General features: G+C 66.6%; 44 protein-coding genes and 1 riboswitch (1 of these 45 running past the window's edge). Of the genes, 23 read left to right on the plus strand and 21 right to left on the minus strand.

Annotated features, from left to right (window positions below; genetic code table 11):
- From AC1D2L_RS18135 to AC1D2L_RS18145, 3 genes are all read right to left on the minus strand, one after another.
- Positions 1-653 carry the 5' portion of a M20/M25/M40 family metallo-hydrolase gene (locus AC1D2L_RS18135; protein WP_476847285.1) on the minus strand. 484 nt of this gene lie to the left of the window's left edge, so the window shows 653 of its 1137 coding nt (coding positions 1-653); its start codon is at positions 651-653; its stop codon lies off the left edge, out of view.
- Positions 654-863: 210 nt separating this feature from the next.
- Entirely contained in the window at positions 864-2024 is a 1161-nt protein-coding gene (locus tag AC1D2L_RS18140; RefSeq protein ID WP_476847286.1) for a M20 aminoacylase family protein, read from the minus strand.
- Positions 2025-2053: 29 nt separating this feature from the next.
- Positions 2054-3553 (minus strand): M81 family metallopeptidase, encoded by a 1500-nt coding sequence (locus AC1D2L_RS18145; protein ID WP_476847287.1) that lies wholly within the window; start codon positions 3551-3553, stop codon positions 2054-2056.
- A gap of 263 nt (positions 3554-3816) precedes the next feature.
- Here AC1D2L_RS18145 and AC1D2L_RS18150 point away from each other — a divergent pair, with 263 nt between their 5' ends.
- Positions 3817-4218 carry a c-type cytochrome gene (locus AC1D2L_RS18150; protein ID WP_476847288.1) on the plus strand — a complete coding sequence of 134 codons (402 nt, stop codon included), beginning with the start codon at positions 3817-3819 and terminating at the stop codon, positions 4216-4218.
- A gap of 60 nt (positions 4219-4278) precedes the next feature.
- Here AC1D2L_RS18150 and AC1D2L_RS18155 read toward each other — a convergent pair whose 3' ends face one another.
- From AC1D2L_RS18155 to AC1D2L_RS18185, 7 genes are all read right to left on the minus strand, one after another.
- Complete coding sequence (locus AC1D2L_RS18155; RefSeq protein WP_476847289.1) at positions 4279-5247, minus strand: succinylglutamate desuccinylase/aspartoacylase family protein; 969 nt, start codon at positions 5245-5247, stop codon at positions 4279-4281.
- 34 nt (positions 5248-5281) lie between these two features.
- Positions 5282-6103 (minus strand): ABC transporter permease, encoded by an 822-nt coding sequence (locus AC1D2L_RS18160; RefSeq protein ID WP_476847290.1) that lies wholly within the window; start codon positions 6101-6103, stop codon positions 5282-5284.
- Between the two features lie 14 nt (positions 6104-6117).
- On the minus strand, positions 6118-7053 hold the full coding sequence (locus tag AC1D2L_RS18165; RefSeq protein ID WP_476847291.1) for an ABC transporter permease: 936 nt from the start codon (positions 7051-7053) through the stop codon (positions 6118-6120).
- A 67-nt stretch (positions 7054-7120) separates the two neighbouring features.
- On the minus strand, positions 7121-8713 hold the full coding sequence (locus AC1D2L_RS18170) for an ABC transporter substrate-binding protein (RefSeq protein ID WP_476847292.1): 1593 nt from the start codon (positions 8711-8713) through the stop codon (positions 7121-7123).
- Between the two features lie 122 nt (positions 8714-8835).
- Positions 8836-10467 carry an amidohydrolase gene (locus AC1D2L_RS18175; RefSeq protein WP_476847293.1) on the minus strand — a complete coding sequence of 544 codons (1632 nt, stop codon included), beginning with the start codon at positions 10465-10467 and terminating at the stop codon, positions 8836-8838.
- A gap of 89 nt (positions 10468-10556) precedes the next feature.
- Complete coding sequence (locus AC1D2L_RS18180) at positions 10557-12044, minus strand: M81 family metallopeptidase (RefSeq protein WP_476847294.1); 1488 nt, start codon at positions 12042-12044, stop codon at positions 10557-10559.
- Between the two features lie 143 nt (positions 12045-12187).
- A complete protein-coding gene (locus tag AC1D2L_RS18185; protein ID WP_476847295.1) occupies positions 12188-13312 on the minus strand; it encodes a saccharopine dehydrogenase family protein in 1125 nt (374 codons plus the stop codon).
- 123 nt (positions 13313-13435) lie between these two features.
- Here AC1D2L_RS18185 and AC1D2L_RS18190 point away from each other — a divergent pair, with 123 nt between their 5' ends.
- The gene (locus tag AC1D2L_RS18190; RefSeq protein WP_476847296.1) at positions 13436-13867 is read left to right on the plus strand and encodes an Lrp/AsnC family transcriptional regulator; all 432 of its coding nucleotides are present in this window, start codon (positions 13436-13438) and stop codon (positions 13865-13867) included.
- Positions 13868-13890: 23 nt separating this feature from the next.
- On the opposite strand, the gene AC1D2L_RS18195 is transcribed toward AC1D2L_RS18190, so the two are convergent.
- From AC1D2L_RS18195 to AC1D2L_RS18230, 8 genes are all read right to left on the minus strand, one after another.
- A complete protein-coding gene (locus tag AC1D2L_RS18195; RefSeq protein WP_476847297.1) occupies positions 13891-14166 on the minus strand; it encodes a formate dehydrogenase subunit delta in 276 nt (91 codons plus the stop codon).
- A complete protein-coding gene (gene fdhD / locus AC1D2L_RS18200) occupies positions 14163-15005 on the minus strand; it encodes a formate dehydrogenase accessory sulfurtransferase FdhD (protein WP_476847298.1) in 843 nt (280 codons plus the stop codon). Before fdhD ends, AC1D2L_RS18195 begins: the two co-directional genes overlap by 4 nt.
- A complete protein-coding gene (gene fdhF / locus AC1D2L_RS18205) occupies positions 14992-17874 on the minus strand; it encodes a formate dehydrogenase subunit alpha (RefSeq protein ID WP_476847299.1) in 2883 nt (960 codons plus the stop codon). Before fdhF ends, fdhD begins: the two co-directional genes overlap by 14 nt.
- Positions 17875-17884: 10 nt before the next feature.
- The gene (locus AC1D2L_RS18210; RefSeq protein ID WP_476847300.1) at positions 17885-19468 is read right to left on the minus strand and encodes a formate dehydrogenase beta subunit; all 1584 of its coding nucleotides are present in this window, start codon (positions 19466-19468) and stop codon (positions 17885-17887) included.
- Positions 19465-19944, minus strand: coding sequence for an NAD(P)H-dependent oxidoreductase subunit E (locus AC1D2L_RS18215; RefSeq protein WP_476847301.1), 480 nt, complete (start codon positions 19942-19944; stop codon positions 19465-19467). The genes AC1D2L_RS18210 and AC1D2L_RS18215 overlap by 4 nt, the downstream gene beginning before the upstream one ends.
- A 234-nt stretch (positions 19945-20178) precedes the next feature.
- Positions 20179-21093: a LysR family transcriptional regulator gene (locus AC1D2L_RS18220; protein ID WP_476847302.1), complete on the minus strand. Its 915-nt coding sequence runs from the start codon at positions 21091-21093 to the stop codon at positions 20179-20181.
- A 126-nt stretch (positions 21094-21219) separates the two neighbouring features.
- Complete coding sequence (gene tsaA, locus AC1D2L_RS18225) at positions 21220-21714, minus strand: tRNA (N6-threonylcarbamoyladenosine(37)-N6)-methyltransferase TrmO (RefSeq protein WP_476847303.1); 495 nt, start codon at positions 21712-21714, stop codon at positions 21220-21222.
- A gap of 4 nt (positions 21715-21718) precedes the next feature.
- A complete protein-coding gene (locus AC1D2L_RS18230) occupies positions 21719-21925 on the minus strand; it encodes a TOBE domain-containing protein (protein WP_476847304.1) in 207 nt (68 codons plus the stop codon).
- A gap of 117 nt (positions 21926-22042) precedes the next feature.
- Between AC1D2L_RS18230 and modA the strand changes: the two genes are divergently transcribed.
- The 4 genes from modA to AC1D2L_RS18250 all read left to right on the plus strand — a co-directional run bounded on the left by modA (position 22043) and on the right by AC1D2L_RS18250 (position 25132).
- Complete coding sequence (modA, locus tag AC1D2L_RS18235) at positions 22043-22846, plus strand: molybdate ABC transporter substrate-binding protein (protein WP_476847305.1); 804 nt, start codon at positions 22043-22045, stop codon at positions 22844-22846.
- 34 nt (positions 22847-22880) lie between these two features.
- A complete protein-coding gene (gene modB, locus AC1D2L_RS18240; protein ID WP_476847306.1) occupies positions 22881-23579 on the plus strand; it encodes a molybdate ABC transporter permease subunit in 699 nt (232 codons plus the stop codon).
- The gene (gene modC / locus AC1D2L_RS18245; RefSeq protein ID WP_476847307.1) at positions 23576-24664 is read left to right on the plus strand and encodes a molybdenum ABC transporter ATP-binding protein; all 1089 of its coding nucleotides are present in this window, start codon (positions 23576-23578) and stop codon (positions 24662-24664) included. Before modB ends, modC begins: the two co-directional genes overlap by 4 nt.
- A gap of 87 nt (positions 24665-24751) precedes the next feature.
- On the plus strand, positions 24752-25132 hold the full coding sequence (locus AC1D2L_RS18250; RefSeq protein ID WP_476847308.1) for a winged helix-turn-helix domain-containing protein: 381 nt from the start codon (positions 24752-24754) through the stop codon (positions 25130-25132).
- A 175-nt stretch (positions 25133-25307) separates the two neighbouring features.
- Here the strand turns inward: AC1D2L_RS18250 and AC1D2L_RS18255 are convergent, their stop codons facing one another.
- Positions 25308-26738: an aldehyde dehydrogenase family protein gene (locus tag AC1D2L_RS18255; RefSeq protein WP_476847309.1), complete on the minus strand. Its 1431-nt coding sequence runs from the start codon at positions 26736-26738 to the stop codon at positions 25308-25310.
- A gap of 254 nt (positions 26739-26992) precedes the next feature.
- Positions 26993-27123: riboswitch (TPP riboswitch) on the plus strand.
- 95 nt (positions 27124-27218) lie between these two features.
- Here AC1D2L_RS18255 and AC1D2L_RS18260 point away from each other — a divergent pair.
- The 6 genes from AC1D2L_RS18260 (at position 27219) to AC1D2L_RS18285 (ending at position 33139) form a co-directional block, all read left to right on the plus strand.
- Positions 27219-28295, plus strand: coding sequence for a LuxE/PaaK family acyltransferase (locus tag AC1D2L_RS18260; protein WP_476847310.1), 1077 nt, complete (start codon positions 27219-27221; stop codon positions 28293-28295).
- The gene (locus AC1D2L_RS18265) at positions 28288-29751 is read left to right on the plus strand and encodes an acyl-CoA reductase (protein WP_476847311.1); all 1464 of its coding nucleotides are present in this window, start codon (positions 28288-28290) and stop codon (positions 29749-29751) included. Before AC1D2L_RS18260 ends, AC1D2L_RS18265 begins: the two co-directional genes overlap by 8 nt.
- Positions 29741-30505 carry an ABC transporter ATP-binding protein gene (locus AC1D2L_RS18270; protein ID WP_476847312.1) on the plus strand — a complete coding sequence of 255 codons (765 nt, stop codon included), beginning with the start codon at positions 29741-29743 and terminating at the stop codon, positions 30503-30505. The genes AC1D2L_RS18265 and AC1D2L_RS18270 overlap by 11 nt, the downstream gene beginning before the upstream one ends.
- Positions 30502-31251: an ABC transporter permease gene (locus tag AC1D2L_RS18275; protein WP_476847313.1), complete on the plus strand. Its 750-nt coding sequence runs from the start codon at positions 30502-30504 to the stop codon at positions 31249-31251. The genes AC1D2L_RS18270 and AC1D2L_RS18275 overlap by 4 nt, the downstream gene beginning before the upstream one ends.
- A 137-nt stretch (positions 31252-31388) precedes the next feature.
- Entirely contained in the window at positions 31389-32360 is a 972-nt protein-coding gene (locus tag AC1D2L_RS18280) for an ABC transporter substrate-binding protein (RefSeq protein ID WP_476847314.1), read from the plus strand.
- Positions 32361-32371: 11 nt separating this feature from the next.
- Positions 32372-33139: an SDR family oxidoreductase gene (locus tag AC1D2L_RS18285; protein ID WP_476847315.1), complete on the plus strand. Its 768-nt coding sequence runs from the start codon at positions 32372-32374 to the stop codon at positions 33137-33139.
- A 20-nt stretch (positions 33140-33159) separates the two neighbouring features.
- Here AC1D2L_RS18285 and AC1D2L_RS18290 read toward each other — a convergent pair whose 3' ends face one another.
- Both AC1D2L_RS18290 and AC1D2L_RS18295 read right to left on the minus strand, forming a co-directional pair.
- Positions 33160-33714: a hypothetical protein gene (locus tag AC1D2L_RS18290; protein ID WP_476847316.1), complete on the minus strand. Its 555-nt coding sequence runs from the start codon at positions 33712-33714 to the stop codon at positions 33160-33162.
- 91 nt (positions 33715-33805) lie between these two features.
- Positions 33806-34714 carry a LysR substrate-binding domain-containing protein gene (locus tag AC1D2L_RS18295; RefSeq protein ID WP_476847317.1) on the minus strand — a complete coding sequence of 303 codons (909 nt, stop codon included), beginning with the start codon at positions 34712-34714 and terminating at the stop codon, positions 33806-33808.
- 122 nt (positions 34715-34836) lie between these two features.
- On the opposite strand from AC1D2L_RS18295, the gene AC1D2L_RS18300 reads away from it, so the two are divergent.
- The 11 genes from AC1D2L_RS18300 to AC1D2L_RS18350 all read left to right on the plus strand — a co-directional run.
- A complete protein-coding gene (locus tag AC1D2L_RS18300) occupies positions 34837-35871 on the plus strand; it encodes an ABC transporter substrate-binding protein (protein WP_476847318.1) in 1035 nt (344 codons plus the stop codon).
- Between the two features lie 27 nt (positions 35872-35898).
- The gene (locus AC1D2L_RS18305) at positions 35899-36942 is read left to right on the plus strand and encodes an ABC transporter ATP-binding protein (RefSeq protein ID WP_476847319.1); all 1044 of its coding nucleotides are present in this window, start codon (positions 35899-35901) and stop codon (positions 36940-36942) included.
- Positions 36939-37802 carry an ABC transporter permease gene (locus tag AC1D2L_RS18310; protein ID WP_476847320.1) on the plus strand — a complete coding sequence of 288 codons (864 nt, stop codon included), beginning with the start codon at positions 36939-36941 and terminating at the stop codon, positions 37800-37802. Before AC1D2L_RS18305 ends, AC1D2L_RS18310 begins: the two co-directional genes overlap by 4 nt.
- 169 nt (positions 37803-37971) lie before the next feature.
- A complete protein-coding gene (locus tag AC1D2L_RS18315; protein WP_476847321.1) occupies positions 37972-38772 on the plus strand; it encodes an ABC transporter permease in 801 nt (266 codons plus the stop codon).
- 5 nt (positions 38773-38777) lie between these two features.
- Positions 38778-39914 carry an NAD(P)/FAD-dependent oxidoreductase gene (locus AC1D2L_RS18320; RefSeq protein WP_476847322.1) on the plus strand — a complete coding sequence of 379 codons (1137 nt, stop codon included), beginning with the start codon at positions 38778-38780 and terminating at the stop codon, positions 39912-39914.
- A complete protein-coding gene (locus AC1D2L_RS18325; RefSeq protein WP_476847323.1) occupies positions 39895-40212 on the plus strand; it encodes a (2Fe-2S)-binding protein in 318 nt (105 codons plus the stop codon). The genes AC1D2L_RS18320 and AC1D2L_RS18325 overlap by 20 nt, the downstream gene beginning before the upstream one ends.
- Positions 40209-41669, plus strand: a complete 1461-nt coding sequence (locus AC1D2L_RS18330) for an FAD-dependent oxidoreductase (protein WP_476847324.1) — start codon at positions 40209-40211, stop codon at positions 41667-41669. Before AC1D2L_RS18325 ends, AC1D2L_RS18330 begins: the two co-directional genes overlap by 4 nt.
- Entirely contained in the window at positions 41666-42793 is a 1128-nt protein-coding gene (locus AC1D2L_RS18335) for an NAD(P)/FAD-dependent oxidoreductase (RefSeq protein WP_476847325.1), read from the plus strand. Before AC1D2L_RS18330 ends, AC1D2L_RS18335 begins: the two co-directional genes overlap by 4 nt.
- Positions 42794-42920: 127 nt before the next feature.
- On the plus strand, positions 42921-43268 hold the full coding sequence (locus AC1D2L_RS18340; protein ID WP_476847326.1) for a RidA family protein: 348 nt from the start codon (positions 42921-42923) through the stop codon (positions 43266-43268).
- A gap of 104 nt (positions 43269-43372) precedes the next feature.
- Entirely contained in the window at positions 43373-44503 is a 1131-nt protein-coding gene (locus AC1D2L_RS18345; protein ID WP_476847327.1) for a serine hydrolase domain-containing protein, read from the plus strand.
- A 77-nt stretch (positions 44504-44580) separates the two neighbouring features.
- A partial coding sequence (locus AC1D2L_RS18350) for a helix-turn-helix domain-containing protein (RefSeq protein WP_476847337.1) occupies positions 44581-44723 on the plus strand: 143 nt, incomplete at its 3' end.

The raw sequence follows: 44723 nt of genomic DNA on the forward strand, positions 1-44723 counted from the left end.
AGTTGGCGCGCCATCAGGTTGATCGCCGAGCGGCCATCCTTGAGCGTCGAGCCGGCATGGCTCGGGCGGCCCTGCGCCAGCAGGTCGAAGCGCGCGATCGCGTATCGCCCGGTGACCACGCCGTTACCGGGGCGGCCGGGCTCCGGAACCAGGATGTAGCGATGCCGGCGGGCCTGCTCCATGATCAGTTCGCGCGTGCCGGGGCTGCCGATCTCCTCATCGGAGGTGTAGAGCACGCTGACCGGCAGCGGCGTCTCGATGCCCGCCTTGGCGAGCGCGACGATGGCCTGCAGCCCGGCATAGGCCCCGCTCTTCATGTCCAGGATGCCCGGCCCGTAGCAGCGCCCGCCCTCGCGCCGGAACGGCAGCGCCTCGAGCGTGCCCACCGGATGCACGGTGTCGAGATGCGACATCACCAGGATACCGGGTTCGCCCTGGCGTGGATGCGGGAAATCGCCGCGCAGGCAATCGCCCAGGCCCGGAGGGCCGGGAAAGCGCGTCACGGTCGCACCCGCTTCTTTCAGATCGGCCTCGACGAGGTCCATCATCCGATTGACGGCTGCGGGATCGAAGGTCGGGCTTTCGCACTCGACCCAGCGCCTGAGGCCATCGAGCAGCGTGTCTGTGTCGAACGGCAGGTCGATCGCATTCATAGCCGAGGCACTTTCTGTTCGAGATTTGCTCAGGCGACCGTCACGCCGGTCCCGACTGGACGCCCACACCCTCGTCGTCATCCCGGACGCAGCGAAGTGGAGATCCGGGATCCATTCCAGAACGCCGATCGGTTGGGGTCCGGAGTGGATCCCGGGTCTCCCGGCGGTCGCCCGGGATGACAGCGCATTCGGACGGATGGCGCATCCGGTTCACGCTGCCAGCCGGCTCTCCACGAGCCGCGCCAGCAGGCTCGCGCCCACCGGAAGGATGCCGTCGTCGAGCACGAAGCCGGGATTGTGCACCGGCACATTGCCGGCATGGCCGACCCAGAGATAGGCGCCGGGCACGGCGCGCAGCATGTCGGCAAAGTCCTCGCTGCCCATCACCGGCTTGACGTCGGTGAGCACATTGGCGTCGCCGACGATCTCGCGCGCCACGGCGGCGGCCGCTTCCGCCTGCGGGCCGTGGTTCACCAGCACGTCGAAGATCGAGCGGATATCGACATCGATCTCGACGCCGAAGGTCAGCGCCATGCCGGCCGAGATCTCGCGCATGCGCTGGCGGATCAGCGCGCCGATCTCGGGCGAGAAGGTGCGGATGGTGCCCGCCAGCGCCGCCTCGTTGGGGATGACGTTATAGGCTGAGCCCGCATGGATCTGCGTGATCGAGAGCACCGAGGCCTCGCGCGGATCGGCATTGCGGCTGACGATGGTCTGCAGTGCGGCTGCCAGCGAGATCGCGACCACGACCGGGTCGCGGCCCATATGCGGCATCGCGCCATGCGCGCCACGGCCGGTGATCTTGATGTCGAAGAAATCGGCGCCCGCCATCGCCGGGCCCGGGAAAACCGAGATCTGGCCAGGATCGAGATTGGGCGCGTTGTGCAGGCCGTAGATCTCGTCGCAAGGGAAGCGCTCGAACAGCTTGTCGGCGATCATCGCGCGCGCGCCGCCAAGGCCTTCTTCCGCCGGCTGGAATACGAACACCGCCGTGCCGGTGAAATCGCGGTTCTCGGCGAGGTAGCGTGCGGCGCCCAGCAGCATGGTGGTGTGGCCGTCATGGCCGCAGGCATGGTTGCGGCCCGGAATGGTGGAGCGCCAGGGCAGATTAGTCGTCTCCTCCATCGGCAGCGCGTCCATGTCAGCACGCAGGCCGATGCGCTTGCCCGGGCCGCCCTTGCCCTCGAGGATGCCGACCACGCCGGTGCCGCCGATGCCGCGATGCACCTCGATGCCCCACTCGGCCAGCTTCTCGGCGACGATGCCCGAGGTCCTGACCTCCTCGAAGCCGATCTCGGGGTGGGCATGGATGTCGCGGCGGATCGCGACGAGCTCAGGGGTGAAGGCTTCGATCTCTGGCAATGTGGGCACGAGAAACTCTCCTGAACGAAAGGCGGCTGTCAGCCGAAGACGGGGCCGAGCGGCGCGGTGCGGATGCCGGCGCGCAGATAGCGCCAGGGCAGCGCGGACGGGTCGACCGGCATCGGGCCAGGCGCGGCGCAGACCAGGATCGTCTCGGCGATCGGCTCGAAATCGGCGCGGAAATGCACCGAGCTCTTGTTGACCAGGATCGCCTGCTCGGTCGGCTCGATCCCGACCTGCCGATACATCGCCTGGTCGGCCATCTGCGCCTTGCGCGAGCCGACGACGATGCGGACCCCACCGATGCGCAGGGCGGCCGAGGGCCCGAGATTCATTCGCGAGCCCCCGTAGAATGGGCCGGGCGCAATAAAGCGGCCGTCAGAGAGCTGCTCGACCACAAAATCGGCCTCCAGCGGCACGTCGCCGGGAATGCCCGATTTGGCGCCGAGCGACACCCTGATCGTCGCGCCGACGCCCGCCGCATGGGCGGCGGCCGCAGCCGCCGCGTCGACGATGACACCGACCGCAGCGCGCTGCGCATCGTTGCGCACCAGCGCATGGACCATGCCCATCGTGTCGGAATCGCCGCCGGCGCCGGGGTTGTCCTGCGTGTCGGCGATCACGATCGGCTTGCTGGCGCGGGCCGAGAGCGCCATCGCCTCGCGCACGCCCTCGTCGGGCTGGTAGACCCGGCCGTTGAACGCGGCTTCGCTGGCCATCACCCGCGCGGTGACGGCGTCCGCCGCGCGATCGGCATCGCCTTGCGTGGCGCCATAGGCCACGACGGTCGCGCCGCAATCGGCGAAATCGGCAGCCGGGAAGCCTGGGAGGAAGGAGAGCGTCGGCACGTTCTCGCCTTCCAGCGCGGCAAGCTCGCTATAGATCGTCTTGCAGGGCTCCATCGCGGTCGCCTGCCAGGCGATCGGAATGAGATAGGGGATCTGGCGAAACGCCTTGGCATCGCGCGTCTTCGTGCCGAGCAGGCGCTCGAGATAGACGCCGGAGCGGCGGCCGGTCTCGGCCATGTCGATATGCGGATAGGTCCTGTAGGCGACGAGCGCATCTGCGCTGTCGACCATCAACTGCGTGACATTACCGTGCAGGTCGAGGCTGGAGACCAGCGGGATATCGGGGCCGATCAGTTCGCGGACCCGGCGCAAGGTCTCGCCCTCGCCATCCTCGAAGGCCTCACTGACCATCGCACCATGGAGATCGAGATAGACGCCGTCGAAGGGCATCGCGGCCTTCAGGCTCGCCAGCATCTCCGCCATGATCTCCTCGAAGGCCGCCGCTGTGACATGGGCAGAGGGGCTCGCCGCGCACCACAGGGTCGGCACCAGCGTCCAGCCTGCAGTGCGAGCATGCGCGACGAAGCCGGCAGCACCGACATTGACGTTGTCCACGGCGGCGAAGATCGCCTCGCCCCTGGCGAGGCTTGGCCAGCCGCCGCCTTGCAGGAAGGCCTCCATGCCGGCCTTGCTCGGTGCAAAGGTGTTGGTTTCGTGCAGGAAGCCGCCGAAGGCGATGCGCGGTGACATGGCGTGCTGATTTCCGACCGTGGCAGGGACCGGCAGGTAACCATGCCCCGCCGAGCCGGCCAAGGATCAAATCCGGAGGCAGCGCCTGCAGCGCAGGCATGACGGCTGACACGCCATAGGCGCTACTCCGGCTCGAGCAGGCAGGGTTCGCGCGGCAAGATGACGCCGGTCACATCTGCGCGCGACAGCTTCGCCAAATCGGCCGTCTGCGGTTAGACTAATTCGCAAGGACCCAGGGGTCAGCTAGCAGCCAAGGAAGCACCATGAAAGCGCTCACTCTCGCGAAGGCCGTCACCCTGGCCGGACTGATTGCGGCCAGCCATGCCCTCCCCGCCGCCGCTCAGGACGTGGGCGCAGGCGAGCGCTCCTGGAACAAGTGCCGCGCCTGCCACCAGATCGGCGAAGGGGCCAAAAACCTGGTCGGCCCGCAACTTAACGGGCTGATTGGCCGCCATTCCGGCGCCGTCGAGGGCTACAGCTATTCCGCCGCCAACAAGAACTCCGGCATCACCTGGGACGAGGCCGTGTTCGCCGAGTACATCAGGGATCCCAAGGCCAAGATCCCCGGCACCAAGATGGTTTTCGCCGGCATCAAGAACGAGAAGGAGGTCGCGGATCTCACCGCGTTCCTCAAGCAGTTCGACAAGGACGGCAAGAAGCTCTGAGCGTCCAGATATCATCGTCCCGGGCCAGCGCGCAGGCCCGGGACGAGGGTACGTATGCGCTTAGACGCGGCGCGCGCTGGTCTCGCCGAGATACATCAGCGGCTCGCCAGGCTTGGCCTTGCGATGCGGGAAGATCGCCATCGAGTCGTTCTGGGCGAGGACGAGTTCGCCGCCAGCGCGACGCGCAACCGCCTGGCCCGCCTTGACCGTGTCGCCGGTGGTCCAGTCGCCCTCGACCTGGTCCCCGTCCCGCTCGCACATCACGAGCTGCTTCATGTGGATCACGCGCGGCGTCACGAGTGTCACAGGCGCATCGTCGATCAGCCCGAGATGCGACAGCGCGTTGCGGATCGCGATATAGCCGACCTCGATAGAGGCGGGATCGTCATGCTGGCCGCATTCCAGCGTCACCGCATAGCCGCCGACCGAGCGCATGTATTCGGTCGTCCCGATCCCTTCCGTCACCGGCAGGCGGGGCAGGTCGAGCTGTTCGCAAGCCTTGATCTGGGCCGCGTAGATGTCGAGCCAGCCATGGATCAGCAGGTCGGTGCCGAGGCTTGCGGCGAAGGCTGCCTCAGCCGAGCCGTGGCGGAACGGCTCGAGATCGCCATCATTATTGTCTGGACCGAAGAAGACGAAGGGCTCGCGACCCTCGCTAAACGAATGGACGTCGAGCAGGACCTCGTGCTCGCGCAGGACAGCGCAGAGCGGGTTGCCGATCCGGTCCTCGTTGTCGGAGGGGAGAGCGCGCGCGCAGAGGTTGCGATTGAGGTTGCGGTCGCCGATGCGGGTGTTCTGCCGGCGCGCCTTGGGATTGGCGATCGGCAGGAAGGTCACCGTGCCGCGCCTGATGTTGATCGCGCCCGAGCGGCACTCGGCGATGATCCGCCCGATCGCCGCCGGGCCGCAGCCCTCATTGCCGTGCACGGAGCCGAGCACGAGCAGTTCTGGCCCGGTCTTCAGGCCATGGAAGCATACGCTCTCCAGGGGGCCGTCTTCATGCGGGGTCGGGGTCGGCATCGTCGTCATAGAACCGGTTCCAGTTTGAATTCAGCCGCACGCCTCACGGACGGCGGGTCTGCGATTGCGGATCGAGGATGTCGCGGAGGCCATCGCCGAGCAGGTTGAGGCCGAGCACCGTGACGAAGATGGCGAGGCCCGGGAAGACCGAAATCCACGGCGCCGTCGTGATCTGGTCGCGTGCGTCGGAGAGCATGCTGCCCCAGCTCGGGAAGGGCGGACGGATACCCAGGCCCAGGAAGGAGAGCGAGGCCTCAGCCAGCACCGCGCCGCCCATGCCCAGCGTGCCGATGACGATGATCGGGCCGGCGATATTGGGCAGGATCTGCAGCAGCATGATGCGCGTGTTGCCGCTGCCGAAGGAGCGCGCCGCCTCGACATAGCCCTGCTGCTTGATCGAAAGCGTCGCCGCCCGCGAGAGCCGGCAGGTATATGACCAGTTGGTCAGGCCAAGCGCGATCAGCAGGCTGGTCAGGCCGGGCTGCAGGATCGCCATGATGGCGAGCGCGAAGACCAGCGACGGGATCGAGAGCATCAGGTTCGTCAGCCCGTTGACGAAATCGTCCCACCAGCCGCCGAAATAGGCAGCCGACATGCCCAGCGCGACGCCGATGATCGTGTTGATCATCTGCGAGACGATGCCGACGGTCAGCGATATCCGCGCGCCGTAGAGCACGCGGCTGTAGATGTCGCGCCCCTGGGCATCGGTGCCGAACCAGAAATCGGCGCCCGGCGAGACCTCGGCGTTCATCAGGTTGGCGTCCATGACGGGGTCGGTATGCGCCAGCCAGGGCGCAAGCGTCCCGCCCACGACGACGGCAGCGAACAAGGCGCCGCCAATCCAGAGATTAGCCCGGAATTTCATCTGCTTCCCCGGTCCTAGCTATATTTGATGCGTGGATCGATCAGGGCGCAGAGCACGTCCACGATGATGTTCACGACGAGGAAGAAAAGCACGAGCAGGAGGATGCAGGCCTGCACCACCGGGATGTCGCGCAGCGAAACGCTGTCGACCAGCAGCGAACCGACGCCTGGCCAGGCAAATAGCTTCTCGATGACGACGGCACCGCCCATGATCGAGCCGAACTGCAAGCCGAGCGTGGTCAGCACGATGACCATCGCATTGCGCGCGACATGCCAGCGCATCACCCGGACCTCGCTGTTGCCCTTGGCGCGGGCGGTGCGGACGAAGTCGGCATTCATGACCTCGAGCACTGCAGCCCGTGTTGTGCGCGCCAGCAGCGCCAGCGGTGCCACACCGAGGGCGACCGCGGGCAGCACGAGATAGCGCGGATGCCCGTCGCCATAGCCGAAGCTCGGAAACCAGCCGAGCATCAGCGCGAACGCGTACATCAGCATCAGCCCGAGCCAGAACTGCGGCAGCGACAGCCCCGACACCGCGACGACCATCGATTGCATGTCGAGCCAGCCGCCGGGCTTGAGTGCCGCCAGGAAGCCGAGCGGGACCCCGAAGACAATGGCAAACAGCATCGCCGCGATCGACAATTGCAGGCTGGGCCAGATCCGCTCCGCCAGCGAATTCATCACCGGCTGGCGTGTCCGGAAGGAGGTTCCGAGATCGAGTGTCGCCAGTTTTGCGACATAACTGACGAACCGAACATGAACAGGCTCGTCGAGCCCGAATTGCTTGTTCATCCGCGCCACCTGCTCGGCATCGACGACAGCGCGGCCATCGGCCATCTGGGTCGAGGCAAAGTCGCCGGGAATGACGCTGAACATCACGAAGACGAGCCCTGCCACGGCAAGCAGGATCGGCACTGCCTGGAGCAGCCGCCGGACAATATAGGGAAGCATGGTGCACTCCTCGCCGCGCACGCCCGGCGGACTGGCCGCCGGGCGTCAGGCTAAAGCCTGATCGGGATTACTTGGCCGCCGGCGACGTGTCGTCGATCCAGAGATCCTCGTAATACTGCAAGGCGAGCTCGGTGGAGTTCGGCTGCAGGCCGTGCAGCCAGGGCTGATAGGCCATCACCGCCTTGTTGTAGTTGAAGAACCAGACCGGTGCTTCGACATACAGGATGTTGTTGGCCTTCTTGAGCAGTTCGTTGCGCTTGGCCAGATCCTCCGTCGCGCCGGCCTCGTCGATCAGCTTGTCGACTTCCGGGTTGCTGAAGGTCGTGTAGTTGCAGGCGCTGCGAGGTGTCTGCGAATAGAAGCACTTCATCTGGGTCAGCGGATCGGGTCCGGAGGTGTTGGACCAGATATAGGCCTGGAAATCGCCCTTCGCGACAATGCCGCCAAGCGCGGAGCCTTCGACCGGCTTCACCTTCACCTTGATGCCGACCTTGGCGAGCATCGGGATGGTCGCCTCGACGATCGGGATACCCCAGCTCTCGTTCGGGCTCGCGGTCCATTCGAACTCGAAGCCATCGGGATAGCCGGCTTCGGTCAGGAGCTTCTTGGCCTTCTCGGGATCGAAGGCGTAGGGCTTCAGATCCTTGTCATAGGCCGGCGAGGACAGCGGCAGCCAGCTCGAGGCGCGATAGGCCTTGTCGCGGACGAGGCGCTTGATGATCAGGTCGGCGTCGATGGCGTGGTTGATCGCCTGGCGCACGCGCTTGTCGGAGAACGGCTTGAAGCTCGGGTTCATGCCCATGTTGCGGGTGAACACCTCGGCAACCTCGAGGATGCCCTTCTTCAGGTTCGCATCGGCCTGATAGGCGACGTACTGGGTCGGGCCCAGGATCGAGACGTCGATCTCCTTGTTGCGGAAGGCGACGTCGCGCGCGGCGGCTTCGCCCATCGGGGAGATGATCAGCTTGTCGGCATAGGGCTTGCCGGGAACGTAGAACTTCTCCCACTTCTCGAACACCATGCGCGAGCCCGGGACGTGCTCGACGAACTTGAACGGACCCAGGCCGATCGGCTTGTTGAAGAAGTTCGGGTCCTGCGCCTCCTTGGCGGGAAGGATCGAGCTCGTGGCATTGCGGAACAGGAAGCCCGGATCGGTCTTCTCGATCAGGGTCATCTCGATAGTGAAGTCGTCGATCTTCTTGAGACCGGAGATCTCCTTGGCCGAGCCGTTCTGGACTTCGACCGCGCCCTTGATACGGCGGACGGCGCCTGCGCCGGGATAGTTCTTCGAACCGTCCATCAGGCGCGTATAGGTCCAGATGATGTCGTCGGCCGTCATCTTGCGACCGTTGTGGAACAGCGCGTCGTCACGCAGCTTGAAGGTGTGCGTCAGGCCATCGGCCGAGGTGGTCACGCTCTTGGCGAGTTCCAGCACCGGCTTGTTGTTGACCGAATCCCACTTGTAGAGCGAGCGATGCAGCGCATAGCCGTAGATCTCGTCCTGGATCTGGTTCGAGACATGGCTGTCATTGCTGACGAACGAGGTCGCGTAGGGCGCGGTAAAGCGGATCGTGCCGCCCTTGCGCGGCTCCTGTGCCAGTGCCGGCAGCGTGAACGCCGCCAGCGTCAGCGCCGTGGTAAGCATAAACTTCTTCAACATGAATAGTCCCCTCTACTGTTAGCCACATCGCCCTGGGCGAGCATCGCCCGGGCTGCCGCTTCGTCATGGCCGAGGCGGTTGGACCGTTGCCGGTCGTCCGCCTCTGCGCCCTCTGGACGCTTTCAGTGCGAAGCGCCGTTACGTTCAAAAACCACCTCGCCGCCCCTGATCGTCAGGTCGCAGCGCGTATCCTTCAGAATGTCGTCCGGCGCCGCGGTCAACAGGTTGCGTGAGAACACCGCGACATCGGCCAGATAGCCCGGCACGAGCCGGCCCTTCACGGCTTCCTGCTTCTGCGAGAAGGCGCCGAACTCGGTATAGGATTGCAGGGCCTGCTCGGGCGAGACGCATTCGCGCGCGTCCATCACAGTGCCGCGCCAGGTCTTGCGCGTCAGCATCGCGTGGAAATTCGGGAACGGATCGGGGTCGCAGACCGGCGCGTCGCTGCCGGCTGCCGGCTTGAGCCCGAGCTTGAACCAGGTGCCCAGCGGATAGCTCGGCAGGGCACGCTCTGGGCCGAGAACCTTCACATAGGCATCGCCGAAATCATGGATGAAGGCCTGCTGCGGGCAGGGATAGATCCCGGCCTTGATCATCCGCTCGTGCTGCTGCGGCGTCGAGAAGCCGCAATGCTCGATGCGATGGCGCCGGTCGGGATCGGGATGGGCCGCCAGCGCCTTCTCATAGGCCGTGATCAGCTGCTCGATCGCGGCATCGCCGATGGCGTGGCAGGCGAGCTGGTAGCCCTTGGCATGGGCGTCCATCACCTCGCGCTCGAGATCGGCATCCTCCTTCATGCGCACGCCCGTGTTCTCGTCGTCGCCGAGATAGGGCTTGCTCATCCAGGCGGTGCGCCCGCCGGCCGAACCGTCGAGGAAGAGCTTCACCGCGCCGATCATCAGCATGTCGTCGCCGGTGCCGGAGATCAGGCCGGCCTCGTGGCACTGAGGCACGACCGAACGGCCATCGTCACCCAGCAGCGTCAGCCAGGTCCGTACAGGCAGGCGCCCGTCGCGCTTGGCGCGCTGATAGGCGGCGATCTCGGCAAAACCGGCCTTCTGGCCCACCGCCGCGTCCATGCAGCTGGTGATACCCAGCGACAGCAGGTATTTGCCGCCGCGCTCGATACCCGCGATCAGCTCTTCCTCGCTGGGCTCCGGGATGGCGGCGCGCACCTTGTCGCAACCGTTCTCGGCCAGCATGCCCGTCAGGCGGCCGTTCTGCTGCTCGATCAGGCCGCCGGGAGGTGGTGCCGTGGTCTCGTCGATGCCGGCCGCGGCGAGCGCCGCCGAGTTGCAGATCCAGATATGGCCGCAGGCGCGCACCAGCACGACGGGGTTGTTCGGCGAGGCCCTGTCCAGTTCCTCGCGATAGGGGTGCCGGCCGACATCGAGCTTTGTCTGGTCATAGCCGCGCGACATGATCCACTCGCCGGGCTTTGCCGTGGCCGCGCGGGCCGCGAGGGCGCCGAGCAGGGCGTCGAGCGTGGGCGCGGCGGCCGGCTTGGAATCGACCCAGTTCATGGTCATGCCGAGCGAGATCAGATGGAGATGGGAATCGTTCAGGCCCGGCGTCGCGAGCCGGCCCTGGAGGTCGATGACCCGTGTCCCGGGGCCGACCAGCGCCGCGATTTCGGCGTCGGGGCCGGCCGCGAGCACGCGGCCCTGCCAGAGCGCCAGCGCCTCGACGGTGCCATCCTCGTAGCCGCACCAGATCGGGCCGTTCCTCAGAACGATATCGGCATGCACGCTCATCGGCGTAACCCGCTGGCGCGGTCGCTGGCCTTGGTCATCGTGTTCCTCCTGTAGCCTTGTCGCCGCCGGCGCTTGATGGCCGGTCGTGGTCAGATGTCGTCGAGAGGGTAGATCGGCCGGCGCACCTTACGGTACGGACGCTCCTTGAAGTTACGGGTGCACAGCGCCCCAGTGTCCACTTCCACGACCTCGCGCGCAATGGGTTCGAAGGCAGCGCGGAAATGCTGCATGGATTTGACGATCAGCGTCGATTTCCGCGTCGGATCGACGCCGAGCGAGGTGAACTGGGCGAGATCCGTCGCCTGGCCGTTATGGGTGATCACGATGATCTCGACATCGTCGACCCGCAGAAGAGCCGAAAGCCCGTAATTGCGCCAGACGCCGCCCGCCATCGGGCCGTAGCACATGAAGTGGCCGTCGGTCAGCGCCACGACATGAGCGTCGAGGTCGAGCGGCGCGCCGCCCATCGACGGGTCCATCTTGCCACCGAGCTTCAGCCGGACACGGTTGCCGACGCCCGCTGCCCGGGCGGCGAGCGCAGCCTCGGGATCGCGAATCGCGTGGAAGCCGACATTCTTCAGCCCGGCATCGAGCACGGCGCGCAGGAGATTGGTGGCATCGCCATAGGCGCCACCGCCCGGATTGTCGGAATAGTCCGAGATCACCAGCGGCTTGCCGCCGGACAGGCCACCGGCGGTCGCCTCGCCAGCCTTCGCCTTGGCGATGGCCTCGGCAAGCGGGGTCATGCTGATCGAGGAGAAATGCCGCTGCTCCCAGGCGTAGTCCATCATCTCTTCGGAGACGGCCTGCGCCTTGGCGCGGTCATTGGCGGTGACGACGACGGAGGGGCCGATATCGTGCACGTCCGCCGAGGAGAAGCCGGCCTGGATGCTGACGACCAGCGCGTCGCCGGCGGCCTCGATCGCGTCGGCGCGGCGCAGCAGTTCCTTGAAGGGCGGCGAGCTCGTACGGCCGCCATCGAGCGCGTAGAGGATCGGGCGGCGCGCAACCGCGCAGACCGGGCTGATCTCGCCCGCCATCGCCTTTTCGAGCAACTCGGCCCCCTGCCAGGTCCGCTCATACATGTCGATATGCGGATAGGTCCGGTAGGAGATCAGCGCATTGGCGTTGTCGGCCATGAGCTGCGTCAGTGTCGCGTGCAGGTCGAGCACGGCGACGACCGGGATCGCGGGCCCGATGCGCTTGCGCAACCGGGCAAGCAGTTCGCCCTCGCCGTCATCGGAGCTTTCGGTCGCCATGGCGCCGTGGAGATGCAGCAGCACCCCGTCGACCCCGTCAGCGGCGTCGACGATCAGCCCTGCAAACAGCTCAAAGGCCGCGTCGGTGACGCGGCCTGAAGGGTTGGCGTGGGCAGTGAGTGGATGAACGGCGGTCCAGCCGAACTTGTCGGCGGCCTCGAATGCGGCGCCCAGCGAGGTCCGCGTACCGCGAAACGCCTGCACCACTTCATTGCCGAGATAGACCCGTGCATTGCGGAAAACCGTCTCATCCGTGAGCTGGACACTGAACGTGTTCGTCTCATGCATGAATTCCGCGATCAGTACGCGTTTAGCCATCAATCCCCCTAGATCGGTCCATTTGAGCCCGGATCGTTGCGGCTCTTGTGGCCGATTGTCCGGGTTCTTGTAAATTCCGCTGTCGCATATGCTCCCCGCATCAGGGCGCTTGCCCATGCGGGGAGGTTATGCTCGCGACGGTCTCAGGCTGCGCGCGGAAGCTCTCCGCCGGAGAGAGCCTGCAGGTCCTGCGCCCGGGCGTAGACCTTGCCGAAACGGTTCGCCAGGAACGCGTTCAGGCCGATATCCTCCTGCCGGACGAAGCCGCTCTGCGGCAGGGTGCCGTTCGCCAGCATGTCGAGCACGGTGCAGATGCCGGCCGCGGTGGTGATCTGGATCGCGCTGCGCATCACGCCGTCGATGAGGCCGCTATAGACCTTGTGAGCATAGGTCTCCTGGACCAGCCGGCCGTTCTTGTAGCCGCTCGCGGCAACGAAGACGATGACGACGTCCTGCAGCGTGCTCGGCAGCGCGTTCTCGAAGATGTCCTTGAGCACGTCACGGCGATCGGCCAGGCGCAGGTCCTGCAGCAGCGTCTTCATGATGGCGCAATGGCCGGGATAGCGGATGGTCCGGTAGTTAAGCGTGCGGACCTTGCCGGCCAGCGTGTCGCAAAGTGTGCCAAGACCGCCCGAGGTGTTGAAGGCCTCATAGGCGACACCGTCGAGCGAGAACTCCTCGCGCTCCTCGAGGGCAGGCACCAGCGCGCGCTCGCCGCTGACGATCGCCTCGCAGGGCTCGCAATACTCGTTGATGATCCCGTCGGTGCTCCAGGTCAAGTTGTAGCCGAGCGCGTTGGACGGATACTGCGGCAGCGCGCCGACGCGCAGCTTGAGCGAGTCGAGCGTGTCGAAATCCTTGGCGAGGTCGTTGGCGACGATCGAGATGAAGCCGGGAGCCAGTCCGCATTGCGGGATCAGCGCGCCCTTTGCCGTCTGGGCGAGTTCCTTGACCCGCTTGGTGCTGGCGACGTCCTCGGTCAGGTCGAGATAATGCACGCCCAGCGGCGCAGCGGCCTCGGCGATGCGGGTCGTCAGCGCGAAGGGCGCAGCGCTCAGCACGGCGAAGCGACCGGTCAGCAGCGCCTTCAAGGCGGCTTCATCGGCGATGTCGATAACCTGGGTCGAGACGGTCGCGCTCGTGCGGATGCCGGCGAGCTGCGCCTCGGAGCGGTCGGCCACCACGACGCGGTAATCGCCAGACGTTCCCAGCAGATCCGCGATCGTCGCGCCGATCTTGCCCGCACCCACCACAACAATATCGCGCATCATTCTCAGTCCCTGAAATCTCTGTTCGGAGGCCAAGGTCGCCTGCCGCCTCGTCGGATAGAACCGTCAGCCACGACGATTCGACTGGAATATTTAGGCATATCGACGTAGAGACTGGTCATTATGACGACAGACCCCGCCGACCGCCTCCTGCTCGCCTTGCTGACCGAGAACGCCCGCGCACCGGTGGCCGAGCTCAGCCGCAAGCTCGGGCTCTCCCGCACCACGGTCCAGAGCCGTCTCGAGCGCCTGGAGCGGCGCGGCGTCATCGCCGGCTACACGACAAGACTGTCCGACGAGCATGAAAAGGGGCTGGTGCGTGCCCATGTCCTGATCACGGCGGGCCCGAAGGCCGCACCGAAAGCCGAGGCCGAGTTGCGGAAGATCCCGGAGGTCCAGGCGCTGCATTCCGTGAGCGGGCATTTCGACATGATCGCAATCGTCGCGGCGCCCTCGATCGGGGAACTCGACCGCCTGATCGACCGGATCGGAGCACTCGACGGCGTCGAGCGCACGATGTCCTCGATCATCCTCTCGACCCGCATCCAGCGCTGAGCCGAAAGAGCGCCGGTGTCGGCTCAGCCCTGGCTGCGATCGGCCCGAATTCCCGCCAATGCCTTCGCGACCAGCGGGCGCAGTTCCGGCGAGGCCTCGTTGAACGCCGAGACGAAGTCCTCGCGCATCCGGCGCGTCCAGAACTCGTTGATATGGCTGGCGATCGAGGCCACCGCCTGGTCCTCGGGATAGGCGACGAAGAAGTCGGCGATCTGCCCGGCCATGCGCGCCAGCTTGGCGTGCTGTTGCGCCTTGTAGGCGTCGGCATCATGCGTCGTCATGGCAGCGGCCTGCATCATCGCGATACGGTTTCCAGATCGGGCGCGAGCGACCCGGCAAAGACGGTGCAGCCATCGCGCCTCGCGATCGAGACCAGGCTCAACCCGAGCGCCGTCGCCCGTTCGATGGCCAGCGATGTCGGCGCCGAGATCGAGACCAGCGTTCCCGCGCCGAAGATCGCAGTCTTCTCGACCATCTCGAACGAGGCGCGACTGGTGACCAGCATGAAGCCCTCGCTGGCGGCCGCGCTTGCCCGCAGGCGCGCGCCAATCAGCTTGTCGAGCGCGTTGTGCCGCCCGACATCCTCGCGCACGGTCACGATCCCCCCTCGCGCATCGCACCAGGCGGCCGCGTGCACCGCGCGGGTCAACTGGCCCAGCGGCTGCTGCTGCTCGAGCGCATCCAGGGCCGCCTGGACCGCGGAGGCCATGATCGGCGCGCTCTGCCGGCTGCCGGCCTCGGCCTGCGGCATTTCGGCGATGGTCTCCACCCCGCACAACCCGCAGGAGGTGCGCCCGGACAGATTGCGCCGCCGTGCCAGGTGATCGCGGAAGCGCCCCGGCGCGAGATCGACCGTGACGACGATGCCGTCCTGCTGCGGCATGACCGCGATCGCGCGGATCTCGTCTGCGCGCTGCACGATGCCTTCGGTGAGGCTGAAACCCGTGACGAAATCCTCGAGATCGGCGGGCGTCGCCATCATCACCGCATAGGGCATGTTGCCATAGACGATGTTGACCGGAGCCTCGACCGCCACATCGACGGTCGTCGCAGTGCTGCGTGCGCTGCCGAACCGCACCGGCTCGGCGGCGACGGCCAGGGATGCCGGCGGCTGGGCTGGTGATTTACTCTGCGGCATCCGGCAAGCGCTCCGCGATCAGACGCAGGCTGATATCTTCTTCCCGGTTCTTGTCCTGCCACTGCGAATAATGGTTCGTGCGTCGGACCTCCACAGCCGTGACCTTGTATTCGGGGCAATTCGTCGCCCAGTCCGAGAAGTCGGTGGTAATCACGTTAGCGCCGGTCTGCGCATGGTGGAAGGTGGTGTAGACCACGCCGGGTTGCATCCGCTCGGAGACCTCCGCCCGAAGCGCGATGTCGCCGGAGCGACTGGCGATAGAGACCAGATCGCCCGAATTGATGCCGCGATTTTCGGCATCGAAGGGATGGATCTCCAGCACATCCTCGTCATGCCAGGCCTGGTTCGCGGTGCGACGCGTCTGCGCGCCGACATTGTACTGCGACAGGATGCGCCCGGTGGTCAGGATCAGCGGGAAGCGTGCCCCCGTTCGCTCCTCGGTCGGCACATATTCGGTGATCATGAACTTGCCCTTGCCGCGCACGAAGCGATCGACATGCATCAGCGGCGTGCCGGTCGGGGCGCTCTCGTTGCAGGGCCATTGCACGGAGCCGAGTTCGTCGAGCTTGGCATAGGAAACGCCAGCGAAGCTCGGCGTGAGCCGGGCGATCTCGTCCATCATCTCGCTGGGATGGCTGTAGTCCATCTCGTAGCCCAGCGCCTTGCAGAGATCGATCGTGACCTGCCATTCCGCCTTGCCCGAGAGCGGCTCCATCACTTTCCGGACGCGGTTGATGCGGCGCTCGGCATTGGTGAAGGTCCCGTCCTTCTCGAGGAAGGAGGAGCCCGGCAGGAAGACATGGGCGTATTTCGCCGTTTCGTTCAGGAAGATGTCCTGGATCACGACGCATTCCATCGATGCCAGGCCGGCAGTGACGTGCTGCGTGTTGGGGTCGGACTGGGCGATGTCCTCGCCCTGGATATAGAGCCCCTTGAAGGTGCCCCCCACGGCCTCGTCGAGCATGTTGGGAATGCGAAGGCCCGGCTCCTGATCGAGCGACACGCCCCACAGCGTCTCGAAGGTGTGTCGCGTCGCGTCGTCGGCGACATGCCGATAGCCGGGAAGTTCGTGCGGGAAAGAGCCCATGTCGCAGGAGCCCTGGACATTGTTCTGCCCGCGCAGCGGATTGATGCCGACACCGTCGCGCCCGATATTGCCGGTCGCCATAGCGAGGTTTGCCATCGCCATCACCGTGGTCGAGCCCTGGCTGTGCTCGGTGACGCCGAGGCCATAGAAGATCGCGCCATTGCCGCCGGTGGCATAGAGCCGCGCCGCCGCGCGGACATCGGCTGCCGGAACGCCTGTGAACGCCTCGCTCGCCTCGGGCGAGTTGCGCTGCTCGGCGATGAAGCGGGCCCAGACCTCGAAGTCGACGAGATCGCAGCGCTCGCGCACATAGTCCTCGTCGATCAGTCCTTCCGTGACCACGACATGCGCGATCGCGTTGATCAGCGCGACATTGGTGCCCGGCATCAGTTGCAGGTGATAGTCCGCCTCGACATGCGGCGACCTGACGAGGTCGATCCGGCGCGGATCGGCGACGATCAGCCTTGCACCCTCCCGCAGGCGCTTCTTCATCCGCGAGGCGAAGACCGGGTGGCCGTCGGTCGGGTTGGCCCCGATGACCAGGATGACGTCTGCCTGGTCGACCGACTTGAAATCCTGCGTGCCCGCCGAGGTGCCGAGCGTCGTCTTCAGCCCGTAGCCGGTCGGCGAATGACAGACGCGCGCGCAGGTATCGACATTGTTGTTGCGGAAGGCGGCGCGCACCAGCTTCTGGATGAGGAACACCTCCTCATTGGTGCAACGAGAGGAGGTGATCGCACCGACGGACTCCCGGCCATATTGGCCCTGGATGCGCTTGAATTCCGAGGCTGCATACCCGATCGCCTCGTCCCACGACACCTCCCGCCAGGGATCGGTGATTTTCTCCCGCAGCATCGGCCTTGTGATGCGGTCCTTGTGGGTGGCATAGCCCCAGGCGAAGCGGCCCTTGACGCAGCTATGGCCCTCATTCGCCTTGCCGTCCTTGTAGGGCACCATGCGCACGACCTTGTCGCCCTGCATCTCGGCCTTGAACGAGCAGCCGACGCCGCAATAGGCGCAGGTCGTGATCTTCGAATGCTCCGGCTGGCCCATCGCGATGACGGAGTTCTCGATCAGCGTCGCCGTCGGGCAGGCCTGCACGCAGGCACCGCAGGAGACGCATTCCGAGCCGAGGAAGTCTGTCGGCCCAGCCGCCACGCGGGAGTCGAAGCCGCGGCCGGTGATCGTCAGCGCGAAGGTGCCCTGCACCTCCTCGCAGGCGCGCACGCAGCGATTGCAGACGATGCATTTCGTGGGGTCGTAGGTGAAATAGGGGTTGGAGGTGTCCTTCCCCAGCCAGTTCTCGTTGGCGAGCCCGTCGGAGCGCTCGGCGAAGACGTGGTTTTCGCCCTCATAGCCGTAGCGCACCTCGCGCAGGCCGACCGCGCCGGCCATATCCTGCAATTCGCAGTCGCCATTGGCCGAGCAGGTCAGGCAGTCGAGCGGATGGTCGGAGATGTAGAGCTCCATCACCCCCTTACGCAGCCCGGCCAGATTTTCCGACTGGGTGCGGACGACCATGCCCTCTTCGGCCGGCGTCGTGCAGGAGGCCGGCGTGCCGCGCCGGCCCTCGATCTCGACGAGGCAGAGCCGGCAGGAGCCGAAGGGCTCCAGCGAATCCGTGGCGCAGAGCTTCGGGATGGCCGTGCCCATCGACATCGCGGCCGCCATCACCGAGGTACCGGCCGGCACGGTCACGCTCTGGCCGTCTATGGTCAGCGTCACCGTCCTCTCGGCGAGGCGGATCGGCGTGCCGAAGTCGATTTCCTTGATCAGGCTCATCGAACCCTCCTCATTCGGCAGCCAGCGGCACGGGAGCGAAGGGGCCGGCCGGCCGGTCGAAATCCTCGGAAAAATGATCGAGCGCGCTCATCACGGGCATCGGCGTCAGTCCGCCCATGGCGCAGAGCGAGGCGTCGGTCATCAGCTTGTTGAGATCGCGCAGCACGGCGATGTTCTTCGGCCGCTCCACGCCGGCGATGATGCGGTCCATCACCTCGACGCCGCGCGTCGCGCCGATGCGGCAGGGCGTGCACTTGCCGCAGGATTCCTTGGCGCAGAATTCGAAGGCGAAGCGCGCCTGCCTGGCCATGTCGACGGTATCGTCGAAGACGACGATGCCGCCATGGCCAAGCATCGCCCGCATGGAGGCCAGCGCCTCATAGTCCATCGGCACGTCGAGCTGTGCCGCCGTGAGATAGGCGCCCAGCGGCCCGCCGACCTGCACAGCGCGGATCGGCCGGCCCGAGCGCGTGCCGCCGCCCATGTCCTCGATGATCTCACGCAGCGAAATCCCGAAGGCTAGCTCGATCAGCCCGCCGCGCTTGATGTTGCCGCCGAGCTGGACCGGCAACGTGCCGCGCGAGCGGCCCATGCCGTAATCCGCATAGGCCTTCGCGCCATGCGCCAGGATCCAGGGCACGGCGGCGAATGAGAGCACGTTGTTCACGACGGTCGGCTTGCCGAACAGGCCCTGCAGCGCCGGGATCGGCGGCTTTGCCCGCACGATGGCGCGCTTGCCCTCCAGGCTCTCGAGCAGCGAGGTCTCCTCGCCGCAGATATAGGCGCCGGCGCCCAGCCTCACCTCCAGATGGAAAGCCTGCCCGCTGCCGAGGACGGAGGCGCCCAGGATGCCGGCGGCCTCCGCCTTCAGGATCGCGCGCTGCAGTGTGCGATGCGCGTGCGGGTACTCGGAGCGCAGATAGATGTAGCCCCGCGTCGCGCCGACCGCGATGGCGGCGATCGCCATGCCCTCGATCAGCAGGAAGGGGTCTCCCTCCATCAGCATCCGGTCGGCGAAGGTGCCGCTGTCGCCCTCGTCGGCATTGCAGACGATGTATTTCTGGTCGGACTGCGCGTCGTGGACGGTCTTCCACTTGATGCCGGTCGGGAAGCCGGCGCCCCCGCGCCCTCGGAGGCCGGAGGCCTTGATCTCCTCGACGATCCCGGCACCCGTCATCGCGATCGCGGCCTTGAGCCCCGCGAGCCCGCCATGGGCCTGGTAGTCCGCGAGCGAAAGTGGATCGGTGACGCCGATGCGCGCAAAAGTCAGCCGCTGCTGGCGCTTCATCCAGTCGAGCTCTTCGATCGGTCCCAGCGCCAGGGCATGGCTGCTGCCGGACAGGAACCCGGCATCGAAGAGCCCGGCGACATCGCGCGCGGCGACGGGGCCAAAGGCCACCCGTCCCTCTCCCGTCTCGACCTCGACCAACGGCTCCAGCCAGAGCATGCCGCGCGTGCCGTTGCGCACGATCTCGACAGCGAGCCCGCGCGCCTGTGCCTCGTTCGCGATGGCCACGGCCACGGCTTCCGCCCCGACCGAGAGCGAGGCGGCGTCGATCGGCACGAAAACGCGAATGGGAGCGGCGACGCTCATGAGTTGAACCTCGCCGCACCGCAGAGTTCGGCCAGCCGGTTGGCATCTACGCGGCCGATCAACTCGCCATCGACGAGCGCCGAGGGTCCGAGCGCGCAATTGCCGAGACAATAGACAGTCTCGACCGCAAACCGGTCGCCGTCCCGGTGCTCATCGACCTTGATGTCGTGCTCGCGGGCCAACTGCTCGACCACGGCTTCGCAGCCGACGGACTGGCAGGCCTCGGCCCGGCACAGCTTCACCACCCGGGGCGGCTGCGGCTTGGTCTTGAAATCATGATAAAACGAGATCGTGCCATGAACCTCGGCGCGGGACAGGTTCAGCGTCTCGGCGATCACAGGAACGGCAGCCGGGTCGATATAGCCGAAGGCGTCCTGAAGGGCGTGGAGCATCGGCAGCGTCGCGCCCTCGAGATGAGCGAGGCCTGCAACGATAGCACGGGCCTCGTCCTGATCCCAGGCTGGATAATGCGGCATCTCTCCTCCATCCGGCCGGTTTGTCCGGTCGTCGTGTTGAGGGACAGCCTGCGCCAATCTGGAATGATTTCAAATCGTTTGTATCGACCAGATGATAGTCATAACCTATTAAAAGCCAAAGTTTCAGGAAGCTGCGGGCTCCCAACCACCGTCCGGTTCCGCGAAAACATCATCGCTCTTATGGTTTCTGGCCGAGTCGTCGGCTGCCGGAGCACACCAATCGATAGACCAAAACTATTTGACGATGGGTCGCCGCGGCAGTCCGGCATCGGCCACGGGCTGCGTCATGGTCAGCAGGTTGCGTGCGAGCGGCGCCATTGGCTGCCGATCCGCGACGATCAGCCCGATCGTGCGCTGCGCCTCGGGTTCGACGAGGGGCAGCGCCTTGGTGCCCAGTGGGACCCCAAAGAACTCGAGAAGCTGCAACGAGACGATGCTGGAGACGCCCTGCATGCCGGCATGGGAGCAGAGGTTGAAGATCGAGTTGGTCTCGATCGCGGGGCTCGGGCTGTGCCCCACGGAGCGGAAGATGCCATCGATGATCCGGCGGTTCTGCATGTCGGCGGTGAGCAGGCAGAGCTTTTGCCCCGCGGCTTCCGCCCAACTTATGGCATCGCGCCCGCCCAACGCGCCGTCCTCGCGCGTCAGCAGGACATAGGATTCCTGGTAGATCGGCTTCGAGATCACGCGTTCCAGCGGCTCGTTGTCGAGATAGGTGAGCCCGACATCGAGCTCGAAATTGTCGATCCGGCTCTGGATTTCCTGCGAGGTCAGCGACAGCACCGTCAGCGAGACCGTCGGATAGCGCTCGGAGAACGGCGCGGTGATATGCGCGATCATCGGCAGGGCCGTCGGGATCGCGCCGATGCGGATGCGGCCGCTCACCCCCTCGCGCAATTCCGCGATGGTCTCCCTCATCACCTCCGCCTCGGCCAGCATGCGCCGCGCATGCGCCAGCACGACCTCTCCCTCGCGGGTAAAACCCTGGAAGCGCCGGCCGCGCTCGACGATCAGCACGCCCAGTTCTTCCTCGAGCTGCGTGATCGCGGCCGACAGCGTCGGCTGCGAGACGTGGCAAGCCTCGGCCGCCCGGCGAAAATGCTTTTCGCGGGCGAGCGCGTCGAGATAGATGAGTTGGCGGATGATCATGCGCGCCCAGGAACCCCAGCGTCCGCCGCGGGCAGCGGCTGCCTTGGCTCCGGTACAGCTTTTGGGCGAATGGCAGAGTTTCGCAAGCCCCGGCGATCAATCCGACAGCCTGGACCGCCCCATCGCTCACGCCTCCGTTTGGAAGTCGCCTGGCTGAGGTGGAGCGATCGGCGTGAACAACGTGCGATCCGGCTTGATGTCGAGCAGCGGCGTATCGTCGAGGCAATCCAGCCCTCTCACAAGCAGGACCGCACCCTGCCGCTCGACCAGCTGCACGATCGAGGTCCCGATCGGATTGGGCCGGACCGGTGAGCGCAGCGCAAAGGTGCCGTGCACCTCGCGGTTATTGGCCGGGCTCTGGCGCACGAGATCGCGACGCGACTGGTGCAGCCAGTACAAGACCTCCAGCCGCTCGAAGCGCTCGACGCCCTCCAGCGCGGCGACCCAGGGCTCGAAGATCTCGATGCGGCAGATCGGTCCGTCGAGACGCCCCTGCCGGGGGCAGACGAGCCGCGAGGTCCAGGGCGTGGTGATGCGTCCGATGAAGGTCAGGCCGGCATCGGTCGGCGGCGGCGGGACGACGGCGACCTCGGCCTCGCGGATCTCGTTTTCGCGGACCATGGCGTTAGTCGATCGCGATCATGACGTCGGACGCCTTCACCACGGCATAGGCGTCCTGCCCGACCGCCAGCTCGAGCTCATCGACGGCTGTGTTCGTGATGGCGGCGGTCACGACCGTGCCTCCGACATCCAGCCTGACATGCGCCGTGGTCGCTCCCTTGGTGACCTCAACGATCCGGCCCTTGAGCTGATTGCGCGCGCTGATCTTCACGTCTGGCCTCCTGGTCACTGCGGGGGACATAGGCGGGCACCGGCCTCTCGACCCGGCCGTCGGAATCGTTATATTCGGACGTAGCTAACGGTTGCAACCAGCGCGAGGACACGCCCGATGATCACCCGCCGCCGCATCTTGGGTTTCGCGACAGCCTTCGCAATCGGTCTCGGACCTGCGATCACCTCAGTGCAGGCCCAGACAAAGGAAGTTGTGATCTTCGCCGCCGCCAGCCTCAAGAATGCGCTCGACGACGCAGCCGCGGCCTGGGTCAAGGCGACAGGCAAGCCGGCGCCAAAAATTTCCTATGCGGCGAGCAACGCGCTCGCCAAGCAGATTGAACAGGGCGCGCCCGCCGATCTCTTCATCTCGGCCGATCTCGACTGGATGGACTACGTCGCCGGCAAGAACCTGATACGCCCCGAAACGCGCGTCAGCCTGCTCGCGAACCGTATCGCCCTGATCGCGCCAGCGGATTCGACCGCAAAGGTCGCGCTGTCCTCCGGCGTTGACCTGAGCGCGGCGCTCGCCGGCGGCAAGCTCGCCATGGGCAATGTCGACTCAGTGCCGGCCGGCAAGTACGGCAAGGCCGCCCTGGAAAAACTCGGGAGCTGGGACAAGGTCAAGGACAGCGTCGCGCAGGCCGACAATGTCCGCGCAGCCTTGCTGCTGGTCGCGCGTGGCGAGGCCCCGCTGGGCATCGTCTACACCACCGACGCGGCGGCCGAGCCCAAGGTCAAGGTCATCGCGACCTTCCCGGAAGAGACCCATCCGCCGATCATCTATCCGGTCGCGGTGCTGAAGGAGTCCAGGAACCCCGACGCGCAGGGCTTCCTGACCTATCTGCGCGGCGCGGGCCCCAAGGCGGCCTTCGAGAAACAGGGCTTTACGGTACTGAACAAGCCTGCCAATGCGAGCTGAGCGCGTCCGGGATCGAAAAGGCTGAGATCACAAGGTGAGCGACTGGCTCTCGCCCGAGGAATGGACAGCGCTGCGCCTCAGCCTGCTCGTCGCGACCACAGCGATGCTGGCGAGCCTGCCGCTCGGCATCGCGGTGGCCTGGCTGCTGGCGCGCGGTCGCTTCTGGGGCAAGTCGGTCCTCGACGCGGCTGTCCACCTGCCTCTGATCATGCCGCCGGTCGTCACCGGCTACCTCCTGCTCATCGGCTTTGGGCGGCGCGGCCCGATCGGCCAGTTCCTCTATGACTGGTTCGGCATCGTCCTGTCCTTCCGCTGGACGGGCGCAGTCCTGGCGGCGGCGGTGATGAGCTTTCCGCTGATGGTGCGCGCGATCCGGCTCTCGATAGAGGCCGTCGATCGCAAGCTGGAGGACGCGGCCGGCACGCTGGGGGCAAACCCCTTTTGGGTCTTCTGCGTGGTCACGCTGCCGCTCTGCCTGCCCGGCATCGTGGTCGGCATGATCCTCTGCTTCGCCAAGGCGATGGGCGAATTCGGCGCCACCATCACCTTCGTCTCCAACATCCCCGGCGAGACCCAGACCCTGCCCTCGGCGATCTACACCTTCACGCAGGTCCCCGGCGGCGAGGCCGGCGCCATGCGCCTGACCCTCATCTCGATCGCGATTTCGGTCGCAGCGCTCTTCGCCTCGGAATTCATGGCCCGCTTCGTGGGGCGACGGATCTCCGTCGAATGAGCCCCGTGATCGAGATCGCCGTCGAGCACCGGCTCGGTGCCTTCCAGCTCGACGCCGCCTTCACCTCGGACGGCCGGCTGACGGCGCTCTTCGGGCGTTCGGGCTCCGGAAAGACCTCGCTGGTCAACATCATCGCCGGGCTGATCTGTCCGCAATCCGGCCGGATCGTCATCGACGGGCAGGTGCTGGTCGATACGAAAGCCGGCATTTTTACGCCAAAGCATAGCCGCCGCATCGGCTATGTCTTCCAAGAGGCGCGGCTGTTCCCGCATCTCACCGTGCGCCAGAACCTGCTCTTCGGGCGCTGGTTCGCCCCCCGCCACGCGCCCGCCAGCAGCGAATTGGCCGGCGTGCTCGACCTGCTCGGGATCGGCCACCTGCTCGAGCGGCGACCCGGCGCGCTTTCGGGTGGTGAGAAGCAGCGTGTCGCGATCGGCCGCGCCTTGTTGTCGAAGCCGCGCCTGCTGCTGATGGACGAGCCGCTCGCCTCGCTGGACGAAGCCCGCAAGGCAGAAATCCTGCCCTATATCGAGCGGCTGCGCGACGAGATCCGCGTGCCCATCGTCTATGTCTCGCACTCCGTCCCGGAAGTGGTGCGGCTCGCTACGACGCTGGTCACGGTCGATCACGGCCGCGTCACGGCCTGTGGTCCGACAACGGAGGTGATGTCGCGCCTCGATGTCGGCGGGCTCTCGGGCGCGGCCGAGGCCGGCTCGGTGATTGCGGCCGAGGTCGAGAGCCATGACGATGCCTTTGGCCTGACGCTGCTGCGCTGCCCCGCAGGCCCTTTGCAGGTGCCGCGCACTTCATTGCCGATCGGTAGCACGACGCGCCTGCGCATCCTGGCCAGCGACGTGTTTCTCAGCCTGACGCCGCCAAGCGGTGTCAGCGCGCTCAACGTCCTGCCCGGAACCGTGGTCGAGATCGGGCCGCGTCGCGATGGGCCGGCCGTGGAGTTGCGGCTCGACTGTAATGGAGTGCCCCTCCTCGTCCGCCTCACGGCGAAATCGGTCGCCGCGCTGGCGCTGGCGCCGGGCATGCGGGTCTATGCGATGATCAAGACCGTCTCGATGGACGCGAACTGAGCGCGAGGCAGTTCACAGGCCGTCGCAATGTCGGGTGATGGCGGGACGGAAATCGTCTAGAACGCGACATCGCGCAAGGAAGCCTCGATGCCTCGTCCCAAACCTGAAAGCCGCTCGGCCCAGCTCAGCCTCAGGATCGACTTCAAGCCTCTGGGCCGTCTCGGGCCGGGCAAGATCCAGCTGCTGGAGGCCATCGAGGAGACCGGCTCGATCTCGGGCGCCGGCCGCGCCATGAAGATGTCCTATCGCCGCGCCTGGCTGCTGGTCGACGAACTCAACCGGATGTTCCGCAAGCCGCTGGTCGAGGCCGCGCCTGGCGGCAGCAATGGCGGCGGCGCGCATCTCACGCCGATGGGGCGCGAGATCGTGGCGCATTATCGCGCCATCGAGAGCAAGGCGATGAAGGCCGTCTCCCTCCATATCGAAGCCCTGCAGGACGCCGCAGCCGAGCCGGCCGCGACGCCCTGAGGCAATAACTTTGGTCTAGAACACTTCGTCATCCTGGGGCGGCGCGAAGCGACGATCCCGGGATCCATCCTGGGGCGCCTTGCCCCTCGATGGATCCCGGATCAGCGCGGCTTCGCCGCTTGTCCGGGATGACGGCGCGGTTTGTGAGCCACGCCGCCAACTCAGAACGAACCGGTCACGCCGCCTCGTAGCCGACGGTGCCCTTGATCTCCAGGAACTCCTCAAGACCGAAATCGGCGTATTCGCGGCCGTTGCCCGACTGCTTGTAGCCGCCGAAGGGCGCGCCTGCGTCCCAGGCCGGGTAGTTGATGTAGACGTTGCCGCTGCGCATCTTCGCCGCGACCTTGCGGGCGCGATCGAGCGAGCCGGACTGGACGTAAGCGGCCAGGCCATAAGGCGTGTCGTTGGCGCGCTTCACCACCTCGTCCTCGTTCTCATAAGGCAGGATCGAGAGCACGGGGCCAAAGATCTCCTCGCGGGCGATGGTCATGTCGTCGGTGACGCCACCGAAGACGGTGGGCCGGACGAAATAGCCGCGATTGAGGTCCTCGGGACGCCCCGGTCCGCCGGCGACGAGCGTGGCGCCTTCCTTGATGCCGGCCTCGATCAGGCCCTGCACCTTGTTGTACTGGGCCTCACTGACGACCGGGCCGAGGAAGACGCCATCGGTCGCGGGAGCACCGACCTTGAGTGGCTCGGCGACCTGCTTGGCGATGGCGAGCGCCTGCTCATGCAGCTTCGCAGGCACGAACATGCGGGTCGGCGCATTGCAGGACTGTCCGGAGTTGCGCATCACGCTCTCGACGCCGAGCTTCACGGCCTTGTTCAGGTCGGCATCGTCCAGGATGATGTTGGCCGACTTGCCTCCCAGTTCCTGATGCACGCGCTTGACCGTGTCGGCCGCAGCCTTGGCGACCAGGATGCCGGCGCGGGTCGAGCCGGTGAACGAGACCATGTCGACTTCCGGATGGCGCGAGATCGCCTCGCCCACCGTCGGGCCGTCGCCATTGACGAGGTTGAAGACGCCCTTGGGCACGCCGGCCTCATGCATGATCTCGGCAAAGATGATCGCGTTGAGCGGGGCGATCTCGGAGGGCTTCAGCACCATGGTGCAGCCGGCGGCCAGCGCGGGCGCGACCTTGCACATGATCTGGTTCATCGGCCAGTTCCACGGCGTGATCATGCCGACGACGCCGATCGGCTCCTTGGCGATCAGGGTGGTGCCGCGCACCTCCTCGAACTCGAAGCCCTCGAGCGTCTGGATCATCTTGGCGAGATGGCCGGTGCCCATCGCAGCCTGCGCCTTGTGGGCGAGATCGAGCGGCGCGCCCATCTCGCGCGACAGCGTCTCGGCGATGTCGGCATAGCGCGTCTTGTAGACCTCGAGCACGCGCCGCATCAATGCCAGCCGCTCGGCCTTGGTGGTCGCTGCAAAGGCCGGGAAAGCCGCGCGGGCGGCAGCGATCGCCTTGTCGACATCGGCCTGCTCGCCGAGCGCGATGGTGGCGAAAGCCTCCTCGGTCGAGGGATCGATCACGTCCAGCGTGCGCGAGCCGGAGGGCTGGACCCATGCGCCATCGATATAGAACTGCAAATTATGCGACATGATGTGATCTCCGAAGGCCGGTTTGGCCGGAAAAAGGGCGAAGCCGCGTCACGAACCCGGGAATGCGGAGCATTCGGCATGGCGCGGCAGGGAAGCCGCCGGCAGGCCATCGCCATCGGCAGCTCGTTCCGCGTCAAGGTGTAGGCGCTATGGCGCAGGCCAGCAATCTCGTCGCGGCGTGGCGCACTGCGCTGGGCGCAGTTCCGCCAGACACCGCCATTCTTGACAGGATGGTGATGCAGCCCCCATCTTCGGCGCGTTCCCAGGGGGGCCTCGCTAGGAGGCTGAGATTCCGCCGGTTCGAGCCAAAACTCGGACAACGCGGTGACCCTCCGAACCTGATCCGGGTCATACCGGCGTAGGGATGCGGGACATCGGGCGGCTCGACGCCCCATTTCCATGCTCGCGCGCATTGGCCCAGGTCGATGGCTGCCCTCTGGCATCGTGCCGGATCGGCGGTCCCGACGAGGTGGGCAAGACGTGACGCAAGACGACATCATCGCCGCGCTGCTGGCGTTCCTGGATCGCACCGATGCGACCGACGCCGATTTCGAGCGCATGGCGCTGCAGGTTTTCGCCTACCAGTTCGCCAACAACCTGCCCTATCGCCGCTTCGCCCAGCAGCGCGGCCGCACGCCGCTCTCCGTGCGCAGTTGGCGCGATATCCCGGCCGTGCCGATCACCGCCTTCAAGGATCTGACGCTGAGCTGCTGCCCGCCCGAGGCGGCGCAGCGCGTCTTCATGACCAGCGGCACCACCCGCGACGTCAAGGGCCGCAGCTATCATCCGACGCTGGCGGTCTGGGACGCCTCGATGATCCCGACCTTCCGGGCGCGCTTCATGCGTGGTCTGCCCCGCATCCGCATGGGCATCCTGTTCCCCGACGAGCAGACGCTGCAGAACTCCTCGCTGGCGCATTACCTCGCGGTCGCGCTGCGCGAGTTCGGCACGCCCGACAGCGCCGTGATGATCGGCGAAACCGGTCTCGACATGGAGCGACTGCTGGCAGCGCTGGCGACAGCCGAGGCAAGCGGCGAGCCCTACGCGCTGCTCGGCGCCAGTTTCAGCTTCGTGCATCTGCTCGACGAATTGCAGCGCCCGGGCCGGCGCTTCGCCCTGCCGCCGGGCAGCCGCGTGCTCGACACCGGCGGCTTCAAGGGCCAGTCGCGCGAGCTGGCGGCCGATGAATTCTACGATGGCCTCTCGGCCGCGCTCGGCATCCCCCGTAGCGCCTGCATCAACATGTACGGCATGACCGAGCTCAGCACGCAGTTTTACGATGACGGCAACGAGACCTGCCCCTCGCTGAAATCGGGCCCGCACTGGATCAGGAGCCGTGTCGTCGACCCCGTCACCGGGCGCGACCTCCCCGAAGGCACGACCGGCGTGCTGGTCCATCACGACCTCGCCCATTTCAACTGCGTCTCGGCCATCCTGACCGAGGATGCCGGCATCATCGAGCCCGGCGGTTTTCGCCTGCTCGGCCGCGTCGACGGCGCTGATTCAAAAGGCTGCTCGGTCGCGGTCGAGGAATTCCTGAAAGCCGCCCGTGGCTGAGCGCGCGATTGAATATGCCGGGCACCTGCCCGGCCTCGCCATCGAAGAGATCGAGTGGCGCACGCTCAGCTTCAGCGCCTGGGGCGAAACGCTGGATGTGCGCGTTCCCGCGCTCACGCCGGCGCAGGGCAAGGCGCTGGCACGGCGCGTCCGCGACAATGCGCGCGGCTACCTCAAGACCCTGAGCACGGCCGAGATCGTCGCCATCATCGACCGCGCAAGCGCGCGCCTGCTCGACCGCGACGATCCCTGGCGCCGCAAAATGGAGCGCCTGCTCCCGATCGTCACCGGCTACGACCCGGAGATGGTGCGGCTGGGGCTGACCGGCTACCTGAAAACCTTTCGTGGCCCGCAGCTTCAGCGCTTCCTCAGCGAGGATTTCGCCAATCCGTCCGTGCTCGATGCTTTCCAGCCCGCCGTGAAGGGCGGTTTTGCGCGCGCCTACGGGCCGGAGCTGCTGCTGCATGTCTGGGCCGGCAACGTGCCGGGCCTGCCGCTCTGGAGCCTGATCTCGGGGCTGCTGGTCAAGGCCGGGACGATCGGAAAAGTGCCGAGCGCCGAGCCGCTGTTCGCAAGCTGGTTTGCCAAGCTTCTGGCCGAGATCGACCCGCGCCTCGGCGAATGCCTTGCCGTGGTCTGGTGGAAGGGCGGCGACGCCGTGAGCGAGGCGGCCTGGCTTTCGGAGGCCGACACCGTCGTCGCCTATGGCGGCAACGAGGCGCTTGCCGCCATCCGGGAGCGTGTCCCAATCACCACGCGCTTCCTGCCGCATGGCCACAAGATCGGCTTCGGCATGGTCTCGCGGGCGGCGCTGAATACGCGCAAGGCCGGGCCGCTCGCGCGGCTCGTCGCGCACGATGTCACGCGCTGGGAGCAACAGGGCTGCTACTCCCCGCAGATGCTCTTCGTGGAACGTGGCGGGCGGGTATCGCCCAGCGAGTTCGCCGGGCTGGTGGCGAATGAACTCGCGGGCTTCGCGCAACGCCAGCCGCGCCGCGCACTTTCAATGGCCGAAGCGACGGGCCTCGCCCATTGGCGCAACACGCAGGAAATGCGCGCCTTCGCGAATGAGGGCAGCGGCCTGATCGGCGACTCCGCCGACGCCTGGAGCGTCGCCTATATCGACCATCCCGAGCCGCTCGCGCCCAGCGCCCTCAACCGCACGATCAGCATCGCCGCGGTCGAGAGCCTCGAAGAGGTCGTGTCGCTCATCGCGCCCGCCCGCCCCTTCCTGCAGACGGCCGGCGTCGCAGCCGCGCCTGATGAGCTGATCCGTCTCGCGGGCCTGCTCGGGCAAGCAGGCGTCACCCGCATCACCGCATTCGGCGCGATGGCCTCGCCGGAAGCCGGTTGGCACCATGATGGCCGCTTCAACCTGCTCGACCTCGTCACCATCACCGAGATCGAGCAGGCCGCCGAGCATGCGGCAGAAGGCTTTGCGCCTTATGTCGATTGATCGCCTCGAAACCGGCTTCGTCGTCATCGACGGCGCGCGCTATGGCTATGGCGACTGGCCGGCCATCGTCGACGGCGTCGACTGGGAAATCCCGCGTGGCGGCTTCCACTGCCTCGTCGGGCGCAGCGGTTGCGGGAAAACCACCCTGCTCAAGCTCGCGGCGGGCCTGCTGCTGACCGACCAGGGTTCGGTGCGCATCGACGGCGCCACCTTGCGCGGACCTGGAGAACGTATCGGTTTCGTCTTCCAGGCGCCGACCCTGCTGGAATGGCTGAGCGTGCTCGACAACGTGCTGCTGCCACTCTCGCTGAAGCGCCGCCTTCGCCCGGAGGACCGACATAAGGCGATGGAGTTGCTGGCGCTCGTCTCGCTCGACGCCTATGCCGACAGGCATCCCTCGCAACTCTCTGGGGGCCAGCAGAGCCGCGTTGCCGTGGCGCGCGCGCTGGCGACGGAGCCCGATCTCCTGCTGCTCGACGAGCCCTTCGCGGCGCTCGATGCCCTCACCCGCGAGGAGTTGCAGGACGATCTCTTGAGGCTCTGTGCGCTGCGGGCGACCACCGTGCTGTTCGTCACGCACGACATCAACGAGGCCGTCTACCTCGCCGACCGGGTCGCGATCATGGCCTCGGGCAAGCTGCGTCACGAGTTGGCCATCGACCTGCCCCGCCCGCGCAGCCGCGAACAGCGCTACAGCGAACCTTTCAACGCGCTCTGCCGCGAGTTGAGGGACGCCATGGATATCGCGCCATGACCGCGCGCCTGTGTTCCGCGCTGCTGCTGGTCGCCCTGCTCGCCGGGTGGGAGGCGTATTGCCGGCTCAGTGGCGTTCCGGCGCTGATCGTACCGCCGCCCTCCTCCGTGCTGGCGACGCTGTGGGGCGAGATCGCCAGCGGCCGCCTGTGGCCGCATCTTCAGGTCACCGCCACCGAAATGACGCTGGGACTGGCGCTGGGCTGCGTCATCGGCCTGCTCGCCGGCATCCTGCTGGCGGAAGCCGATTTTCTGGGCCGCTTGCTTCACCCCTACATCGTCGCCAGCCAGGTCGTGCCAAAGCTGGCGCTGGGGCCGCTCTTCATCATCTGGTTCGGCTTCGGGATGACATCCACAATCGTGATCACGGCGCTGATCTGCTTCTTCCCGCTGATGGAGAACACTGCGACCGGGCTGCGACAGGTCGACCCCGCCCGGCGCGAGCTTTTCCACATGTTGGGCGCCAGCTGGCTCCAGACCCTGCTGCGGCTGAAACTGCCGAGCGCCCTGCCGGTGATCATGGCGGGCCTGCGCGTCGCGGTCGTGCTGTCGCTCGTCGGGGCGGTCGTGGGCGAGTTCATCGGCGGCCGCGCCGGCCTCGGCGCCTCGATCATCGCCGCCCAGAGCGTGATGGATTCCAGCCTGATGTTCGCGCTGTTCATCGTGATCACGGCGCTCGGGATGCTGTTCTACCAGGCCGCGCTCGCGGTCGAGCGCTTTGTCTTACGTCACCATTTCAAGGTTTAGCCATGTCCTCGATCGCCCGCGCCCACTCCCCGAGCCCTCATCCTGAGGAGGCCCGCAGGGCCGTCTCGAAGGATGCTTCAGTGGGCTCCGGCACCTGCTGGAACATCCTTCGAGACGCCGCTTCGCGGCTCCTCAGGATGAGGGCAGCGGGGCTGACCGCAATTGCGCTCATTGCAACCGTCTCGAACTCCGCTCAGGCCCAGCCCCTCGACAAGGTCACGGTCGCCGGCTGGAGCCAGCCGATCAGCGAGATCACCAACCTGCTGGCCGAGCCCGACAAGGGCTTCTTCAAGGCCAGGGGCATCGCGCTCGATTATGTGCCTGGCACCGGCGGCGGTTCGGCCATCACCACCATGCTGACCGGCCAGGCCGACATCGCCTTCACTGATCCCGCCGCGCTCTATCTCGCGCTCGACAAGGGCGAAAAGCTGGTCACGATCTACAATGTCTATCCGCGGAACGTCTTCAACGTCGTCGCGCCGAAGTCCAAGGGCATCCGGACACCCGCCGACCTCAAGGGCAAGCGCATCGGTGTCTACAGCCTGTCGAGCGGCACCCGCCAGAACCTGCAGGTGCTGCTGAACCAGGTCGGGCTGGCCGAGACCGACGTCTCGATCGAGGTCACGGGGCTGCTGAACTTCGCGCCGTTGATCCAGGGTCAGGTCGATGCCACGGCCGCCACCGATACCGGCCTGCTGGTGGCCCGCGCCAAGGGGCTCACCGACGTCGACGTCATCGAGGTCAAGGATCACCTCAACCTGCCCAGCGACATCTTCGTGGTGACGCAGGCGACCTATGAGGCCAAGAAGCCGCTGCTGAAGCGCTTCCTCGCAGCCTATCGCGACAGCGCCGCCTGGATGATCGCGAAGCCCGAAGAGGCGGCAAGGCTCGCCGTGACGCGCGCCATCAACGGTCGTGACGAGGCGGTGAACCTCGAGATCATCAAGTTGCGCAACATCTCGACAGTGTCGGCCATAACCGACGCCAAGGGGCTCGGCCATTTCGACCCCGAAGTGATGCAGAAGGGGGCCGACACCTTCCAGAAGCTCGGCCTGATCGCAAAGCCCCTCGACATGGGCGCGATCGTCAAGACCGACCTGATCCCCTGAGGGCGCCGATCATGAAATTCCGCGACAGGACGATCCTCGTCACCGGCGCCAGCCGCGGCATCGGGGCAGCGCTGGCAAAGGCGTTTGCGGCTGAGGGCGGGCTGGTGATCGTCAACTATCGCAGCAATGCCGAGGCCGCGCTTGAGGTCGTCGAGACTTGCGAGGCGGTGGGTGGGCGTGCTGTGGCGATCGCAGCCGATGTGACCTACGAGGCCGAGGTTGGCGCGATGATCGCAAGGATCGGCGACGATGTCGGCAGGCTCGATGTCGTCGTCAACAACGCCTTCGCGCCCTATGTCTTCGATCCCGATGATCGCCAGCGCTTCTGGGAGACGCCCTGGTCGGCCTATCAGACGCAGATCGATGGTGCGCTGAAAGCGACCTACAATGTCTGCCAGGCCGTGCTGCCGCTGATGAGGCAGCGCGCGCAAGGCTCGATCGTCAACATGGCGAGCGACCTCGTGGCGCGCCCGAGCATTCCCTATAACGACTACACCACGGCCAAGGCGGCACTGATCGGCTTCAGCCGCACGCTTGCCGCCGAACTCGGCCCGCTCGGCATCCGCGTGAACTGCGTCGCGCCGGGGCTGGTCTATCCGACGGATTCCAGCCGGACGACCAGGGAGGAGATCAAGGAGATGCTGATCGCGCAGACGCCGCTGCGACGCATCGCAGATGTCGAGGATGTCGTCGGCCCCGTCCTGTTCTTGGCCTCGGACTGGAGCCGCTTCGTCACGGGGCAGACATTGCATGTCGATGGCGGGCTGGTCATGACCTGACCCGCCATCGCGCTTGCGGTTTACGGCACCACGACCCCGCGCGAGCGTCCGCCCGCGACCTTGCAAGAGCAACCTGCGCCCAGTGCCGATGCGTTGATCAGCGTACAGGTCTTGACCGGCGTCTCGCAGGACCCGCCGACCCCGCCCTGCTCCGGATAGCTCTCATAGACCGGGTAGGCTGGGTACGCGGGATAGTCGTAGTCGTAATAGGGATAAGCCGCCGCCGCGCCGAGCGCGAGACCGGCGGCGGCACCCGCATAGGGATAATAGCCGCGCCGGTTATAGCCGTAGTAGCGGCCCGGATAGCCGCGAGGACCGCGCCAGCCATAACCCGCGCCCGGACGCACGACGCCGCCACGCCAGCCTGCGCCTCCGGCTCCTGGCCGAATCCCGCCGCCATATTGGCGCGGCGCCATCCCCGGCTGGCGCATGCCGCCGCCGAAGCCGCCGCCGCCAATAGCGCCTCCGCCACCGATCCGCGCGCCGCTGGCGGCATCGACCTGTGCGCTGGCCCCGCCGGAGCTGAATGCCAGCAGCGGCATGACCGAAGCCGCGATGAGTAATATGCGTCGCATGATGCATCTCCCCTGCCTGTTGACGTCATCTCTCGAAACGTGCGGTTGCGCAGAGCGTTCCATGTCTGCGCAAGCGGCATCGCCATGGAGGCTACATCGCAGCCGCCTTGTCTATGGCGGCGAGTACGGCGCTGCGGACGCGCTCGGCGAAATCCAGCGCGACGCCGGATCGCGCGCGGCCGGTTCCCCAGATCGTCGCGATCTCGAACTGGACGGATGGTCGCAGCGGGCGGATCTCGATCCCCCTCCCGTGATACTCGGCCGCCGTGAACGGATCCACGACGGAGACCCCGGCACCGGCCGCGACGAGGCCGCACGCGATCATCGACAGTGGCGTTTCGATCCGTGTGACGCGCGGCACACCATGGGCTTGGAACAGGGCATCGACCCGATACCGCAACTGTGTCGGGTGCTCGAGCGAGACAAAGGACTCCCCGGCGAAATCCTCCGGCGCCAGCACGGCCTTGCGCGCCATGCGATGCCCGACGGGCATGATCGCGACCTGCTCGCCCTTGGGCAGCAGTTCGACATCGATCCCGGGAAAGTCGAGCGGCAGTTGGGCGAAGCCTACCTCGCAGAACCCGGAGGTGACCCAGTCCACCACCTGCGACGAGATGCTGCCATAGATCGAGATTTCGAGGTCGGGGCGCTGTTCGAGATACTCGCCGAGAATGCGCGGCAGGAAGCCGACATTGAAGGCCGGCAAAGCTGCCACGCGCAGCGATCCGGCGCGGCCTTCGCGGAGATTCCGCGCGGCGTTCTCGATCCGCTCCAGCCCGACGAACTGGCGCTCGACCTCGCGATACAGCGACAGCGCTTCGTTGGTCGGAACCAGGCGCGCGCCGCGCTTGGCGAACAGGATCAGGCCCAGGGCGTATTGCAGGTCCTGGATCAGCCGGCTGACGGCTGGTTGCGTGACGTTGAGCGTGCGCGCGGCATTGGTGATGCCGCCGGTCACGATCACGGTACGGAAGGCCTCGATCTGTCGCGGATTGAGCACGGCATTGATCTCCCCGAGCCACTCATAACATTACGGCATGTCCCGGGCTAATCTTTCGATTTGACCAAGTTCAGACTGTCGCAGAACCTCTCTGGATCACTCGAAAACGAGGAGGGGAACAGATGAAGCTCGCCATCACATTCGCACTGGTCGCCGGCACCGCGCTCGCCGAAAGCGCCGCCTTCGCCCAGCAGAAGACCATGTATGTCGCCGGCTATGGCGGATCCTACGAACAGGTGCTGCGCAAGGATATCATCCCGGCCTTCGAGAAGCAGGCCAACGTCAAGATCGAATACGTAGCCGGCAACTCGACCGACACGCTGGCAAAGCTCCAGGCCCAGAAGGGCAACCAGCAGATCGACGTCGCCATCGTCGATGACGGCCCGGCCTATCAGGCGGTCGCGCTGGGCTTCTGCGGCACGCTGACCGACGCCGCGATCTACAAGGACGTCGCGCCGGTGATGCGCTTCAAATCGAACAAGGGCGTTGGACTGGGCCTCGTCGGTACCGGGCTGTTCTACAACAAGAAAATCTTCGACGAGAACAAGTGGCCGGCCCCGACCTCGTGGAACGACCTGAAGTCTAAGACCTATGGCAAGAAGATCGTCTCGCCGCCGATCAACAACACCTACGGCCTGCATGCCCTGATCGCCTTTGCGGCGATGAACGGCGGCGGCGAGAACAACATCGAGCCGGGCTTCAAGGCCTTCAAGGACGAGATCAACCCCAACATCGTCGCCTATGAGCCGTCGCCCGCCAAGATGACCGAGCTTTTCCAGAACGGCCAGGCCGTGCTCGGCGTCTGGGGCTCGGGCCGCGTCAAGGCGTTCGCGGATACCGGCTTCCCGGTCGAGTTCGTCTATCCCAAGGAAGGCGGCTACGCACTCGGCTCGGCTGCCTGCCCGATCGAGGGCGCAAAGAACCCGGCCGAGGCAAATGCCTTCATCCAGTTCCTGCTGACGCCGCCGATCCAGAAGGTGTTGGCGACGGGCGCCGGCTTCGGCCCCGCCAATGTGACGGTCACGCTGACGGAAGCCGAGCGCAAGGGCCTGCCCTATGGCGACGAGGTCAAGAACCTCAAGGCGGTCGACTGGGAGGTCGTCAACGCCAAGCGCGAGGACTGGACCAAGCGCTGGAACCGCGAGGTCGAGCGCTAATCGCGACATCGCAAGCGGGTCGCCGTCATGTCGCATCTCGTTCTCGAAGGGCTGGGCAAGTCCTATGGTAGCGTCGCCGCTGTCGACTCCGTCGCGCTGAGCGTCGAGCGGGGAGAGTTCATCTCCCTGCTCGGCCCCTCCGGCTGCGGCAAGACCACCACGCTGCAGATGATCGCCGGCTTCGTGCAGGTCGATCGCGGCCGCATCCTGCTCGACGGCGCCGATCTCGGTGCCGTCGCGCCCAACAAGCGCGGGCTCGGCATCGTTTTCCAGAGTTACGCGCTGTTCCCGCACATGACGGTGGCGGAGAACATCGCATTCGGCCTCGAGATGCGCGGCATAACAAAGGCCGAGCGCGACAGCCGCACGGCCGAGGCGATGGCGCTGGTCGGGCTGAGGGGTTTTGAAGACCGCTATCCAAGGCGCATGTCCGGCGGCCAGCAGCAGCGCGTCGCGCTGGCGCGCGCGCTCGTCATCAAGCCCTCCCTGCTGCTGCTCGACGAGCCGCTCTCCAATCTCGACGCCAAGCTGCGCGAAGAGATGCAGTCCGAATTGCGCCAGATCCAGCGCACCGTCGGCACCACCACGATCCTCGTCACCCATGACCAGCACGAGGCGATGGCCCTGTCCGACCGGATCGTGCTGATGAACCATGGTCGCGTCGAGCAGATCGGCACGCCCGACGGCGTCTACGGGGCGCCAGCCAGCGCCTTCGTCGCCAACTTCCTCGGCAAGACCAACCTGCTGAAGGGCACCGGCAACGGCTACGGCACGGTGACCATCGGCAACCTCGCCCTGGCGATGGGCGGCACGGCCTCCGGCGCGACCCAACTCGCGGTGCGTCCCGAACGGTTTTCTTTTGCCGGCACAGGCGAGCCCGGCTTCGAGGCGCGGATCACCAGCCGCGTCTTCCAGGGCGCGCACTGGCTGCTCGGGGCCGAGAGCGAGGCCGGACCGCTCGTGCTGATGCGCCCCAACAATGGCGGCCCGGTCCCGGTCGAAGGCGAGACCGTCGCGGTCACCTTCACCGCCGCCGACGCCGCACTCCTTGGCGAAGGTGTCACGCGATGAGCGCTGCCGCGCGTCAGATGACGCCCTATTGGCTGACCGGGCCGGCGCTGCTCGTTTTCCTGGGCCTCGTCATCGTGCCGCTCGGTATGACAGTGCTGCTCTCCTTCTACGATTGGGGCCAGTACAAGGGCATCGTGCCGGAGTTCACGCTGAAGAACTGGGCCGAGATCGTCTCGGATTCCTATTTTTACCAGATCTTCCTGCGCACCTTTCGGATCGCCATCCTGGTGACGCTGTTCTGCATGCTCATAGGCGTGCCGGAAGCCTACATCCTCAACCGCATGGCACCGGCCTGGCGCAGCGCCTTCCTGCTCGTGATCATCGGCCCGCTGCTGGTCTCGGTGGTGGCGCGCACGCTCGGCTGGGCGCTGCTCTTGGGCTCGACCGGGCTGGTCAATCAGGGGCTGATCAAGCTCGGGCTGATCGCGACCCCGCTCGAGTTCATGTTCACCGAGACCGGCGTGGTGATCGCCCTGATCCACGTGCTGATCCCCTTCATGATCCTGGCGGTCTGGGCCTCGCTGCAGCGCCTCGACCCGCAGATCGAGAACGCCGCGCTCTCGCTCTGCGCCGGCCGGATCACGATCTGGCGCCGGGTGATCCTGCCGCAGATCGTACCGGGCATCCTTTCGGGCTCGATCATCGTCTTCGCGCTGGCCGCAAGCGCCTTCGCCTCGCCGGCGATCATCGGCGGACGCCGGCTCAAGGTCGCCGCCACGCTCGCCTATGACGAGTTCCTGAACACGCTGAACTGGCCGCTGGGCGCCGCCGTCGCCTGCCTGCTGCTGGTCGCCCTGGTGCTGATCACCGTCGGCTCGAACCGGCTGATCGAGCGCCGCTATGCGCAGGTGTTCGAATGAGCCGCCACCCCAGCCCGCCCAAGCACGCCGTCATCCCGGGCGGAGCGCAGCGCAGACCCGGGATCCATTCCGGAGCGTTTCCGGCAGAGGTTCGAGAATGGATCCCGGGTCTCCCTTCGGTCGCTCGGGATGACTGCGCGTGGTCGACTAAGCAAGCCGGGAGGTCCGCATGAACCGCAACCGCCCGCTCGCGCTCGTCTTCCATGCGCTGTTCGTCGTCTTCATGCTGGCGCCGCTGCTGATCGTCTGCGTCGTCGCCTTCACGCCCGAGGGCTATCTCTCGCTGCCGACGCGCGGCCCGAGCCTGCGCTGGTTCCGCGCGATCTTCGACTACCCCGAGTTCATCCGCGCCTTCCGCGACTCGCTCTGGCTGGCAGCCCTGTCCTCGACCATCGCGATCGTGCTGGCGGTGCCGGCGGCGCTCGCCATCGCGCGCTACCGCTTCCCCGGTCGCGAGGCGCTGACGGCGCTGTTCATGTCGCCGCTGATGGTGCCGCATGTCGTGCTCGGCATCGCCTTCCTGCGCTTCTTCACGCAGATCGGCATCTCCGGCACCTTCTTCGGCCTGGTGCTGAGCCACGTCATCGTCATCCTGCCCTTCGCGCTCAGGCTGGTGCTGGCGGCCTCCTACGGCATCGACCAGCGCATCGAGCACGCGGCCGTCTCGCTCGGCGCGGGCCATGCCACCGTGTTCCGCCGGGTGACCCTGCCGCTGATCCTGCCCGGCGTGGTCTCCGGCTGGCTGCTGGCGGCGATCAATTCCTTCGACGAGGTCACGATGACCGTGTTCATCGCCTCGCCCTCGACCGTCACCCTTCCCGTCCGGATGTTCCTCTACATCCAGGACAATATCGACCCGCTGATCGCGGCGGTCTCTGCCTGCCTTATCGCGCTCACTGCGCTGCTCCTGTTCGCGCTGGACAGGCTGTTCGGGCTGGACCGCCTCTTCGTCGGCTCCGGAAAAGGCTGAAACGCGTGCTACCTACTCCAGATACCAGGGAGCCGGACGTCGTCGTCATCGGGGGCGGCGTGGTCGGCGGCGCGGTTGCGCTGGGCCTTGCCCGCAACGGTGCCCGCGTCGCGATCCTCGACGAGGGCGATGTCGCCCTGCGCGCCTCGCGCGGCAATTTCGCGCTGGTCTGGGTGCAGTCCAAGGGCTTTGGCATGCCCGAATATGCGCTCTGGTCGCGCCGTTCGGCCGATGACTGGCACGGCCTCGCCGGCCTCCTGCGGGAAGAGACCGGCATCGACGTCGCCCACAGCCAGCCCGGCGGCTTCATGCTCTGCATCTCGCAGGAGGAGCTCGACAAGCGCCTCGACGCGATGCACCGGCTGCACAACCAGACGGTCCTCTCCGACTTTCCATATGAAGTTCTCGACCACGCCGAAACGCGCCGGCGCCTCCCCGATATCGGGCCCGACGTCGTCGGCGCGATCTACAGCCCGCTCGACGGTCATGTGAACTCGCTGAAGCTGTTCCGCGCGCTGCGCGAGGCCACGGTGCGACGCGGCGTCGACTATCGCCCGAACCATCCCGTCGAGACCATCACGCCGGAAGCCGGCGGCGGTTTCCGCATCAGCGGCCCCTGGGGCGAGATCGCGACCGGCAAGGTCGTGCTCGCGGCGGGGCTCGGCAATGCCCGGCTCGCGCCGATGGTCGGGCTCGACGCTCCGGTCAAGCCGAGCAAGGGCCAGATCATCGTCACCGAGAAGACCGCGCCCTTCCTGCACAACCCGATGGTAACGGTGCGCCAGACCGACGAGGGCGGCGTCATGATCGGCGACAGCCAGGAGGATCGCGGCTTCGACACTGTGGTGGGCCAGCCGATCCTTTCGACGATGGCCGAGCGCGCAGTGAAGATGTTTCCGCGGCTCGCCGGGCTGAATGTCGTCCGGACTTGGTCGGCCCTGCGCGTCATGAGCCCCGACGGTTTCCCGATCTACGAACAGTCGCAGGACCATCCCGGCGCCTTCGTCATCACCTGCCATTCCGGCGTGACGTTGGCGGCCAACCACACCCTGACCCTCGCCCCCGCCATCCTTGCAGGCGCCCTGCCGGATACGGTCGCGAGCTTTTCCGCACGGAGGTTCCATGTTCCGGCCCATAGCTGACCTGAAGGTCGGCCCGGCGCTCAGCTTCAGCTTCGATGGGCGCGCGCTTAGCGGCCGCGACGGCGACACGGTCGCTGCCGCCCTGCTGGCCAATGGCATCACCACCTGCCGGCAGACGCCGGTCTCGGGTGCGCCGCGCGCGCCCTACTGCCTGATGGGCGTCTGCTTCGAATGCCTCGTCGTCATCGACGGCGTCGGCAACCGGCAGGGCTGCATGGTGCTGCTGCACGAAGGCATGCGCATCGAGACGCAGGTCGGACGCAGGCAGACGCAAGCGACAGAAGAGACGCACGGATGAACCCGGTCAAAGATATCGACGCGCTTGCGCAGAGCTACGACCTGCTCGTCGTCGGCGCCGGCCCCGCGGGGCTCTCGGCTGCGGCACGCGCCGCCGAACTCGGCATCTCCGTCCTGATCGCCGACGAGAACCCGGCTCCGGGCGGCCAGATCTATCGCGCCGTCACCACCTCCCCCGTCGCCGACCGGGCGATCCTGGGCGAGGACTACTGGAAGGGCGCGGGAATCGTCGCCCGGCTGGAGAAATCCGGCGCGAGCTATGCGCCCGGCTGCACGATCTGGTCGATCGCCGGCGCCGAGTTGGAGGCTGAAGCCGGGCTGTTCGAGATCGGACTTTCGCTCGGGGGCCGCGCCCGCATCATCCATGCCCGCCGCGTCATCCTCGCGACCGGCGCGCAGGAGCGACCCTTCCCGATCCCGGGCTGGACACTGCCGGGCGTGATGACGGCGGGCGCCGCGCAGATCGCGCTGAAGAGCGCCGGCATCGTCCCCGCGGGACGCACAGTGATCGCAGGCTGCGGCCCCCTGCTCTACCTGCTTGCCGGACAGCTGGCAGCGGCGGGCGCGAACATCGTCGCAGTGCTCGACACCACGCCCAAGCGCAACTGGATGGCGGCTGTCGCGGCCATGCCGGACTTCCTGCGCTCACCCTATCTCGCCAAGGGGCTGAAGCTGATGGCGAAGGCGCGGCGCGCGCTGCGCTTCGTCAACGGCGTGACCGAGCTCGCAGCCGAGGGTACGGACCGGGTGACCGCGATCCGTGCGACGCGTGGCGGCGCGAGCGAGACGATTCCCTGCGACACCGTCCTGCTGCATCAGGGCGTGATCCCGAGCGTGAACCTCGCCAACGCCGCCGGTTGCGCCCACGAATTCGACACGCTGCAGCACTGCTGGACGCCGAAACTCGACGACTGGCTGGGATCTTCCGTACCCGGCATCGCGATCGCCGGCGACGGCGCGGGCATCGGTGGCGCCGAGAGCGCAGCCCTGCGCGGCGAGATCGCGGCGCTGGACGCAGCAAGGCAGCTCGACCGCATAGACACGGCCGCGCGCGACCGCCTCGCGGCGCCGATCCGCGCCGAACTGGCCCAGACCCTGCGCGGTCGCCGCTTCCTCGACCTTCTCTACAAGCCCGCCCCGCAATTCCTCGCGCCGGTGGCCGACGAGACCATCATCTGCCGCTGCGAGGAGGTTACCGCCGGCCAGGTGCGCGATGCCGCCAGGCGGCTGGGCGTCACCGGTCCCAACCAGATGAAGGCCTTTTTGCGTTGTGGCATGGGTCCCTGCCAGGGCCGGCTCTGTGGTCCCACTGTCGTCGAGCTCATCGGCCAGGAACGCGGCATGACGCCCGAGGAGGTCGGCTATTATCGCCTGCGCCCGCCGGTCAAGCCGGTCACGCTGGCCGAGCTTGCATCGCTCCCGCAGACGGAAGCTGCCGTGAAGGCCGTCGTGCGGTGACGGGTACGGCTGGGACTGCCGACGTCATCGTCATCGGCGGGGGAATTCATGGCTGCTCGACAGCGCTGCACTGCGCCCTGCGCGGCCTCTCGGTCATCCTGATCGAGAAGGACCATGCCGGGCGCCACGCCTCGGGCGTCAACGCCGGTGGCGTGCGCCAACTCGCTCGCCATGTCGCCGAAATCCCGCTCTCCAACACCTCGATGGAGATCTGGCACCGCATCGCCGATCTCGTCGATGACGATTGCGGCTTCACCTCCGACGGGCAGGTCATGGTCGCAACCGACGAGGAGGATCTCGCGGGCTGCAAGGCCCGCGTCGACGACCTCAACCTGCGCGGATTCCACCATGAGGAAATGATCGATGCCCGTGAACTGCGCGAGTTTGTGCCGGCCGTCTCCGAAGATTGCCCCGGCGGCGTGATCTCGCGTCGCGACGGCGCGGCGATCCCCTTGCGCGCCACGCAAGCCTTCAAGCGCAAGGCGGCCGAGCGCGGCGTCGATGTGCGCGAGGGCGTCCGAGTGATCAAGGTCGAGCGCGACGGCGCCAACTGGCGCGTCGTCACCGATGCCGGCACGTTTCTGGCGCCGCGCGTCGTCAACGCTGCCGGCGCCTGGGGAGACCGCATCGCCGCCGATCTCGGCGAGCCCGTCCCGCTCGAGCCCGTTGCTCCGATGCTCTCGATCACCGCGCCGCTGCCGGCCTTCATCAAGCCGGTCGTAATCCTGCGCGGCCGAAAACTCTCCTTCAAGCAGTTCGACAACGGCACGGTGCTGATCGGCGGCGGCTATCTCGGCCGTGCGCTGCGTGACGAGAACCGCACGATCCTCGACTGGCAGGGGCTGGCTGCCAACATCAAGACGGTCTGGGACCTGTTCCCGATCATGCGCGGCGCCAGCATCGTGCGCGCATGGGCGGGCATCGAGGGCAAGATGGCCGACGACCTGCCCGCCTTCGGCAAGAGCGCCCGCCACGAGGGGCTCTACCACCAGTTCGGCTTCTCACTGCACGGCTTCCAGCTCGGCCCCGGCGCCGGCGCCGTGATGGCCGAGATCATCGCGACCGGCCAGAGCAACGTCCCGATCGACGGGCTCGGCATCGCCCGCTTCGCGGCCCGTTCATGACGCCACCGTCATTGCGAGGAGGCGCAGCCGACGAAACAATCCAGGGGCCGCAGTGCTGTGTGCCCCTCGATTGCTTCGCTGCGCTCGCAATGACGACCACAGCCTTGTCGCAACAGGAGAAGACCCAATGACCATCACGCGCAGCGTCAAGACCCCCATCCAGAACCGCGTCGTCCAGGCCGGCTCCACGGTCTATGTCGGCGGCACCATCGCCGACGACACCAAGCAGTCCATGGGCCCGCAGACCCAGAACATCCTGACCAAGATCGAGAGCTATCTCGGCGAGGTCGGGCTCGACCGCAAGGCGATCGTCGCCGCCTCGATCTTCGTCACCGACCTCTCCCATAAGAAGGAGATGGACGCCGTCTGGACGTCGTTCTTCGGCGACGAGATGCCGACACGCGCGACAGTCGGCGTCGCCGATCTCGGCGGCGGCGCGCTGATCGAGGTCGTGGTCACGGCGTTCAAGGGCTGACACATCCTGGGCCTGCCCGCAGCCGCTTGCCGGCGGGCCCGTTGACCCATAGTGAGGATCTCGTCCCGGCCTCCCGATGGCCGCTTCTGCAAGGTGGTGTTCACGTGACTGCGCCCAGCCCCGACTATGTGCCACTGACCGACCATTGGGACACCGCAGCCCCTGCCGCACTCGGCCTCGATCCCGCCGCCATCCAGACCGCCGTCGACTTCGCCAAGGCGAACGAAAGCACCTGGCCGCGCAGCCTGTATTATCCCGACGGACGCTATGTCGGGCTCGTCGAATGGAACGAGTCCGGCCCCTGGAGCGAGATCTCCGGCCCGGTTCGCGAGCGCGGCGGCCCGGCCGGCCTGATCCTCAAGAACGGTCGCATCGTCGCGGAATGGGGCGACACCGCCCGCACCGACATGACCTTCTCGATCGCCAAGAGCTATCTCGCGGTGCTGGCGGGGCTTGCCTTCGACGACGGGCTGATCAGCGATGTAGACGAGCCGGTGTCCGTCAAGGTCAAGGACCCGATCTTCGAGGGCCCGCGCAACGGCATCATCACCTGGCGCCAGCTGCTGCAGCAGTCGAGCGAGTGGCAGGGCGAAATCTTCGGCAAGTCCGACCAGGTCGACCACAATCGCCAGATCGGCCCCGGCGCCGACAACAGCCGCAAGGGCCAGCGCCGCGAGTTGAACGCGCCCGGCACCTATTACGAATACAACGACGTGCGCGTGAACGTGCTGTCCTACGCCCTGCTGCAGCTTTTCCGCCGGCCGCTGCCCGAGGTGCTGCGAGAGCGCATCATGGACCCGATCGGCGCGACGCAGGACTGGCAGTGGCACGGCTATGACACGTCCTGGACCGAGATCGCCGGCATGCGGATCCAGTCCGTGCCGGGCGGCGGTCATTGGGGCGGCGGCATCTTCATCGGCGCCCGCGACCATGCCCGGCTCGGCCTGTTGATTGCGCGCGGCGGCAACTGGGGCGGCAGGCAATTGCTCTCGCAGCAGTGGATCGAGCAGATGCTGGCGCCCTCGCCGACGCTCGGCAATTACGGCTACCTCTGGTGGCTCAACAAGGGCGCCGCGGCCCGCCCCCATGTCCCGGCCGGCGCGGTTTTTGCGCTCGGCGCCGGAACGAACGTGATCTGGATCGATCCGGCCAGCGACCTCGTCGCCGTGCTGCGCTGGATCGACAAGACCGCTCTCGACGGCTTCGTCGACCGGCTGGTCTCTAGAGCGCGCTGAGTTTTATCGGAATCGGGATTCGCAAATCAGCTTGATCGTGGTTCAAGATGTCTGCCGGGAGAAGGCGGCCGGCAGAGATGACGCGACCTTACTCTGAAGATCTCCGCGAGCGGGCTCTGGCGCGGTTCGATGCCGGTGAGAGCATCCGCTCGATCGGCGTGGCGCTGAAGATCAGCCCGTCCTGCGTCTCGAAGTGGCGCAAGCTGAAGGCGCAGACGGG

The sequence above is a fragment of the Allobosea sp. P1_B10 genome (assembly GCF_056406735.1).

Bases quoted from the DNA above. Each gene is read 5' to 3' on its own strand.
- AC1D2L_RS18145 (WP_476847287.1), bottom strand. From the start codon at position 3,553: ATGTCACCGCGCATCGCCTTCGGCGGCTTCCTGCACGAAACCAACACC.
- AC1D2L_RS18150 (WP_476847288.1), top strand. From the start codon at position 3,817: ATGAAAGCGCTCACTCTCGCGAAGGCCGTCACCCTGGCCGGACTGATT.
- AC1D2L_RS18155 (WP_476847289.1), bottom strand. From the start codon at position 5,247: ATGACGACGATGCCGACCCCGACCCCGCATGAAGACGGCCCCCTGGAG.
- AC1D2L_RS18160 (WP_476847290.1), bottom strand. From the start codon at position 6,103: ATGAAATTCCGGGCTAATCTCTGGATTGGCGGCGCCTTGTTCGCTGCC.
- AC1D2L_RS18165 (WP_476847291.1), bottom strand. From the start codon at position 7,053: ATGCTTCCCTATATTGTCCGGCGGCTGCTCCAGGCAGTGCCGATCCTG.
- AC1D2L_RS18170 (WP_476847292.1), bottom strand. From the start codon at position 8,713: ATGTTGAAGAAGTTTATGCTTACCACGGCGCTGACGCTGGCGGCGTTC.
- AC1D2L_RS18175 (WP_476847293.1), bottom strand. From the start codon at position 10,467: ATGAGCGTGCATGCCGATATCGTTCTGAGGAACGGCCCGATCTGGTGC.
- AC1D2L_RS18180 (WP_476847294.1), bottom strand. From the start codon at position 12,044: ATGGCTAAACGCGTACTGATCGCGGAATTCATGCATGAGACGAACACG.
- AC1D2L_RS18185 (WP_476847295.1), bottom strand. From the start codon at position 13,312: ATGCGCGATATTGTTGTGGTGGGTGCGGGCAAGATCGGCGCGACGATC.
- AC1D2L_RS18190 (WP_476847296.1), top strand. From the start codon at position 13,436: ATGACGACAGACCCCGCCGACCGCCTCCTGCTCGCCTTGCTGACCGAG.
- AC1D2L_RS18195 (WP_476847297.1), bottom strand. From the start codon at position 14,166: ATGATGCAGGCCGCTGCCATGACGACGCATGATGCCGACGCCTACAAG.
- fdhD (WP_476847298.1), bottom strand. From the start codon at position 15,005: ATGCCGCAGAGTAAATCACCAGCCCAGCCGCCGGCATCCCTGGCCGTC.
- fdhF (WP_476847299.1), bottom strand. From the start codon at position 17,874: ATGAGCCTGATCAAGGAAATCGACTTCGGCACGCCGATCCGCCTCGCC.
- AC1D2L_RS18210 (WP_476847300.1), bottom strand. From the start codon at position 19,468: ATGAGCGTCGCCGCTCCCATTCGCGTTTTCGTGCCGATCGACGCCGCC.
- AC1D2L_RS18215 (WP_476847301.1), bottom strand. From the start codon at position 19,944: ATGCCGCATTATCCAGCCTGGGATCAGGACGAGGCCCGTGCTATCGTT.
- AC1D2L_RS18220 (WP_476847302.1), bottom strand. From the start codon at position 21,093: ATGATCATCCGCCAACTCATCTATCTCGACGCGCTCGCCCGCGAAAAG.
- tsaA (WP_476847303.1), bottom strand. From the start codon at position 21,714: ATGGTCCGCGAAAACGAGATCCGCGAGGCCGAGGTCGCCGTCGTCCCG.
- modA (WP_476847305.1), top strand. From the start codon at position 22,043: ATGATCACCCGCCGCCGCATCTTGGGTTTCGCGACAGCCTTCGCAATC.
- modC (WP_476847307.1), top strand. From the start codon at position 23,576: ATGAGCCCCGTGATCGAGATCGCCGTCGAGCACCGGCTCGGTGCCTTC.
- AC1D2L_RS18250 (WP_476847308.1), top strand. From the start codon at position 24,752: ATGCCTCGTCCCAAACCTGAAAGCCGCTCGGCCCAGCTCAGCCTCAGG.
- AC1D2L_RS18255 (WP_476847309.1), bottom strand. From the start codon at position 26,738: ATGTCGCATAATTTGCAGTTCTATATCGATGGCGCATGGGTCCAGCCC.
- AC1D2L_RS18270 (WP_476847312.1), top strand. From the start codon at position 29,741: ATGTCGATTGATCGCCTCGAAACCGGCTTCGTCGTCATCGACGGCGCG.
- AC1D2L_RS18275 (WP_476847313.1), top strand. From the start codon at position 30,502: ATGACCGCGCGCCTGTGTTCCGCGCTGCTGCTGGTCGCCCTGCTCGCC.
- AC1D2L_RS18280 (WP_476847314.1), top strand. From the start codon at position 31,389: ATGAGGGCAGCGGGGCTGACCGCAATTGCGCTCATTGCAACCGTCTCG.
- AC1D2L_RS18285 (WP_476847315.1), top strand. From the start codon at position 32,372: ATGAAATTCCGCGACAGGACGATCCTCGTCACCGGCGCCAGCCGCGGC.
- AC1D2L_RS18290 (WP_476847316.1), bottom strand. From the start codon at position 33,714: ATGCGACGCATATTACTCATCGCGGCTTCGGTCATGCCGCTGCTGGCA.
- AC1D2L_RS18300 (WP_476847318.1), top strand. From the start codon at position 34,837: ATGAAGCTCGCCATCACATTCGCACTGGTCGCCGGCACCGCGCTCGCC.
- AC1D2L_RS18305 (WP_476847319.1), top strand. From the start codon at position 35,899: ATGTCGCATCTCGTTCTCGAAGGGCTGGGCAAGTCCTATGGTAGCGTC.
- AC1D2L_RS18310 (WP_476847320.1), top strand. From the start codon at position 36,939: ATGAGCGCTGCCGCGCGTCAGATGACGCCCTATTGGCTGACCGGGCCG.
- AC1D2L_RS18315 (WP_476847321.1), top strand. From the start codon at position 37,972: ATGAACCGCAACCGCCCGCTCGCGCTCGTCTTCCATGCGCTGTTCGTC.
- AC1D2L_RS18325 (WP_476847323.1), top strand. From the start codon at position 39,895: ATGTTCCGGCCCATAGCTGACCTGAAGGTCGGCCCGGCGCTCAGCTTC.
- AC1D2L_RS18330 (WP_476847324.1), top strand. From the start codon at position 40,209: ATGAACCCGGTCAAAGATATCGACGCGCTTGCGCAGAGCTACGACCTG.
- AC1D2L_RS18340 (WP_476847326.1), top strand. From the start codon at position 42,921: ATGACCATCACGCGCAGCGTCAAGACCCCCATCCAGAACCGCGTCGTC.